Here is a 55,867-nt window from a genome sequence, read left to right as displayed (position 1 = left end):
TTCCCTCTTAGCTGCATAGTCGTGTCTGCCCAGCGGCAGACGAGTTCCGGGGCTCACTATGCGAGAGGAAACTGACGGTAACATCCTCCACCGCAATGCATTCCGCTGGGGGAGGAGGCGGGAGGAGGAGAAACGCGGGCTGACGCCGCGGCCCGCACGCTGACGCGCTTTTTTGTGATCGCTAACGCAGACCCGCAGGAATTTTTGCCGCGTAAGCGCCCGCTTGAGGGGCTTTTTGCCAGCGCGATCACAGCGGCAGGCCGAGGGGCGTAGAGCAGAGGAGGATGAGAAGCCGTGGCGGATAAGCACAATGATGCCGGTACAGCATTCACCACTTCCGCTAACAGGATGGATTTATGACGATGAAAACCGGAGCAAGAATTCTGGCCCTTTCTGCCCTCTCTGCCGTGCTCTTTTCGGCCAGCGCGATGGCAAAAATTGAGGAAGGTAAACTGGTCATCTGGATCAACGGTGACAAGGGCTACAACGGCCTTGCCGAAGTGGGTAAGAAATTTGAGCAGGAGACCGGCATCAAAGTCACGGTCGAACATCCTGACAAAATGGAAGAGAAGTATCCGCAGGTCGCAGCGACCGGCGATGGCCCGGATATTATCTTCTGGGCACATGACCGTTTCGGCGGCTACGCGCAGTCCGGCCTGCTGGCTGAGATCACGCCGGATGCCAGCTTCCGCGAGAAGATTTTCCCGTTCACCTGGGACGCGGTGCGCTTTGACGGCAAGCTGATTGGCTACCCGATTTCCGTTGAGTCGCTGTCACTGATCTACAACAAGAAACTGCTGCCGAACCCGCCAAAAACCTGGGAAGAGATTGCCGGTCTCGACAAGCAACTGCGCGCCAAAGGCAAAAGCGCCATCATGTTTAACCTGCAGGAACCCTACTTCACCTGGCCGCTGCTGGCCGCAGGCGGGGCTTACGCCTTTAAGCTCACCGACGGACATTATGACGTGAAGGATGTCGGCGTCGATAACGCCGGGGCGAAGGCGGGCATGCAATTCCTGGTCGATCAGGTTAAAGCCAAAACCCTGAATGCGGACACCGATTATTCGATTGCTGAGGCCGCCTTTAACAAGGGCGAAACCGCCATGACCATTAATGGTCCGTGGGCGTGGGGCAACCTCGACAAAAGCGGCATCGACTATGGCGTCACCGAATTGCCAACCCTGAACGGTAAACCGTCGAAAGCCTTTGTCGGCGTGCTGAGTGCCGGGATCAACGCCGCCAGTCCTAACAAAGAGCTGGCGAAAGAGTTCCTGGAGAATTATCTGCTGACTGACACCGGTCTGGATGCGGTCAACAAAGATAAGCCGCTGGGTGCTGTGGCGCTGAAATCTTTCCAGCAGACGCTGGAAAAAGATTCGCGTATCGCAGCCACCATGAACAACGCCCGTCAGGGTGACATCATGCCGAATATCCCGCAGATGGCGGCATTCTGGTATGCGATGCGCACCGCTACCCTGAACGCGCTGGGCGGTCGTCAGAGCGTCGACGCCGCACTGAAAGATGCTCAGGCCCGTCTGAAGAAGTAATCTCCCCTTGCAGCCGGGGCAACCCGGCTTGAGTGACCGTTAAGGAAAACCGCATCATGTCAGGAAAACCGAAAACGCGCAGTGTGCTGTTGAAAAGCGTTCTCATCGGGATCTGCTGTCTGCTGGTCGGCTATCTGCTGGTGCTGATGTACGCGCAGGGCGAATATCTGTTTGCGCTGCTGACGCTGATCCTCAGTGCGACCGGACTGTGGATTTTTGCTAACCGTCGCGCCTATGCGTGGCGTTATGTCTATCCCGGCGTGGCGGGAATGGCGCTGTTTGTACTGTTTCCCCTTGCCTGCACGATTGCCATTGCCTTTACCAACTACAGCAGCAGCAACCAGCTCACCTTTGAACGGGCGCAGCAGGTTTTGCTGGGCCGCACCTTCCAGTCGGGTGAAGCAGTCAGTTTTTCTCTGTTCCCGGCCGGCGATCGCTGGCAGCTGGTGCTGAATGATGGCAAAGACTATGTTTCGCCGCCGTTTCAGTTTGGCGCTGAACAGACGCTGAAAATGGCCCCTGCCGCACCACCGTCAGGTGAACGGGCGAACTTCAGAGCGATCACGACCCATCGTCAGGCACTGAGCCAGATCCGGGCGGAAATGCCGGATGGTCGTCAGTTACGGATGAGTTCGCTGCGCCAGTTCTCCGGCACCCAGCCGCTCTATCGGGTGGGTGTGCAGGATGAGCTGATCAACCAGCAGAGTAACGCGCGCTATCGTGCTAATCCGCAGACTGGTTTCTACCAGGCGATTAACGCCGACGGCCGTTGGGCGAACGAAACCCTGAGTCCCGGCTTTACCGTGAATACCGGCTGGAAAAACTTCGTGCGGGTGTTTACTGACGAAGGGATTCAGAAGCCGTTCCTGGCGATATTTGGCTGGACGCTACTCTTCTCGCTGATCACCGTGGTGCTGACCGTCGCGGTGGGCATGGTGCTGGCCTGTCTGGTGCAGTGGGAGGCGTTGCGCGGCAAAGCGGTCTATCGGGTAATGCTGATTCTGCCCTATGCCGTGCCGGCGTTTATCTCGATCCTGATTTTCAAAGGACTGTTCAACCAGAGCTTTGGTGAAATCAACGTGATGCTCAGCGCGCTGTTTGGCGTGAAGCCCGCCTGGTTCAGTGACCCGACGCTGGCGCGCGCCATGCTGATTATCGTCAATACCTGGCTCGGCTACCCCTACATGATGATCCTCTGCATGGGCCTGCTGAAGGCGATTCCGGACGATCTCTATGAAGCCTCGGCGATGGACGGTGCGGGACCGCTGCAGAACTTCTTCCTGATTACTCTGCCGCTGCTGCTGAAACCACTGATGCCGCTGATGATCGCCAGCTTTGCCTTTAACTTTAATAACTTTGTGCTGGTGCAGTTACTCACCAACGGCGGGCCGGATCGCCTCGGCACCACCACGCCAGCCGGTTACACCGATTTGCTGGTGAACTACACCTGGCGCATCGCCTTTGAAGGCGGCGGCGGGCAGGACTTTGGGCTGGCCGCCGCTATCGCCACGCTGATCTTCCTGCTGGTGGGTGCGCTGGCGGTGATTAACCTGAAAGCCTCGCGGATGAAATTCGACTAAGCGTCTGGCCCGACTGGCGTCATGGTTGCAGGCAGTCCGGACGCGAAGAGCGTGGAACAACCGGAACCTGGGAGGTGAGGATTGTGAGCACTGCCCGGGTTCAGACTGACAAATAAAATAGCCTGATGGACCAGGCTCAGAGGAGTTGTTATGGCTATGGTACAACCGAAATCGCAACGGCTGCGTCTGTTCACCACGCATCTGCTGCTGCTGTTATTTATCGCGGCGATTCTCTTTCCCCTGCTGATGGTGATTGCGATTTCGCTGCGTGCCGGGAACTTCGCCACCGGCAGCCTGATCCCGGAGCAGATCTCGTGGGAGCACTGGCGGCTGGCGCTGGGTTTCAGCGTGGAACATGCGGATGGCCGGGTGACACCGCCGCCCTTCCCGGTGCTGCTCTGGTTATGGAACTCGATCAAGATTGCGGCAATCAGTGCGCTGGGCATCGTGGCGCTCTCTACCACCTGCGCCTATGCCTTTGCCCGTATGCGCTTTACCGGCCGTGCCAGCCTGCTGAAAGGGATGCTGATATTCCAGATGTTCCCGGCGGTGCTGTCGCTGGTGGCGCTCTATGCCCTGTTTGATCGTCTCGGCCAGTATCTGCCCTTTATCGGGCTGAATACCCACGGTGGGGTGATCTTCGCCTATCTGGGCGGTATCGCGCTGCATGTCTGGACCATCAAAGGCTATTTCGAAACTATCGACGGGTCACTGGAAGAGGCGGCCGCGCTGGATGGCGCAACGCCGTGGCAGGCGTTCCGGCTGGTGCTGCTGCCGCTGTCGGTGCCGATTCTGGCGGTGGTGTTTATTCTGGCGTTTATCGCCGCGGTGACTGAAGTGCCGGTCGCCTCGCTGCTGCTGCGTGATGTTAACAGCTACACCCTGGCGGTCGGAATGCAGCAGTACCTCAATCCGCAGAACTATCTGTGGGGCGATTTCGCCGCCGCGGCGGTGCTCTCCGCAATTCCGATCACCCTGGTTTTCCTGCTGGCGCAGCGCTGGCTGGTGAGCGGTTTAACCGCGGGCGGGGTGAAAGGCTAAAACGATCATCATTGTACGTTGCCACTACTTACACAACGCCTGTTGTGGTTGAAGGATTCGGCGGCCTGCGGGCCGCCTTTTTTATGCTAATCCGATTCCGACGCACGGCTGCCTGCCACCAGCGCCACGACCATGGCAGTGATCGCCTGCTCTCCTTCCGCTTTGCTGACATCGCCGCGTGCCACCGCACCTGCGATGGCATCCGCGCCCCCCAGCAAGCCCCACATGCCTGCTTCCGGAATACCGCTGCTGCCTGCCAGAGGGACAAACCAGCGCTGACAGCGGGCGATAAAGTCGAGCTGATAGTGGCGTTTGACGGCAGCCAGTTCCGGTGAGGTGCTGAGCGCTGACAGCAACTCCGGAATCTCACGCCCCTCCGTCATCACACAATCCACATAACAGGCCGCAAGCACTTCCGCTTTTTGTTGCATCACCATCGGCGCGGCATTCATCGCCGCTTCCATCTTTTCGGTCTGGCGACGATCAAAATCGTCATACAACGCCGCCAGCAATCCATGACGGGTGGTGAAGTGGTCATAAACCACCGGTTTACTGACCCCCGCCGCGTCGCCGACTCTGGCCAGCGTCAGTGCCTCGCTGCCTTCGGTTTGCATTATCTGCCACGCGACGTCTGACAACTGCCTGCGTCGTGCTTCGCGTGACAGACGCTTACGGGGTATTTTTTCAACGGTCATGCTTTTCCTGATGGGCGAACAGACGCTGGCCCAGTTGATGCGCCAGCTGATAGTGTGACTCAGGATAACCTTCATCGCCGCTAAGCAACAGTTCACTGGTCACCACCGGCGCACCGCAATAGTCAAAGATGCCGTGATCAATCTGATTCCGCATGCTGGCGAAATAGCCGCGCCGCAGAAAGGTTCGGTTGTCAGCCGCGCCAATCGCAAGCAGATGCACGGGAAGATGGCCGAGGCGTTTTACGATATGGCCATCCTGCTCATCAAAGGCCCAGCCCGCGATGAAAACGCGGTCTATCCAGCCTTTAAGCTGAGCCGGAAATGACCACCAGTAGACCGGATAGACCAGCACCAGCGCATCGGCACGATCCAGCCGCTGCTGTTCTGCCAGCACATCGGGCGGCGTCGGTGCCAGACCGTTGAAATGTCTGTGATCGCTGAGCGTAAAACGTGGATCAAACCCTTCTGCCGCCAGATCGGCCTTTTCAGCTGTATGGTGGCCTGTCGCGATAATGCCCTGCGCCAGCTGGTCCGCCACGCGATGGGTGTGAGCGTCCTGATTGGGATGCGAAGTCACTATTAATGCATTCATCGTCGTCACCTTACCTGATTAGCCATTAAGCTACTAAAGGTAAGTTACTATTGGTAGGTTAGCAAGCGGCGACCGTTGATCGATTCGCTGACCGCACTTACTGTTTAAACGCAGAAGTCGCCAGCAAGGCCTGCTCCAGCAGAGGGTGATCGAACGTAAAGGGAAGGTGCGCCAGGCTGGCGGAGGGGAAATGGATCTGCTGCGCAATCTGTCTCATCCTGTCCGCGTTAATCGCCGCAGGCAGCGTCAGAGGCGAGTGGAAACGGCGCAGCAGCGCCAGCAGTTCAGGCTCCACCTGCTTACCCTGCTGTTCAATCCAGGATTGAATCAGCAAGCTAAAGCCGACCTTTTCACCATGCAGCCAGTGATGCAGCTCCGGCTGGTGAGTCAGGCGATCGTGGATGATGTGGGCAAAACCGGGGGTTGCCATCGCATCCTGAATACTGTTAGCCAGCCCCGCCAGCACAATGTTGGCTTCAATCACTTTCTCCAGCGCCGGGGTGACCTGCTGCCTGATGTTATCGGCCACCGCCGTGTCTCCCCAGCGTTTCAGCACCGTCACCGCCTGCCAGGCGGCTGCGACTTTAAGATCCAGCGCCAGCTGGTGCGGCGTCTGTCGCTGATAAGGCTCAAATTCAAACCATTTGGCCAGCGCATCCACGATTCCGGCCCGCAGATAGCGTACCTCGCTGCGGGCGATGACCTCGCTGTCCACCAGAATCCGCTCCGGCATGGCATTAAGCGGCTGGCTGCGCAGATGGCCGCCGCGCTCATCATAGATAATCGCCAGCGGAGACCAGGCGGCACAGGTGGCGGCCAGCGTGGCGAAGTTAACCAGCCGGATATCCGGCAGCGCGTCGTTGACCGCTTTGGCGCAGTCCAGCACCCGCCCGCCGCCGACTGCCAGAATCAGGGTAGCGCCGTGCGTCTGCACCTGCTGTTGCAGGGCAGCAATCGCCGCGTCGGTACACTCACCGGTCAGGGTGTCGAGCTGCCAGCGGATCCCCGCCCGTTCCAGACTTATGCTCATGTCAGGATTCACCGCCTGCCAGGCCCGCGGCGAGGTGAGGATGTGAATATGCGAGGCAAGCGGCCGGATAATTTCTCCCACCCCGGCCCGCAGCCCTGGCCGTTGCAGATAGCCTTTCGGCGACATCACGCGAAACATGGTTGCTCCTTATCGACGATAAGCCAGCGAGCGTACCAGCCGGTCGCCGAGTTTCTGAATCAGCATCACAAGCGCCAGCAGCACCACAATGGTGGCCGCCATGATTTGGTTATCGAAACGCTGATAACCGTAGCGAATCGCCAGATCGCCCAGCCCGCCACCGCCAACCACGCCCGCCATCGCCGAGAAGCCAATCAACATCACAATCGTCAGGGTAACGCCCGCCACCAGCGCGGGAAGCGCTTCCGGCAGCAGCACACGGCTGACGATATGCCACAGGGTACCGCCCATTGATACCACCGCTTCTATGCGGCCGCGGTCGACCTCATCCAGCGCGTTCTCCACGATGCGGGCAAAGAAGGGAAATGCCCCCAGCGTAATCGGCACAATGGCGGCAGTGCTGCCCAGCGTGGTGCCGACCAGCAGACGGGTAAAGGGGATCAGCGCAATCAGCAGCACCACAAACGGTAAGGCGCGTCCGGTATTTACCAGCGTATTCAGCAGCAGTGAAATCGCGCGATTGGGCAGAATGCCTTTTGGCCGGGTCAGAAACAGCAGCACGCCTACCGGCAGCCCTATCGCGACCGTGAAAAGGGCCGCCAGCAACACCATATACAGTGTTTCGCCAGTGGCGTTCAGCAGCAGTTCCTGAAACCGCTCACTACTCATGCTACGCATCGGGTTAACGCCTCATGCTGATATTTTTCGATAAACGCCCGGTCTGCTTCGCCATCCTTCAGCAGCATTTTGCGCAGACGTCCCTCTTCACGTCCCATGATCTGGCTCAGGCTGCCGCTCTCAACCAGCTGGCCATTCTCAAGTAGCGCCGCCCCGTCACAAATCCGCTTCACCACCGCCATTTCATGGGTGATCAATACAATGGTGATATTGAGCTGCTGCTGAATATCGGCCAGCAGATCGAGAATCGAAGTGGTGGTTTCGGGATCCAGCGCGCTGGTCGCCTCATCGCACAACAGATAACGGGGTCGGGCGGCCAGCGCGCGGGCGATGCCGACGCGCTGTTTCTGTCCACCGGAGAGCTGCGACGGCCAGGCCGCAGCAAAGGAGGCCAGCCCCACCAGTTTCAGCAGCGATGCGACCCGCTCGCGACGTTCAGCCGCAGGCACACCGGCAATCTCCAGCGCCAGATCGACGTTGTCCTGCACATTGCGCGAATGCAGCAGATTGAAGTGCTGGAAGATCATCCCCATCTGCTGTCGCTGCTGACGCAGTTGCGCCAGGCTCATCGCAGCGAGATCCTGCCCGTCAATTTCAATCAGGCCGCTGGTGGGACTCTCCAGCCGATTGAGGCAGCGCAATAGTGTACTTTTTCCCGCTCCGCTCCGACCGAGGATGCCAAAGATGGTCCCCTCTTCGATGGTGAGCGAGATGTCGTCTAACGCTGGCGCAGATGCGCCAGGATACTGTTTGCTGAGATGACTGAGTTTAATCATGCTGCTGGTCCGCGACCGGAATCACTGAGCCCTGATAATTTTTACGGATAAACTCCGCTACCTGCGGCGAGCGCAGATCTTTCGCCAGCTGTAACACGCGGGGATCTTTCGCCAGTTCTGGCGTCGTTACCAGCAGGTTGGCGTAGGGATTATGTGCTGCAGACTCCAGTCCCAGCGCATCTTTCGCCGGGGTCAGACCGGCTTCCAGCGCGTAGTTGCCGTTGATAATCGCGGCATCCACATCATCCAGCGAGCGTGGCAGCTGCGGCGACTCAATCTCAACGATCTTAATTTTCTTCGGGTTCTCACTGATATCTTTCGGCGTCACCAGCGTCGAACCCGTTTCACCCTGCGCGTTGAGTTTGATCACCCCTTTGTCCTGCAACAGCCAGAGTGCGCGGCTCAGGTTAGTGGTGTTGTTCGGTACCGCAATGCTGGCCCCTTCAGGTAGCGCCGCTAAACTTTTCACTTTCCGCGAATAGATACCCAGCGGCTCGATGTGAACACTGGCGGCCACGGCAAAGGTTTTCCCCAGCGCCTTCTCCTGATCTTTCAGGTAAGGCAGATGCTGGAAGTAGTTGGCATCCACATCCCCGGCGGCCAGCAGCTCATTGGCATTCACGCCCCCGCTCAGCTCAACAATTTTGAGATCCAGTTTCGGATCCAGGGTTTTGACATACTCCAGGATTTCCGCATGTGGCAGCGGATCGGCCGCTACGCGCAGCGGCGCGGCCTGTAAACTCTGGGCAATCAGCAGTGAAAGACCGGCAAGGGCCAGAAAGCGCTTTTTAATCATCATCATTTATCTCTTATCGTTATCAGTGGGTGTTGTGTTCGGGGTAGAAACGCTGGGCAACTTCCGGATGCGAACGCAGCCGGCCTTTAAGGTAGTTCCAGCCCACTTCGCGCAGCAGCGGATTAAGCGGATCGCTGCTCGGTCCCTGTGCCAGTTCAGCCAGCTGAGGAGGCAGTTGATAGATCGGCACCACGGCGTCGAGTTGCGCGCCAAGGAAAAAGGCGATGGATAAGCGCTCGCTGCTCTGCGGTGGCGACACCACACGGTGCACCGTTGCGCGAAGATAACCGTTGGTTGCCAGCTCCAGCAGCTCGCCAATGTTCACCACAAACGCGCCCGGCAGTGGTGAGGCATCGATCCAGTTGTCCGGCGTCACTTCCACCTGTAAGCCCGGCTGATCGTCCTGCAGTAACATCGTCAGGAAGCCTGAATCTTTGTGCGCGCCAACACCCTGGCGTGATTCGCCCTCCGTGCGGCCCGGATAACGGATCAGTTTGATATGTTCGTTGGGATAGTCGCCATAGAGGTTATCGAAGGCGTTGCGCGGCAGATTCAGTGCCCCGGCAAAGGCGCGCAGCAGCTCCAGCGCCACCGCTGTCATCTGCTGCTGCCAGCGGGTGACCACCGTTTGCAGTTCAGGTAAAGCTTCAGGCCACTGATTCGGCCCCTGCATCCGTTGCCAGGTGGGTGAATCGGCGGTAACGGGCAGCGCTTCCCGTTCCGCACCAATATCAAACTGCTCGCGATAGTCAGGCTGGCTGCGGGTTATTTCAACCCCCGCCAGGTTATAGCCGCGAAAATGCGGCGAGTTCGCCATCGCCACTGCGGATTTATCCGCCTGTGGCAGGGCAAAAAATTTCCGCGCGACGTGCTGAACCTCATCTAATAATTCACGGTCGATGCCGTGATTGATTAAATAGAAGAAACCGACATCACGCGCGGCCTGGCTTAATTTTTCCAGGACCTGTTGCTGCTGCTGTTGATTACCTGACAATAATGCGAAATCAATTACCGGCAATTCTGCTGTGGTTAACGCGCTCATGATTGACACTCTGTTGGCATGGAATCGCTTTACACTGCCATTTCATTTATGCGTTAACTACCAACTAATCCTGCTATGTATATGCGACGGATGGGAATATCCCACCACGCCGCGGGCTTTAAACCCGCAGATTACTCTGCGCTCCACGCCACGAATGCCGGCGGTAACCATGCCGTAATCTCAGGCAAAGGCTGTTGATAAAGCGCAATCTCGACAAAACAGGTCTGCGCACTGCACCCCTGGCCGAGTCGTGAACTGCCGCTATCCTGGGTCAGCACATTGGGATTGCCGTGTTTATCCAGCGGCTGGCCCTCCTGCTGATCGAGCGGGTCATACCAGGCGCCGGTCGACATCTGTACGACACCCGGCAGGATATCCTGCGTCAGATGCACGCCCGCCAGCAGCGCGCCGCGTCCGTTAAAGACTTTTACGATGCTGTTCTCCTCAATGCCGCGCGCAGCAGCATCTTCAGGATGCATCCAGAGTGGCTCACGCCCGGCAATTTTGGTGGCCCGGCTGACCCGTCCATGATCGTACTGACTATGCAACCGGGTCCGTGGCTGGCTTGAGAGCAGATGCAACGGCCACTGCTGCTTTTCCTGCTGTTGCGCCTGGTATTCCGGCGCATACCAGCAGGCAAATCCGGGCGCTTCGTCATACCCGAAATCGGCCACCTGCTGAGAAAAAAGCTCGATTTTCCCCGACGGCGTGCTGAGCGGGGCTGACTCCGGGTTATCGCGAAACGCTTTTAGCAGGATCTGCGGCGTCTCTGGCGCGGGATACTCCACCACTCCCTGTGACCAGAACGCCTCAAAGGGCGGCAGTTCGATGCCCTGCGCTGCCGCGCGTGGCCGGGAATCTTCATAGAGTGACTGAAGCCACTGGCGCTCATCACGCCCCTGCGTAAAGGCGTCAGCAAAACCGAGCCGCTGCGACAGAGCGGCAAAAATTGCGTAATCCGATTTTGCAGCTGCAAACGGCGGCAGATGCTGCGGCATGGCGATGATAAAACCGTCGTTGCTGGCGCTGCCAATATCTTCACGCTCCAGCGACGTGGTCGCAGGCAGCACGATGTCGGCAAATTTTGCCTGCGCCGTCCAGAACTGCTCATGCACAATTACAGTGTCCGGCCGCTGCCAGGCGCGTATCAGCTTGTTGATATCCTGATGATGATGAAAGACATTGCCGCCCGCCCAGTAGACCAGCCGGATGTCGGGATAGACCCGCTGTTGCCCATCAAACTCATAGTGCCCTCCGGGATTGAGCAACATGTCGGCGATGCGTGCCACCGGAATCGTCTCCTGAACCGGATTATGACCGGCGGGCAGACGAGGCCCGGAAAACTGTCGCCGGGCGGCACCGGCCAGATTGGTTGAGGCGTAACCAAAGCCCAGCCCGCCGCCGGGCGTGCCTATCTGACCCAGCAGAGCGCTAGTCGCAACGGTGGCCCAGAAAGCCTGCTCGCCCTGCCGCGCCCGCTGCACCGACCAGGCAATATTCACCATCGTTTTATGCGCCGCCATCTGCCGTGCCAACGCACGGATCTCCGCGGCCGCCAGCCCGGTCAGCGGTGCGGCCCATTCTGGCGTTTTAGCTATCCCGTCGTGTTCACCCAGCAGGTAGGCGGCATAGTGGTCAAAGCCCACCGTGTAACGTTCTGTGAATGGCGCGTCATAGAGAGATTCAGTAATTAACACCTGCCCGATTGCCAGTAACAGCGCCGTATCGGAGCCGGGCTGTATCGCCAGCCACTCCGCATCGGCCACCCCAGCAAGATCGTTTCTGACCGGACTGATGTTGATAAACCGGGTGCCATTCTGCCGTAGCGTGGTTAACCAATGAGAAAGCGCATGGTCATTAGCCCCGCCGCCATTGACCTGCGCATTGCGCAGCGGCAAACCCCCGATAGCCACAAACAGTTCGCAATGCTCTGCCAGAACCGGCCAATGGGTATGGTGACGTTGTAACTCATCGAGGTTGCCGATGATGTGCGGCAGCGTGCGTTCACCGGCCGCAATGCTGTAGGTGTTGGTGCTGGCGATATAGCCGCCATAGTGGTTAAAGAAACGATGAAGCTGGCTCTGGGCATGATGGAAACGTCCGGCACTCGACCAGCCGTAAGAGCCGGCGTAGATCGCCTGATTGCCGTGCTCTGTTTTGACACGCTCCAGCTCCTCCGCCACCAGCTGCAACGCAACATCCCAGCTCACTTCCACAAACGGCTCTTTGCCGCGCCCGTTGCGGGATGCGCTTCTGTTCTGGAGATAACCGAGCCTGACGGCCGGATTTTTGACCCGGGTTTCGCTTTGCACCGCGCCCGGTAACGACTGCCCGATCGCAGAGGGATTACGGTCCCACGCCACCGGCCTGACCGACGTCAGTGTGTCCCCATCGGTGGTGACGTGATACGTGCCCCAGTGCATAACAGCTAAATCATTCTTTTTCATGGCTCACTCGCGTCGGATACGGCGCGAGAGACGCGTACCCAGGGTTTGCAGTAGCTGGACAATGACAATCAGCACCAGCGCAGTCGAAATCGTGGCAAAGGCATCAAAGCGCTGATAGCCGTAAGTGATGGCGAGGTCGCCAATGCCGCCGCCGCCCACCGTGCCCGCCATCGCCGTCGCTCCCAGCAGGCCGATAGTGGCGGTGGTCAGGGCTAACACCAGCGACGAGGCGGCTTCCGGTATCATGAAATACCAGATGGTCTGCAGCGTGGTGGCACCCATCGCATTGGCTGACTCCAGAATGCCCTCATCCACCTCCAGCAGGGCATTCTCCACCAGCCGTGAAATATAGGGCGCGATAAATATCACCAGTGGCACAATGGCCCCCGCCGTACCGATGGTGGTGTTCACCAGCAGGCGCGTCAGCGGCAGAATAGTGATCAGCAGAATAATAAACGGCAGTGAACGGATGATATTCACGATCGGGTTCAGCAACTGATGTACCAGTCGATTCGGCTGTATCCCACCCGGACGACAGATCACCAGCACAATGCCAAGCGGCAGGCCCAGCAGCGAACCAAAGCCCAGCGACAGCGCCACCATAATCAGCGTGTCCTGCATCGCCGTCAGGAACTGATCGCCGGTAACGGCGGTTTCAAAGAGTTCTGACATCACTGATTTTCACTCCGGTCGCGATGAGAAATTGGATGGCCGCCTCGCGTCGGGCGGGCTCGCCTTTGATCTGCACAATCATGAAACCCAGAATGGTACGCTGTACTTCCGTCATGCTGGCGAACAGGATATTCACTTCAACCTCATGTTCACGGATCAGGCGATTGATGATCGGCTGTTGTGCCGTGCTGCCGACAAACTCCAGCCGCAACACGTCGACAGCCGGATGCTGGCTTAACAGCGCAAGGGTCTGCTGTGGCAGACGATCGTGGATAACGGACTGCACAAAGCTGGCGCTCACCGACTGTTGCGGTTCAGCAAACAGCGACAGGACATCGCCCTGTTCAACGATACGGCCCTGCTCCATCACCGCCATCCGGTTGCAGATCTTCTGGACCACCGACATCTCATGGGTGATCAGGACAATAGTGATGCCGTAACGCTGATTAATCTCCTGTAACAGCAGCAGAATCTGCACCGTGGTCTGGGGATCCAGCGCGGAGGTCGCCTCATCACACAACAGAATTGCGGGATTGGTCGCCAGCGCGCGGGCAATTCCGACGCGCTGTTTTTGACCGCCGGAGAGTTCATCCGGGTAGCTGTGGGCTTTGTCGCTGAGGTTAACAAACGCCAGCAGCTCCGCCACGCGGGTGGCGATAAAATCTTTATCCCGGCCCTGCAAAATCAGTGGGATGGCGACGTTGTGAAACACCGTTCGGGCATTGAGCAAATTGAAGTGCTGGAAGATCATGCCAATCTGCTTTTTGACCTGAATTAAGCGCTTTTTGCTGATCCCTTGTAACGCTTCACCCTGCACCTCAACCGAGCCGGTTGTGGGGGTCTCCAGGTGATTAATCAGGCGCAGCAGCGTACTTTTTCCGGCTCCACTGGTGCCGATGACGCCAAAGATGTCACCCTGGCTGATGCGCAGATTAATCTCCTTCAGTGCCTGCACTTCTGCACCGTTACGCGCAAACGTTTTGCTGACATGGCGAAACGCAATGGCTACCTGACTCATTTGAAATAATCTGGCAGCAGATAGCCCGCATACTGCGCATTATCGGTGATATAGCTTTTAAATTCTGCTGAGTGGTAGCCGGCAATAATGTCACGGGCAAACTGAGCCTGCTTATTTTTACCGGCTACCGTCACCACGTTAATAAACTGGCTGGTTGCCGCTTCCAGTTTCAGTGCCGAATTGAGTTTCATGCCACTGGATACCGCGAAGTTGCCCTGAATGACACCATAGTCAACGTCGGGGAGTGCACGCACCTGCTGAGCGTTATCCATCTCTTTGAGCACGATTTTGTAGGGATTTTCCGTGATATTTTTCTGCGAAAAAGTGGCAGCATCGCTATCGGGGCTGATTTTGAGCCAGCCGATGCTCTGGAGTAACAGCGCCGCCCGGTACTCATTTGAGGGCTGATTGGGCACAGAGACCGTGCTGCCCGGCGCGGGTTGAGTCAGCGTTTTCACGCGCCCAGAGTAGAGCCCCATTGGCGGGGTCGGCACCTGCACAATCCCAACGTTATCAATGCCAAGCCGGTCATTAACCGACTTAAGATAGACGGGATGCTGCATGATATTGGCGTCAATCGTCCCGCGATGAACAGCATCATTAACCTGAATTCCATCACTGAAATCTTTATACTCCAGAGTATACCCCTGCCTGATTAATAAGGGCGCGACGCCTTTTTCAAATTGCTCTTTATAAGGCCCTGGATTAAATCCAATCCGTATTTTCTTCTGGTCGGCTGCCTGAGCGGCAGAAATAAAAAGGCTGGCGGTGGTCAGTGCCAGAATAATTCCCCGGGATGTGATCTGCATTGTTTGCCCTGATTCATTATTGTGAGAGCGATCGATTTAATCACAGCCATCGCGGAGAGGAACAGGCAAAACCCAGTCCCGACTTTGGCTTATTTATGCTAACGATAGTCACACGCTGGATATTCGAATCCTTGCAAAGAACAGCGTTATTTCTGCTAAAGATTTTAATGTCAGCTGTGTCATTCTTCCTCGCTTAACACTGTTTATTGCGGGAGAGATATGGCGGAGTTTGCAGCTTCAGAGATGGTCGCAGGGCTCGAAGAGAACCTCTTCAGCATGCTGGAAAAGCAGGCAGCACAACTGGATGATGCGCTGTTACCGCTGATCGATCTCTCTTCCGGCAGTCCGCGTCAGCCAACGCCGCCCGCGGTAATCGCTTCATTACAGGCTGCGGCAGCGAAACCGGAGAACCATGAGTATCCCTCGTTCTGGGGCAAACCCGCGCTGCGACGTGCTATCGCAGCCTTCTACCAGCGTCACTACGGCGTCACGCTCGATCCTGAAACTGAAGTGGCGCTGTTCCAGGGCGCGCACATTGGCGTCAACGGTTTTCCCCGCGCCCTGCTCAATCCGGGGCAGGTGTTGATCTCTACCGATCCCTGCTATCCGCTCTACCGCTCAGCGGCCCGTCAGGCAGGTGCCGATTTTTATGGCATTCCGCTGGAGGCGCGCAATGCTTTCCTGCCCGATTTCACCCTGGTGCCGGACGAGATCGCGGCGCGTGCCGGTCTGCTGCTGCTCAATTATCCCCATAATCCCACTGGCGCACTGGCGACAGCCGCGCTGTTCGCCGACGCGCTGGCCTTCGCCCGCCAGCATCATGTTCCGCTGATTCATGACTTCGCCTATGCCACGCTGGGCAGTGAGTCGGGCGAACAGCCGCTGAGTCTGCTGGCACAGCCCGATGGCAAAGCCTGGGGCGTGGAAATCTACACGCTGTCAAAAAGCGCACTCATGGCAGGCTGGCGGGTGGGATTTGCGGTGGGAAACGCCTCGATGATTGCGGCATTTAAAAAACTTCATACTCATAGCTACAGCACGGTGTATGGCGCGGTGCAGGATGCCGCCATCACCGCGTTGTCGCTGCCCGCTGAACAACTCAGCTTGCTGGCAGAGCATTACCATCAGCGGCGCAGAGTGATTTTAGCCAGGCTGGCAGCAATGCACTGGCCGGTTCGCGCCCGTCAGGGCACCTTTTTCCTCTGGCTGGCAGCGCCAGCTGGTTTCACCGGGGAGCAATTCGCCGCCCTGCTACTGGCCCAGTGTCATCTGCTGGTGGCACCGGGTAACGGGTTTGGCGCAGCGGGTCGTGATTATATTCGCATCAGCCTGACAACCGGGACGGAGCAATTACTGCAGGCGCTGGATCGCATCGACGAACTGAAACTGTTTAAGTAGCGCATCAGCACCGGGAAAACCAGTTCCAGATATAACCAGAGCACCAGCCGCAAGTTATTACCAAATGTTCAGACCCGTAAGCAGGCGTGAATAAGTTCACTATGCTGGGTTTGTCAGTAAATGCAGTTATTTCGGCTGAAAACTTGCAAAAACTTACAATCGTAGTCTAGAGTTTACCGGCTGCGGTTTCTGCCGCTTCACTTAAAACTTATTCGGCTTCTTATAGCTTTCATTTCCACGGTTTCTTCTGAACATTGTTTGCGGCTGCGAAAGCTATAAGACTCCTTCATTGATGCACCTGAGGAGAATATGGACACCAGAAACTCATCGTCTGAACACCCAAAGAAACATTTCTGGAACAGGAAGCCAAAAGAGCTGACTGTTGACGACATTACCGTCATCGACAACGACATGCTGAAGCGTGCAGTTGGCGCAGCTGCGTTAGGTAATGCGATGGAATGGTTCGACTTTGGCGTATACAGCTATCTCGCCGTGATCATCGGCAAAGTCTTCTTCCCGGATGCCAACAACGCGGTACAGCTGATCGCCACCTTTGGTACGTTTGCTGCGGCCTTCCTGGTCCGTCCGATTGGCGGCCTGGTATTTGGCCCGCTGGGTGACCGCATCGGACGGCAGAAAGTGCTGGCGATGACGATGATCTTGATGTCGATTGGTACGTTCTGTATCGGTCTGATCCCGGCTTACTCTTCAATAGGCATCATGGCACCGATTCTGCTGCTGGTGGCACGTCTGATTCAGGGCTTCTCAACCGGTGGTGAATATGGCGGCGCAGCGACCTTTATCGCGGAGTACTCTACCGATAAACGCCGGGGCTTTATGGGCAGCTTCCTGGAATTCGGCACCATCGGTGGTTACCTGCTGGGTGCCAGCCTGGTCACGGTGATGACCACCGTGATGTCGAATGAGGCGATGATGTCCTGGGGCTGGCGCGTGCCGTTCTTTATCGCCGCGCCGCTGGGCCTGTTTGGTCTCTATGTGCGACTGAAGCTGGAAGAGACTCCGGCTTTCCAGCAGCACATGGAAAAACAGGAAGCACTGGAGCAAAGCAAGCCGCGTCTGACGCTGATGCAGATGCTGAGCAAATACCGCGCACCGATGATGAAATGTATCGGTCTGGTGCTGCTGTTTAACGTCTCTAACTACATGCTGACCTCGTACATGCCGAGCTATCTGACCGGCGTGCTGGGTCTGCCAGAGTTAAGTGGCCTGCTGCTGGTTATGGTGGCGATGTTCGTGATGATGCCGCTGACGCTGCTGTGGGGTCGCTGGACCGACCGCATCGGTCGTCGTCCGGTGATTGCCTTTGGTGCGGTGGGTCTGATCCTGCTCGCCATCCCGAGCTTTATGCTGATCGGGTCCGGTAATATGTGGGCGGTATTTGGCGGCCTGATGATTCTGGGTGTACTGCACACCTGCTTCAGCGGCACTATGCCTTCGACGCTGCCTGCGCTGTTTACTACCGATATCCGTTACAGTGCGCTGGCCATCGGCTTCAACCTGTCGGTATCGCTGTTTGGGGGTACGACACCGCTGATTACCGCGTGGCTGGTGGATACCACTAAAAACAATATGATGCCAGCTTACTACATGATGGGTGCGGGCGTGATTGGCCTGCTCACCATTCTGACGGTACGTGAAACAGCCCGTCAACCGCTGACCGGTTCATCCCCTGCGGTAGCGACCAAAGCGGAAGCGCATCGCCTGATCGACAAGCTGCGCAAGCGGCACAAGCCATCAGCGACCACCGCGAAATAACTGTTCTGACACCCTGCTCTGCAGGGTGTTTTTTTATCTGCCATCCGATCTGTTTACCCAGCTGATTTAACTGCCCTGAAACGCGCCACTTTCGCCCGATTGCCACACAGCGCCATGCTGCACCAGCGACGGCGATGCGCTTTGGTGCGATCGTAAAACCACAGTGTACAGGCGGGATGTTCACAGCCACGGACTCTGCTGAAATCCTCCTGCGCCAGCAACATTGCAGCCTGTTCCGCAACCTGTCCCAGCCGCTGCATCACACTCTGGCCCGCATAGACCCGCCTGATTTTTAAGGCACCCGGCTCCCCGGTCATTTGCAGATGGCTGGTCGCTTCACCCAGCCAGGCGTTCAGCGCCTGAATATCAACGCCCTCTCCCGCTTTGTGCTGCTGCACGTTATCACGAATGATCTGACGTAAGTGACGCGCTGCTTCCAACAGTGCACCCGGTTCATGCTGCGGAGCCGGGGCATCTGGTGCCAGTCCGGCCTGGTGTAGCCAGGCTTCAACATCCTGATCGGTTTGCCAGAAGTCGTGCGGCTGGCCTTCCACGATGGCCAGGGTATTGATGAAATCCAGCGCCGGATGATCAGCTAGAAACCACGGTCCCTGGGCGGTGTGTGATTGCGTTTCCGCCATGATATTGCCTCCCTTGTTAACTCTGCTGAGGCCACTGTAACCGACAAAGGATTATTTGAATAGTTACACCGCACCTTTTGTAACCATTATAAATTGATTTGACAGGTTACATTCTGGCTGCATAATGACTCTTAGTAACCCCATAAACATCATTTAACCAGTTACAGGAGTTCAGCATGCGTGATCAATCCATTTCGTATCGTTACCAGCAGGCCGATGGCGTCAATATTTTCTATCGCGAAGCGGGCGATCCTTCCCTGCCGGTACTGCTGCTGTTGCATGGCTTTCCCACCTCTTCACATCAGTTCCGCAATCTGATCCCGCTTCTGGCCGATAAATTTCATCTCATCGCACCCGATATGCCGGGCTTTGGCTTCACTGAAGTGCCTGCTGAGCGCAACTATTCCTGGACCTTCGACGCACTTGGCCAGACGCTGACCGCCTTTGTCGATGCACTGGGGCTGGAACGTTATGCGATGTATGTTTTCGACTATGGCGCACCTGCCGGTCTGCGACTGGCACTGGCTTACCCCGATCGCGTCAGCGGACTGATATCACAAAACGGTAACGCCTATCTGGAGGGATTAGGAGAGGCCTGGGCGCCGGTCCGCGCCTACTGGGACGATCCCAGCGAAGCAAATGGTCAGGTGATCCGTGACGCCATCCTGACGCTGGAAGGGGTGAAGTGGCAGTATCTGCATGGGGTGAGCGATCCGCAGCAGATCGCCCCGGAAACCTATACCCTGGATACTCTGCTGATGGAGCGCCCCGGTAACAAAGATATTCAGCAGGCCCTGTTTCTCAATTACGCCAGTAATCTGAAACGTTATCCGGAATTTCAGGCGTTCTTTCGCCAGCAGCAGGTGCCAACGCTGGTGATCTGGGGCAAGCACGATCCGTTCTTTATTCCACCGGGCGCAGTGGCCTGGCAGCGGGATAATCCACAGGCGGTGGTCGAGATGCTGGATAGCGGCCACTTCGCGCTGGAGACGCACACCCATCACATTGCGTCGCGCATCCGCGAGATGTTCAGTGGCGACTGACCCGCTGCGCGCAGAGGCAGGCTATTCAGCGCTGCCTCTGCATACGTGCAGGTCATTCATTGCTAAAGCGGCCAACGGTGCTGGCCGCGCCCAGCGCATGGCCTTTTAGCTGTGCAACCAGCTCTGCCTGGGTTAACCCCGCTTTCAACTGACCCACCGGCAAATCGGTGGCGATCAGCACAAAGTTATAGTGATGCAGCCCACTGCCTGCAGGCGGACAAGGACCATAATAGTGCAGCGTCCCTGGGGTATTTTTTCCGCCGGTGTAGTCCTTGCCCTTTGTCAGAGCCCCCTGCGCAAATGACGAGCGGCTGGCGGGAATGTTATAGGCCACCATGTGGGTAACGCCGAGCCCTTTGGCCCCGACCGGGTCGGTCATCAGAAGAGCCAGACTGCGGGTGCCCGCCGGAATCGCAGACCAGTTCAATTCGGGAGAGATATTCTCACCGGTACAGGAAGGATTACTTTTATTGGCACCGGCAAACTTTTTATCCAGTAGCGCATTATCGCTGAAGTCTTGTGATTGCAGCGTAAATACCGACGCCGCCAGCGTGGTCATTGGCAAAACGGCCAGCACCGTCGCGCAGAGTAATTTTTTCACCAGCCACTCCTTATCAGATTACTCAAGAGATTATGTTCCGTATGGATTGCGTCACAGCCTGATTACTATAACGGCTTTAACGCGATTGACCCGACTGACCGCCTGTTCAGGGGTAAGGAAACGGCAAATCTATGATCTCCGTCGCGCTGGCTGAGAGAGCTGGCGCGTTGCCCTGTGACGCATTACCCGATATAAGTTAACGCGTCTGGCTGAAGTTTCGCCTGAATCATCGTCACTGTCACCGATAAGTGGACACTATGCAGATTGAAGATCTTCGGATTTACGTTGCCGTAATGCATGCTGGCAACTTTACTGCAGCAGCTGAGCATCTGATGCTATCGAAACAGTATGTCAGCCGCCGTATGGCTGCGCTGGAGGCATCATTAGGGGTACGACTGTTGATCCGTAACACCCGTAAGCTGTCTGTAACGGATGCAGGTTTACTGTTCGCGCAACATGCTCAGCGCATTCTGGATGAGATTCAGGAAGCGCAACTGGCGGTGTCAGAGCAGCAGCAGGCGCTGCGCGGCACCTTCCGAATCAATCTGCCGATGTCCTTTGGCATGAGCCACCTCTCCCCCCTGATTGCCGAGTTTCTAAGCCACCACCCGTCATTGCAGTTTCATATTGAGCTGGCTGACCGCTATGCCGATGTGATTGGCGAAGGCGTTGATATGGCGATTCGCATCGGTACGCTGGCTGATTCCACGCTGATTGCCCGTCCGCTCGGCGAGCTGAAGCGGGTTATCTGCTGCAGCCCCCGCTATCTGGAACGGGCAGGCGTGCCGCAGCAGCCAGAAGCCTTGCTGCAACATGCCTGTCTGCGCTACGGACGTGAAGGTCAGAATGGCTGGGAACTGCAGGTCAATGGTAAACCGAAGTGGCTGGCGGTTCAGGGCCCGATGGTGAGTAACAATGGCGAGGTTCTGCGTGATGCCGCACTGGCAGGCTTAGGACTGGTATTGTTACCCGCCTTTATCGTTGAGACAGCCCTGCAACGCGGTGAGCTGGTGACCGTGCTGGACGACTATCTGCCGCCCCCGCTCTCCCTGAATGCGGTTTACCCGCAGCACCGTCAGCGCAGCGAAGTAAACCGCCAGTTACTGGCCTTTCTCCAAACGCGTTTAGCGTCGTGACAGCACTAAAGTTTTTTTAATGCCGCAAAGACCCTGGCGACAGCGACGGCACCCGGATCAGACACGCCGTTGAGGTTAGCACTGTTAAGATAAGATGATCGGCCCGCTTTTGCTTTCCCCATGCTGGCGGTTGCATCACTGCCCTGCTGTGCCGCATCAGCCGCCTCTGCCAGCGATTTACCCGCCACCAACGCCTCGATTGCCGGTTGCAGCGCATCAATCAGCGTGCGATCTCCTGGTTGTGCCCCGCCATACTGCTTCATCTTCTCCAGACCCTGTTGCAGGGCCGCGGGCAGCGCATCGCCTTCGGCCAGCTGCTGCGCAGCAGCGGTGAAAAAGATCGCCATCAGTACGCCGCTGGAGCCGCCCATCACCGTAGCCAGTCGCTCACCCGTCACCGCGAGCAGATCGGGCAAGGCATTTAACGGCAGCTGATTATCTGCACATTCGCGCTGGATCTGGCGTGCGCCAGCAGCAAAGGTCGAACCGGTATCGCCATCACCGACCTGCGCATCCAGTTTGTTCAGCTCGCTTTCGCTGGCGATCAGGGTTTCACAGATGCTGTTAACAAACGCAGCGACGGTCGGGTTATCTGAGGGTTGCGCCGGATGCGCTGTTGCCTCTTTTGTCGCGTTAACCGGCTGCAGCGGCGCGACTTTAACCGCCTGAACCCAGCCGGTGACCTCAACCGGCGCGCAAATCGCCTCCTCGAACAACGGCGTCAGCGTCATGGAGGTGACGGAAAAGCCCTTCATGTCCAGCGCGGTCATCAGCGGAGCCGGGCCAATCAGATAATCACTGCCCAGGCTGAGCGGCGACTCAATCAGGTCACGCGTGACCAGACTCATCTCCAGCGCGGACATGCCGCCAAGATTATTGATTAACAGCGCGCGTGGCTGATCGTTGTCCGGCATCACTTTCTCCAGCAGGTGCTGCACAATCTGCTGACTGTTTTGCGTCTGCATGACGTCAACGCCCGGTTCGCCATGAATCCCCAGCCCCATTTCAACGCTGCCGTCTGGCACCCGCTGGCCGGTCTGTTCATCCGGCAGATGGCAGCTTGAGAGCGCAACGCCCATGGTGGCGATAGCAAGACTGGCTGCCTCTGCTGCCTCGGTCACCGCCGCCAGGTCATCACCCCGCTCTGCGACGAAGCCCGCCACTTTATGCACCAGCAACGTGCCCGCGACGCCGCGTGGCTGAGGGTTATCGGGCAACGCAACATCATCACCGACAATCACCATATTGACGCTGAATCCCGCTTTGCGCGCTTTTTCTGCCGCCAGACCGAAGTTGAGGCGATCTCCGGTGTAGTTTTTCACAATCAGCAGACATCCCGCCTCACCGGTAATATTGATGATGGCGTTGTAAACCGCGTCAACGCTGGGGGAAGCAAAAACATCGCCACAGACGGCAGCCGTCAGCATCCCTTTGCCGATAAAGCCGACATGGGCCGGTTCATGGCCTGAACCACCACCGGAAATCAGCGCGACCTGCTGTTTTTGCCAGTCATTACGCATCACGATGCGAATGCGCGGATCGACCTGCAACCGGACCAGATTGCGCCACGGGCTGGCGTAAATCATGCCATCTAACGCGCTGTCGACGAGATCATCCTTTTTATTCATTACGAATCGGGTCATGTCTTCTTTCCTCATAGGCATGCGGGTTTGCTGATGACCCAGTGTTACATACCACTGACGACAGTGAGAAATCCATCAACAGGTCTGTAGTCTGATTTCAGACATACCGCACGAAAACCAGCTGACACAGGCGCAGTGATTTTTACTAATTGATTGATTTTTATCAAATGTCTTTACCTGAAAGTGAGAGGTTCTGCGCAGAACATGAACCGGGGATCACGGATGGTAAAAATTCATTTGTTAACAGAGGATGTTTTAATGACCCAACGTATGATTCTCAATGAAACCGCCTGGTTTGGTGCTGGTGCATTGCGCCATTTGCCGGAAGAGGTACAACGTCGCGGGATGCGAAAAGCATTGATCGTCACTGACAAAGCGCTGGTCGCGGCGGGTGCGCTGAAGCGGGTGACCGATCTGCTGGCGCAACATCAGCTTGACTGGGCGGTGTATGATGAGGTGGTGCCGAATCCTACCATTCGGGTTGTGCAGCAGGGTGTTGCGGTGTTCAGAGAGTCAGGTGCCGACTACCTGATCGCCATTGGCGGGGGCTCACCACAGGATACCAGCAAGGCGATCGGCATTATTATTAATAACCCTGAGTTTGAAGATGTCCGCAGCCTGGAAGGCGTCAGCCCCACCCGTCATCCATGCGTGCCGATCATCGCTATCCCGACCACGGCAGGCACCGCCGCAGAAGTGACGATTAATTACGTCATTACCGATGAAGAGAATCGCCGTAAGTTTGTCTGTGTCGATCCCCATGACATTCCGAAAGTGGCGATCATTGATGCGGAGATGATGGCGAGCATGCCAGCGTCGCTGAAGGCTGCGACCGGTATTGATGCCCTAACCCATGCCATTGAAGGCTATATCACACGCGGAGCCTGGACCCTGACCGATATGCTACACCTCAAAGCCATTGAGATTATCAGCCAGTCACTGCGTGAATCGGTGGCAGGAAATATTGAGGCAGTTGAGCAGATGGCGCTGGGACAATATGTGGCCGGTATGGGTTTCTCTAATGTCGGCCTTGGTCTGGTGCATGGCATGGCACACCCGCTGGGCGCCTTTTACAATGTCCCGCACGGCGTAGCCAATGCCATTTTGCTGCCGCAGGTGATGGCGTGGAATGCCTCAGGCACTGGCGAAAAATATCGCGACATTGCCCGTGCAATGGGTGTGAAACAGGTTGAGTCATTGTCGCTGGATCAGGCGCGGGAAGCGGCGGTCGCCGCGGTGCGTCAGCTCTGTCGCGATGTGGGTATTCCCCGCTCACTGCGTGAAGTGGGCTTAAAAGAGGCGGATATCCCTGCACTGGCACAGGCCGCGCTGGATGATGTCTGTACCGGCGGCAACCCACGTACGCCGGACCTGGAGGACGTGATGGCGTTATACCGCCAGAGTTAAAGCGCATATCCTGTAGTGATGCACTGCCGATAACAGGCCCGTCCTCGCTGGCGGGCTTTTTTACGTCATGGCAACGCTTAATCCAGGAGCCTTCGCCAGAGGTTGTTGAGTCTGGCTGACGGCATCAGCCAAGGTTTTAGCCGCGTTTATCCCGCCTGGTTTCAGCCTGAAATCGCCCGCTGTTACGATGAAGTTCAGCGAGCGAACCAACTGCCCTTACCCATGATTTCTTTAGATGCTAAACCCTGATTCACTTGATCTGGATCACAAAAATCCGCATCATGCGCAGCGAAAACCTTAATGACGCTGCGGAGATATCAATGACACTGTACCAGGGTATGCTAATTTTCTATGCCGTTGTTGCATTGATCGCTACGCTGATCACGTTCTTCATCGCCAAAGATAAGCTGAGCATCAAACTGCTGAGCGCCTTTCTGGTGGGGGCCACCTGGCCGATGAGTTTTCCTGTCGCGCTGATGTTTGCTCTGTTTTAATTGACATTATCCCCTTAGATACCACACTCAGGTAAGACGTCCCTGACCTGCAAACCGCCGATCACCGACGTGGCCTTGTTCATGACGGTTAATAAGGAGCGGATATGCGCGTTATCAGTGTGATGATTCTGGTTTCTCTTCTCAGTGCCTGTAGTGCCCCATGGCACGCTGAAAAACCGGTTCCGGCGGCCGAAACCCGCCAGCAGACCTGCCAGCCAGGCTCCAATCCCAGCCAGAACGACTGCGGTCATTTCCCTGAACCTGAATTCCATTGATCCTGTCACAAGGCGATCGCTGCTGTGAGATCTCAATTACGCTATTTCATCGCATAACAAGGCTTTACACGCTGCTAACCGGTCAGTAAAGTAGCGCCCAGACATCAATTCTGATGCGTAAGCGTTAACGTCAACCAACGCCCCCGCAGCACTGCTGCATGTGATGATCCCTGCCATGATGCCTGTACAACACCCAGCTAAACCTCTCGCTGCGTATTCCAGCGCCACATTTTTTTTGTTCGTCCTGCTGCTGACCGCGGCTAATCTTCGTGCGCCCATTACTGTCATCGGCCCGGTACTACAGGATATCCGCCAGACCTTTGGCCTGAGTGTCGGTGAAGCAGGTCTGTTTAACTTTATTCCACTGATGCTGTTTGCCCTGCTCGCCCCACTGGCCGCCTGGCTGGGAAATCGCGTCGGGCTTGAGCGCAGTTTATGGGGCGCGCTATGCCTGATCACTGCCGGTTCGCTGTTGCGCTGGCTGCCTGCTGAAGCGGCGTTGTGGAGCGGAACGCTGCTGCTCAGCGCAGGCATTGCCGCCGCCAACGTGCTGCTGCCGCCACTGATTAAACGCGATTTCACCGCCCACACCGCTAAATATATTGGCCTTTATGCCGCCACCATGTCGATTACTGCCAGCCTGGCATCTGGCATTGCCGTTCCGCTGAGCCAGCTTTCAGCGGCTGGCTGGCGACTCTCGCTGGTTGTCTGGGCGCTACCGGGACTGATTGCGCTACTCGTCTGGCTGCCGCTGTTACGTCAACGGCGTTCAACCGTAGCGCCCGCAGATGCGCCCGTTGCATATCGCCATCCGTGGCGAACGGCAGGCGGCTGGCAAATTGCACTGTTTATGGCGCTGCAATCGCTGGCGTTTTATACCCTGATTGACTGGTTTACGCTGTTTGCCCAGGATAACGGCTTCAGTCAGGCCCACGCAGGCTGGCTGCTGTTCTGGTATCAGGCAATTGCGATCGTCGCTAACCTGGGCTGCATGGTGGCGCTGAAGCGGGTAAAAGATGCACGGCTTACCGCGTTTATTGCTTCATCAGGCATTTTCCTCGGCATGCTGGGCCTATTGCTCAATCCGCAGTGGGCCGTCATCTGGCTGACACTGGCCGGACTGGGCGCAGGCGCATCACTGGTGCTCTGCCTCTCACTGTTTAATCTGCGAGCCACTCATCACCGTCAGGCGTCACAACTGTCGGGCATGGCACAGTGTGTCGGATATGCGCTGGCGGCACTCGGCCCTTTGTTCTTTGGCGTGCTCCATGAGCAGAGCGGTAACTGGACGCTGCCCTTCAGCGTGCTGGCAATGCTGAGCCTGTTACAGATGCTGCTGGCTCCGCTGGCAGCGCAGTCAAAACCCATTAGCTGAAAATGCGGCGGAGCCGTTAACAATAAATGACTCGCCGATCGCGGATGCTTAGCATCACGGGTCGGCGGGAATCGACGGGAGAATGTGCGTGTCTGAACTGAATAATGCTCTGCTGCAGGAGATCCTGGATCAGGTGCGTCCGCTGATCCATCAGGGAAAGGTGGCTGACTATATCCCTGCGCTGGCGGATGTGGCTGCCGATCATCTGGCAATAGCGGTTTGCCTGCGTGATGGCACCCTCTTTCAGGCGGGCGATGCTGAGACGCGCTTTTCGATTCAGTCGATCTCCAAGGCGCTTTCTCTGACCGTAGCACTGACCCGCTATGAGGACAGCGAAATCTGGCAGCGGGTCGGCAAAGAGCCTTCTGGCCAGCCATTTAATTCATTGGTTCAGCTGGAGCTGGAACAGGGCAAGCCGCGTAATCCGTTTATTAATGCCGGTGCGCTGGTGATTTGCGATCTGCTGGAAACCCGACTGACCGCCCCGCGTCAGCGAATGCTGGAAATTGTGCGCCAGCTGAGTCAGCAGTCCGATATCAATTATGATCGCCACGTTGCCCGCTCTGAGTTCGAACATTCGGCCCGCAATGCAGCGATCGCCTGGCTGATGAAGTCGTTTGGAAATTTCGACAACGATGTCACCAGCGTGATGCAGACCTATTTCCACTACTGTTCCCTGTCGATGAACTGCGTTGAGCTGGCCCGCACGTTTATCTATCTGGCGAATCAGGGCAAAACGCTGGATGGCAGCCAGATGATTACTCCACGTCAGGCGCGGCAGATCAACGCACTGATGATCACCAGCGGGATGTACGACGGCGCTGGCGAATTCGCGTGGCGGGTCGGGATGCCCGCAAAATCGGGCGTGGGTGGCGGGATTATTGCCATTATCCCAGGTGAGATGAGCATTGCCGTCTGGTCGCCTGGGCTGGATAGCGCGGGCAATTCTCTGGCCGGTACCGCTGTGCTGGAATTGCTGACCGAGAAGCTGGGGCGATCGATATTCTGAGTCTGAGCGCGCAAGTCACAGGCTCGCTGTGGTGAAATGCAACGGGGTTCCCTTGATTTCAGGAAGCTGATTTTGCATTTTCCTTGTAGTCCGCTGGCGATTTGAGTCGTCAGCGATAATCAGAACTCAAAAAATTAATTAGTGCGAAATCTGTGCCAGGTCCTCTTCACTCAGACCAGTCATCTGCATAACGGTATTGCGATCCATGCCACTCTCTAGCATGGTGTGGGCAATTCTGAGGCTTGCTCCACGACTACCTTCTGTCCGTCCCTGTTCAATACCCTGCTCAATACCTTTTTCAAGCCCTATCTGCTCAAGCTGTTGTGCGATAGTCATAAGTGCGTTCTCGTGTTGGGGCACACGCTGTGCCAGCTCCCGTACAAAGGCTTTGGCGTCCGATGTTTCACCCGCCTGTACAATGTAGTGTACCAGCGTTATCACCTGTGATGAAGAGTGATAGCCAGCCTGCAAAATGGTTACCAGCCGGTCCATCATTTCAGCCAGATCACGCTGCCGGATATGCTTCTGCAACAGGGTCAGAGCCGCCATGCTGCGATGTTGCATGATCTCATCGTCAGGAATCACCGTGACATCGACCAGCGGAAAACTGCGGCTGTATAGCCTGTCCGCCAGCGCCGGGTCGTCGAACTCATCCAGCCACCGGGTCGAATAGGGATAGGGAGTGCGTCTGCCAGTGTAAAACAGGATGGGAATTACCAGCGGCAACCGCTTATGCCCTGCTTCAAGATGGCGCTGCATGGCAGCCACGGCATAGCGCATCAGCCGAAATGCCATATGTTTGTCTGGCACAGACTGATGCTCAATGAGTACATGGATATATCCATCGCCAGCGGTTGTTTTAAGACTGTAAAGCACGTCGCTAAAGTACTGCCGAAGGTCATCCTCGACAAATGACCCCGACTCCAGTTTCAGCGTGCTGAGATCACAGCATATGCGCAGCTCTGGCGGCAAATGCAGCTCCATGAAATCCCGGGCAATATCCGGCTGAGTCAGAAATTGCCGGAATGTGGCATCATGAGGCACAGGCGTACTGTTCTTCTTTTTCACTGGCCAGAATCCTTTCTGTTCCTGAAACGCTTACAACGGCTGATTCAGCCAGTAAAAGACGCTAATTCCTGTAGCGCACGAACGTTTAAACTCCTGATGAAAATAACGAAATTAATACCCTGATGACTAAACCGCGTAAAACGCTTTTCCTGAAATCTACGAGGTTGCTCTGAATATCAACCCATGTTGGGCATTAAAAACTATTCCATCTGACTCAGCTCACCACATTAATTGGCTCGCCCTGAATAAAGGCCGCGATATTGGCCATCACGCCAGCCACCAGATTCTCCACGCCGCTGCGACTTGCCCAGGCGATGTGCGGCGTCAGCAGCAGAGTTGGCAGATCCGCCAGCAGCGGATTATCCGGAGCGGGCGGCTCGCTGCTCAGCACATCCAGCGCCGCACCACCAATCTGCCCCTGCTTTAACGCGGCAGCAAGATCGGCCTCGTTAATCAGTCCGCCACGAGCCGTGTTTATCAGCAGCGCCTGTGGCTTCATTTTATCCAGCGCATCGCGATCAATCATCTGGCGGGTGCTGTCACTCAGCGGGCAGTGCAGCGAAATGATGTCGCTGGTCGCCAGCATCTGCTCAAAGCTGACATAACCGTCACGCACTCTTTCACTGCCTTTGCGCTCGGCGTACTGCACCTGCATTCCCAGCGCCTGGGCCAGCCTTCCGACCGCCTGGCCGATGTCGCCTTTGCCCACGATGCCCAGCGTGGCTCCGCCAATATCCCCTATCGGCTGATGATGCACACAGAAGTGCTTAGCCTGGGGCCAGTCGATGCGGGTATTGCTGGCATAAGCCATCAGCTGACGGCGCAGGGCAAAAATTGCGGCTATCACCGCCTCTGAAACGCTCTGAGTTGAATAGCCTGGAACATTACTGACCACGATGCCGCGTGCGCGGCAGGCATCAAGATCGATACAGTCATAGCCCGTCGCTGCGACACAGATAAAACGCAGTTCAGGCAGTTGTTGCAGTGTGTCAGCCCGCAACGGCACCTTATTGGTGATAGCGACCGTTGCGCCCGCCAGCGAAGACACAATGTCATCAGCCGGAGTCTGCGCGCGAATCTCCCAGTCAGCCTGCTGTTGACCGGTCGGCAGGGGTACCGGCAGCGTGTCACCATCCAGCATTACAATTTTCATTTTTTTATTCCTTCATTGGGTTTGGTTAAACCGCAGGCGAATGATTAATGTTATTTGTATGTGCACCGCGAGTAACAACTAAGTTAAATGATGCTGAAATTAAAGTGAAAATGTTCAAAGAGTGCGAATTTTTTCGGAACAGATGCCACTTTATTTAACCCTTTTATTCCCTTCGCGTTACACTGCCGCCCTGAATTCTGACCTCATACGACCGTTGAAATCATGCCGGGATCTTCACTCAGACAACGACTCACCGCCGGTATTGCGATACTGGCCGTGCTGCTGTTGTTTGTTGCACCGATGATCTCAAAGAATCTCGCTGAACATCATGCCAGGATGCAAGGCGCTTCGATCATGAGCGCAGAGATGCCGATGATGGATCATCACAGCGAGATGTCGATGGCGGATCACGGGATGATTATGGGCCCGGGCTTTGCCTGTGGCTACTGCGATCTGCTGGTGCATGTTCCGCTGATGCTCTGGGTTTTTATCCCGTTTATCTGGTGGATGTGCCTGATCAGCCGCGCCCCGCCGCCAGCGGCTATCAATCCACCCCAATGGCAACGGCTGCTGCGTCTTCATCGACCGCGCGCGCCACCCTTTATCGCGTCACACTCACTGCTTACTAATCCGATTGCGTGACAACGTCACCTGATCGTCTTTGTCTTTTGAAAAGTGTGGAATGCTATGTCCTCTTCTCAGGAAATGTCCCCTGCACCGCGCGGCACGGTGTTTAATCTCTTTCGCCGCCTGCATTTTTATATCGGCCTGTTTATTGCGCCGTTTATTTTTGTCGCGGCACTCACCGGCACGCTCTACGTTCTGACGCCGCAACTGGAACAGGCTATCTACCATGATGCCCTGACCACCGATGCCCAGGGTGAGGCCCAACCGTTGTCCGCCCAGATTGCCGCTGCGCGAGCCCGTGCCGGTGAATCAGCACGCATTTACGCTGTGCGTCCGGCACCCGGCCCGCAGGATACAACCCGCGTGCAGTTTGCCGAGCCACAGCTTGGCCCATCGGAATCACGATCGCTGTTTATTGACCCCTACACCCTGCAGGTGAAAGGCGATATGACGGTGTATGGCACCAGCGGTGTGCTGCCGCTGCGCATGTGGCTGGATCAGCTGCATCGCGGCCTGTTGCTGGGTGATTTTGGCCGAAACTACAGTGAACTGGCAGCCTCCTGGCTGTGGGTCGCTGCGCTGGGTGGGATTGTCTTATGGTCCGGCACCCGGCCGCCGCGCATCCGCAGTAAAGCACGGAGCGGCTTCGCGGCAACCCGTCACTGGCATGTCACGCTGGGGCTGCTGCTGGCAATCGGACTGGTGTTCTTTTCAGTAACCGGGCTGACCTGGTCACAGTGGGCGGGCAATAATATTGAAAAGATGCGCAGCGACTTTGGCTGGAAAACGCCGCAGGTTAATACCGCGCTAAACGGTAACGCGCCCGCTGAAGCCGCCGATCCCCATGCTGACCATCGCGGCGCAATGGAAGGGATGACGATGTCCGGAATGACCATGCCAGCGAAAACCGCTGCGCCTGTGATTCTCAATCAGCCGAATGCCAGCTGGGATCAGGCGCTGGCAGCGGCGCGTCAGGCCGGACTGCACGCAGCGAAACTGGAACTACGCCAGCCTAAGAACGCTGAACAGGCGTGGACGGTTTCGGAGATTGACCGCAGCTGGCCAAGCCAGGTCGATGCGGTTTCAATTAACCCGACTGATTTTAGCGTGGTTGACCGCGTTGAGTTCGCCAGCTTCCCGCTGGTGGCGAAACTGACCCGCTGGGGCGTGGATGCGCATATGGGCGTGCTGTTTGGCCTGCCTAATCAGCTGATTCTGGCGCTGTCTGGCTTTGGACTCTGCACAATGATTGTGCTGGGCTACCGCATGTGGTGGATTCGTCGCCCGGCTGTTCCGCAGCTCAACCCCTCGCAGACGCTGTTATCCGCCTGGCTGGCGCTGCCGCGCTATGCGCAGGGCACCAGCCTGATAGTGATGCTGGCGCTGGGATATGCCCTGCCCGTTATGGGTATCAGCCTGCTGGTGCTGGTGCTGCTGGATATTCAGCGCTGGCGCAGCGCACAGCGCGCCGCGGTCGTTCGCGTGGATGTCGCCCCGGACAAGCAGTCGCCGCTGGCCATCGTCCAGTCGCGTTTTGCCGGGAAGCGCAAAGAGATGCGCTATTTTCTGCGCAGCGTGACGGTGCTGGCGCTGATTGTCATTACGGTGATGGCGAATGCGATGATTGGCGGAGTGATTGATCAGTATCAGATCCCCTTCAGTCACTGGTCGCTGACCATGTATATCACCCAGGCGATGATGATTCTGCTCTACTCCACGGTCTTTACCGGGCTGTTGTCGATTCCACTCTGGTATTTCTTCCTCGGTGAGAGCGACGAACAGGGCAAGTAAGCTGGCAAGACACCCTAAACTCTATTATTCAAAATAACTGACGAAGCCGGGCAAAACTCCCGGCTTCTCATTCTCCGCCTGAGGTCTATGATCGTTGTTATGAGTCACTTTATTTGAGAGCAAATCATGAACATTGTGCGAGCTAATCCTGAACAACTGTTTGAGTACGGTCCTTTTACCGTCCGGCGCCAGCGTCCTGGCGAGGCGTTAAGCCCGCTGGTCAGTGTTGATCTGATGTCGCTAAAACTCGATGCCCGGATTCCGATGCAGCAGCATCAGGATGAAGAAGTTTTCACCTACCTGTGGCGTGGTTCGATGCAGCATCAGGACAGTAATGGCGAACGTACCCAGCTCTCTGCAAAACGCGTGATGGTGGTGAACGCGGGTGATGGCGTTCAATATGAAGAGTCGGTGCCGTTGTATGAAGCGGAGCTGTTGCAGGCGGTTATCCGGCCTGCACAGCAGGGCGGTGAAGCGATGACCCAAGTGCTGGAGCGCGATCAGGGCATTATGACCAATGGCTGGACCGAACTGGCCGGGCCGGAAGAGTCTGATGCGCCGCTGGAACTTCGCCAGGAAGTCTACATCTTCGACACACTGCTTGAGCGCAACCATACGCTGGACGTGCCGTCGATGCCGGGCTTTGTCGCTTATCTCACCGTGCTTGAAGGGATTATTCGCGTCGGCGATCTGCGACTGGGTCGCGGTGATGCCGTCAGCGGGCTGGATTCCAGCATTGAGATCGTGGGCGATCGGGATGCCAATCTGGTCTGCTTCCTGGTAAAGCCCGATAATTTTGCATAAAAAAGCGCGGGAACTTTCCCGCGCTCACGTCTTGTTTAACGCAGATTAAAGCGTGCTCCGTTGCTGCATCGCCTGAACCCGTTTATAGGCATGATCGAACTGACGTAAATCATCGAGAAGCCAGTGGCGTTGCGTCAGCGGAGCATCATCCAGCGCCTGCGGCAGCGGCACACCCGCCAGCGATCCCCGGCAGCAAAAGGCACGCGCCAGCGTTGGGGTGGCAATGCCGATATAACGGGCAAATTCAGGTAATGTCATCAATGCTGTACTCATTTCCCACCTCCTGTAAACACAATCTCCCCTGCATTTTCAGGCCAAATCCTGAATGCTTTTATTGATCTGAAACATAGATGTGGTACTAATCTTCTGCATGCTAATGAGAGCGTTCACCGCGTCTGACGCAAACCGAGAAAGAAGTGAGGAACCCGTGCGCCATTATGGATTGATGATTGCCCTGCTGTTTTCCGGCTTTGCCACCGCTCACACCCTGACCCCTGGTCAGCCTGTACCACCTGTCTTCGTTGCCGATAAAGGCGAAATGGTGCTGAATCAGGGCGACATAAATTATCAGCGCTGGAACAGTCAGACTCTGACCGGAAAAGTTCGTCTGGTGATTCATGTGGCGGGTCGTCTCTCAGCGAAGGATCAGAGTGCACGATTAATCGAAGCCATTCAGCAGGCCAGCCTGCCGCGTGACCGTTTTCAGACCACCACCATCGTGAATACTGACGATGCGCTGCCTGGCAGTGCCATTTTTGTGGTGCGCAGCATCGCTTCCAGTAAAAAAGCGGCACCGTGGCAGCAATTCATTATCGACAGCAGTGGCGTAACCGCGCACAGCTGGCATCTTAAGCCGGAAAGCGCGTCCGTGGTGGTGATTGATCCGGCAGGCATTGTGCGCTTTGCTAAAGATGGCGCATTATCTGCGGAGGATGTCGCCAGCGTGATGAAACAGCTGCGCGCATTACTGGGTTAATTCACGCATAATGCCCGTCCGGCTATCGCCGCAAAACGCGGAATGCTGCTGAATTCTCCGACATTTTTATTATCGTGAACTACTCTTAGTTGTAATGGATTAACCCGCCGTTCTTTGAAAACCTGCCAACTATGCTATGGCAGTCGGGGACGATTATTGAAGATGGCATCGAATCATTCGACCTGCTGTGACTTCCTCTGTAGATAAGGACAGCCATGATGACGGTCTGTGCAGAACAACACGTCAATTTCATACACAGCGATGCAGCCAGCCTGTTGAACGACATTGAGCAACGGCTTGATCAGCTTTTACCGGTTGAAAGCGAACGTGACTTAGTGGGCGCTGCCATGCGCGACGGTGCACTGGCACCAGGAAAGCGTATCCGTCCACTGCTGTTGTTGCTGGCAGCGCGCGATCTGGGCTGCAACGCCACGCCTGCCGGCCTGCTTGATCTCGCCTGCGCGGTAGAGATGGTGCATGCCGCATCACTGATTCTGGATGACATGCCCTGCATGGATGATGCGCAACTGCGTCGCGGACGTCCGACCATTCATTGCCAGTATGGTGAACATGTCGCGATTCTGGCCGCGGTGGCCCTGCTGAGTAAGGCATTCGGCGTGGTCGCTGCGGCAGAAGGCTTAACGGCAACCGCCAGAGCCGACGCTGTAGCAGAATTATCCCACGCAGTCGGCATGCAGGGGCTGGTGCAGGGGCAGTTTAAGGATCTCTCCGAAGGTGACAAGCCACGCAGCGCTGACGCCATTCTGATGACCAATCACTATAAAACCAGCACCCTGTTCTGCGCCTCCATGCAGATGGCCTCTATCGTGGCTGAAGCCTCAGGTGAAGCCCGCGAACAGCTGCACCGTTTTTCGCTTAATCTTGGTCAGGCTTTCCAGCTACTGGACGATCTCACTGACGGCATGGCCGACACCGGTAAAGATGCTCATCAGGATGACGGGAAATCAACGCTGGTGAATCTGCTGGGGCCACAGGCGGTTGAAACGCGACTGCGCGATCATCTGCGCTGCGCCAGCGAGCATCTGTTATCGGCCTGCCGGGACGGTTATGCCACACACCATTTTGTTCAGGCCTGGTTTGAGAAAAAACTCGCTGCCGTCAGTTAAGGATGCTGCATGAGCCACTTTGCGGTCATTGCACCGCCTTTCTATAGCCATGTGCAGGCGCTTCAGCATCTTAGCCAGGCCTTAATCGCACGCGGACACCAGATCACTTTCATCCAGCAGACGGACGTTGGCGCGCTACTCACCGATAGCCGGATCGGCTTTTTCCCGCTGGGTTTAGCCTCGCATCCGGCGGGCAGTCTGGCACACACCCTGCAACTGGCGGCGCATCCTCTCGGCCCCTCAATGCTGAAACTGATCAATGAGATGGCCCGCAGCACCGATATGCTCTGTCGTGAACTGCCCGTGGTGCTGAGCACCCTGGCGATTGATGGCGTGATCGTCGATCAGATGGAGCCTGCCGGTGCACTGGCGGCAGAAGCGCTGAACCTGCCTTATGTTTCGGTTGCCTGTGCGCTGCCACTTAACCGTGAAGCGGATTTCCCGCTGGCCGTGATGCCGTTTGACTATGCCAGGACCGATCAGGCACGGGAACGCTATCGCACCAGTGAAAAAATCTATGACTGGCTGATGCGACGTCACGATCGGGTGATCGCCCGCAACGCTCATGCGATGGGATTAGCGCCACGGGAAAAACTGCATCACTGTTTTTCACCGCTGGCGCAGATCAGCCAGCTGATTCCGGAACTGGATTTTCCCCGCCAGGCGTTGCCCGATCATTTCCATTCGGTTGGCCCGCTGCGTACCACTGAACCGGCACCCGCCGAGGCGCAGCCTCGCTACTTCCCGCATGGCGACAGACCGCGCATTTTTGCTTCCCTCGGCACGCTGCAGGGACATCGCTACGGCCTGTTTAAAACCATCGTCCGCGCCTGCCAGGAGATCGACGCTCAGTTATTGCTGGCGCATTGCGGTCGGTTGTCACCTTTCCAGGCGGAGAAACTGGCGCAGGCCAGCCATGTTCAGGTGGTCGATTTTGCCGACCAGGCGGCTGCACTGGCGCAGGCCGATCTTGCCATTACGCACGGCGGCATGAATACGGTGCTGGATGGGATTAACCATCTGACGCCGCTGCTGACGATCCCGCTGGCCTTTGATCAGCCGGGTGTGGCTGCCAGAGTGGTCTGGCACGGTATCGGACGTCGCGCCTCACGCTTTACCACCAGCCACTCCATGGCGCGTCAGCTCCAGACCTTACTGGCTGATGAAAGCTACGTTCAGCAGATGAAAACGCTGCGTAGCGCACTTCGTCAGGCGGGCGGAACCACCCTGGCAGCGGGCATCGTCGAACAGGCGATGCTGACCCGCCAGCCGGTGCTCACCAGGAGAGACTATGCCGCGGTATGATCTGATTCTGGTGGGCGCGGGGCTGGCCAACGGGCTGATCGCCCTGCGCCTGAGACAGCAGCGGCCCTCCCTGCGCATTCTGCTGATTGACGCCGAACGTGAACCGGGTGCCAATCACACCTGGTCGTTTCATGCGGAAGATCTCACCGAAACGCAGCATCGCTGGATCGCTCCGCTGGTAGTACATCACTGGCCTGGCTATGAGGTCCGCTTTCCCCAACGCAGTCGCAGTCTGAACAGTGGCTATTTTTGCGTGACTGCGGAGCGCTTCGCGCAGGTCATCCGCGACAGGTTTGCGCCGGATCTGCTGCTGAATACCCGGGTTGCGGGCATCGCTTCACGCACGGTTACGCTGGACGATGGCCGGGTGCTGGAGAGTGACGCAGTGATTGATGGCCGTGGCTACCAGCCCGATGCCGCGCTGCGCATGGGCTTCCAGTCGTTTGTCGGACAGGAGTGGCAGCTCAGCGATCCACATGGACTGACCGCGCCGATCATCATGGATGCCACGGTAGATCAGCAGGCAGGCTATCGCTTTGTCTACAGCCTGCCCTTTTCTGCAGACACCCTGCTGATTGAAGATACCCACTACATTGATAACGCCACGCTGGAAGGCGATCGCGCCCGTCAGAATATCCGCGACTATGCCGCGCAGCAGGGGTGGCGATTAGACCGGCTGCTACGCGAAGAGCAAGGCGCGTTGCCCATTACGCTGACTGGCGACGTGGCCACCTTCTGGCAGAAACGCGATTTGCCCTGCAGCGGTTTGCGTGCCGGGTTATTCCATCCGACTACCGGCTATTCTCTGCCGCTGGCGGTCGCGCTGGCTGACCGGCTGGCGCAGATGCAGACGTTTACCTCTGAGACCCTGCACGCCACCATTCAGCAGTTCGCCAGTCAGGCCTGGCAGCAACAGCGCTTCTTCCGCATGCTGAACCGTATGCTGTTTCTGGCGGGTCCGGCTGACCAGCGCTGGCAGGTTATGCAACGTTTTTACGGCCTTCCCGAAGGTCTGATCGCCCGTTTTTATGCGGGAAAACTCACTTTGCCTGATCGGCTGCGCATCTTAAGCGGCAAGCCCCCGGTCCCCGTTCTGGCGGCGTTACAGGCTATTATGACTCCTCACCGTCAACAGGCGATGCAATGAATAGAACTACAGTAATTGGCGCAGGCTTTGGTGGTCTGGCCCTGGCCATTCGCCTTCAGGCGTCAGGCGTTCCCACCCGACTGCTGGAGCAGCGTGACAAGCCGGGCGGCCGGGCTTATGTCTATCAGGATCAGGGCTTCACGTTTGATGCCGGCCCCACGGTAATCACCGATCCCAGCGCCATTGAAGAGCTGTTCACCCTCGCGGGTAAAAAGCTCTCTGACTATGTCGAGCTGATGCCGGTGAAGCCGTTTTATCGCCTCTGCTGGGAGTCCGGCAAGGTGTTCAGTTATGACAACGATCAGCCCGCGCTGGAAGCGCAGATTGCCGCGTTTAATCCACGTGACGTTGAAGGATATCGTCGCTTTCTGGCCTATTCCCGAGCGGTGTTTGCTGAAGGCTATCTGAAGCTTGGCACCGTGCCGTTTCTGTCATTCCGCGACATGCTGCGGGCCGCGCCTCAGCTGGCAAAACTTCAGGCATGGCGCAGCGTTTACAGCAAAGTGGCGAGCTACATTGAAGATGAGCATCTGCGTCAGGCCTTCTCTTTCCACTCACTGCTGGTGGGCGGAAATCCGTTTGCCACTTCCTCAATCTATACCCTGATTCATGCGCTGGAACGTGAATGGGGCGTCTGGTTCCCGCGCGGTGGCACGGGCGCGCTGGTGCAGGGCATGGTGAAACTGTTTGAAGATCTGGGCGGCGAAGTGGAGCTCAATGCCAGCGTTGTCCGGCTGGAGACCCAGGAAAACAGGATTACCGCGGTACACCTGAAAGATGGCCGGGTCTTCCCGACCCGCGCGGTTGCCTCCAACGCAGATGTGGTTCACACCTACCGCGAACTGCTGAGCCAGCACCCCGCTTCGCAGGCGCAGGGACGGTCACTGCAGAACAAACGCATGAGCAACTCGCTGTTTGTGATCTATTTTGGCCTGAATCATCATCACGATCAGCTGGCGCACCACACGGTCTGCTTTGGTCCGCGCTATCGTGAGTTGATTGATGAGATCTTTAACAAAGATGGCCTGGCAGAGGACTTCTCGCTCTATCTGCATGCGCCCTGCGTGACCGATCCCTCACTGGCGCCGGAGGGCTGCGGCAGCTACTACGTGCTGGCGCCAGTTCCGCACCTCGGCACCGCCGATATCGACTGGGCCGTTGAAGGTCCGCGCCTGCGCGATCGCATTTTTGACTATCTGGAACAGCACTATATGCCGGGCCTGCGGAGCCAGTTGGTCACGCATCGCATCTTCACGCCGTTTGATTTCCGCGATGAGCTGAATGCGTATCAGGGCTCGGCCTTCTCGGTGGAGCCGATCCTGACGCAAAGCGCCTGGTTCCGGCCTCACAACCGCGATAAAAATATTAATAATCTCTATCTGGTCGGTGCAGGTACCCATCCTGGCGCGGGTATTCCAGGCGTGATTGGCTCGGCCAAGGCTACCGCAGGATTGATGCTGGAGGATCTGGCTTGAATAGTCCGTCACTGCTCGATCATGCCGTAGACACCATGGAGGTGGGATCGAAAAGCTTTGCCACCGCGTCAAAACTGTTTGATGCCAAAACCCGACGCAGCGTGCTGATGCTCTACGCCTGGTGCCGTCACTGTGATGATGTGATTGACGATCAGGTCCTGGGATTCAGCAACGATACGCCATCGCTGCAATCCGCCGAACAGCGCCTGGCGCAGCTGGAGATGAAAACGCGTCAGGCCTATGCCGGGTCCCAGATGCATGAGCCCGCCTTTGCGGCCTTTCAGGAGGTGGCAATGGCACACGATATTCTGCCTGCTTACGCTTTTGATCATCTGGCGGGATTTGCGATGGACGTGCATGAGACACGCTATCAGACGCTGGATGATACGCTGCGTTACTGTTACCACGTCGCGGGCGTGGTTGGCCTGATGATGGCGCAGATTATGGGCGTACGCGACAACGCCACGCTGGACCGCGCCTGCGATCTCGGTCTGGCGTTTCAGCTGACCAATATTGCGCGCGATATCGTTGAAGATGCTGAAGCGGGACGCTGCTATCTGCCCGCTGCGTGGCTGGCTGAAGAGGGGCTGACCCGAGAGAATCTCGCCGACCCGCAAAATCGCCAGGCATTAAGCCGCGTCGCCCGTCTGCTGGTGGAAACGGCAGAGCCCTATTATCGATCGGCATCGGCTGGCCTGCCGGGTTTACCGCTGCGTTCAGCGTGGGCGATTGCTACCGCGCAGCAGGTCTATCGAAAAATCGGTATGAAGGTGGTTCAGGCGGGCTCACAGGCGTGGGATCAACGCCAGTCCACCAGCACGCCAGAAAAACTGGCACTGCTGGTGGCGGCATCGGGTCAGGCGGTTACTTCCCGGATGGCGCGTCACGCTCCTCGCCCCGCTGACCTCTGGCAGCGCCCCGTTTAACGCCATGACGTTCTCGCAGCGTCGCCTGCAGTTTTGACAGCGGCGGCGCGTAGAGAAAGCCAAACGAGACACAGCCCTCTTTGCCTCGTACCGCATGATGCATGCGGTGCGCCATATAAAGCCTGCGTAAATAACCCCGGCGCGGAACATAGCGGAATGGCCAGCGCTGATGCACCAGGCCGTCATGCACAATAAAATAGAGCAGGCCGTAGAGCGTCATACCCGCGCCGATCCACTGCAAGGGCCAGACACCCGTGCTGCCCAGATAAATGAGCAAAATCGACAGAGCGGCGAACACTACGGCATAGAGGTCATTAACCTCAAACCAGCCTTTATGCGGTTCATGATGTGACAGATGCCAGCCCCAACCCCAGCCATGCATAATGTATCTGTGCGCCAGTGCAGCCGTTATCTCCATTCCGATAACAGTGACCAGAACAATCAGGGCATTCCAAATCCACAACATAGTTTCTCCCGAACATGCATCCTGCAAAGTGGCGCAGAGGTACAATTTTAACAGAGATTGGGGAAAACAGTGTTCAGGAGAAAAATAAGGGAACACGCTGTTGAAGCTTGAGTGAGGACCATCCTGATGTTTGTGTAGGACGCAGCCTTTAAAGCAGATCGTGATTCAGCGGGGTGCGAAAAGCGTGGCGTGCCGCGGTCATTAACTGACTGGCGGTGACGGTCGTGGGTAATCGCATCAGAATTTTGCTCGCCTGCCAGTAACAGAGCAGCATAACCTCATCCTCCTCTTTTTCAGCCAGTTCATGCAGGCGGGCGCGCAGTGATAACACATCAATGGTCTGCTGCTCGTCAAGCATGTCAGAGATCGTCTGATTGATGACGTGATGGAGAGTTTTCCAGGTGAGATCGGTATGCAAAATTAACCTCTTCTAACGCTTATCAGCTCCGGGCAAACAAACAGCAGTGAAGCAGCTTAAATGGCTGCATCCTGCAAAAGATTGCACACTGCTGACAACTATAGCTGTTCGTGGGCGGCTACGCCGTGCCAGCAGTTGAAAATGCCAAAGTTGGCAATTCTAACGACTAATGGACCTGCCTGTCGCGTATTACACGCGACTCATCAGCTGATTGCTGTTTTTTGTAACAATTGCAGCTGATTCTTAACTGGCTGATGTCAGAGGGATTTGCCAGGGTAAACAGGTTTCCCGTCTCGTTAATGTTCAAGGAGTTGTCGATGAGTCAGCACGCTGATGTACTGGTATGGGGCCACGGCCCTGAGATATTTGAAGTCTTTCTGGAACCCACCTGTCCTTTTTCGGTGCGCGCCTTCAATAAATTCGACGCGCTAATGGCGCACGCGGGTGAAGAGAACATCACCCTGAAGATCCGTCTGCAATCACAGCCGTGGCACCTCTATTCCGGACTGATAGTGCGCTATATCCTTGCCGCCGCCTGCGAAAGTAAAGAGGCCGCGAAAAAGGTGATGCAGGCGGTGGCCGATCACCGTGAAGAGTTTGAGTTCACCGATCACTGTACCGGTCCGAACCGCGATGCCACGCCGAATCAGATCCTCGCCCGCCTGAAAGAGGTCAGCGGCGTGAATGCCAGCGCCGCATTTGATCAGCCCGACCTGCAGAACGCCATTAAATGGCACTGCAAATATGCCCGCCAGAATGGCATTCACGTTTCACCGACTTTTATGGTTAACGGTCTGGTACAGCCTGAAATCAGCAGCGGTGACGATATAGCGCACTGGGCAAGCTTTCTGATTCGTTAATCTTAGTGCGCGGCTGTGCCTGGCCGCGCCAGACTAAGTCTCTCCTTTGCGACCCCACTCACGCGCAAACTCAATATCCTGATAATTAAGCCTGTTTTCCCATGTGGAGGCCGGTTAAGCTGTACCGCTATCAGCAGCAGACGGTGGGAATAAAGCCGCTACTGTTGTTCATTTTAACGGCACCGCTGGCCTGCATGGCGATAACCTGACGTTACGCCGGGCCCGCACGCCTAATTCATTGAGGATTTGCTGATGACGATGACGCTGCAACAACTGCAGGACAAATATCCGGGTGCCTTCACAGATGCATTTGGTGACTCCCCGGAATTAGCCAGCGAGCTCGCAACGCTGATTATTGCCGGTAAGAAAGTGGCCACCTGCGGGTCGTTGCGGAGCTGGCAGGATCAGGAAGCATTGCCTCAACCGGGCGGTTACAGCATTGTTCTCAACGGCGAACAGCAGCCCGTCTGCGTGATCCGCACCACCGGCTTGTTCCTGACGCGCTTTGATCGCGTCACGCCAGAGATGGCGATGCTGGAGGGTGAAGGCGATCTGAGCCTCGACCACTGGCGTCAGGAACATCAGCGCTACTTCGAGCGTGAAGGCTATTTTCACAGCGAAATGGAGCTGATCTTCGAGACGTTCCAGCTGGTCGAGGTGGTCTAAACCGGCACGCTACAGCGTGTTTGCCGCCACCAGCGCAAGCCGCGCAATCCCCCGCGCGGCAAGGTTCTCAGCCGCCTGGGCTGCGCGCATGCCACTGGCACACACCAGAACCACACGCTGATTGACCGGCGGTTGCCAGTCCGCTATCTGCTGCGGCAGAATTCGCACCACCCGCTCGGCCACACTGACCGGTGCCTCTTCCAGGCTGCGCAACTCCACTATGCAATCATCCTCCATCAGCATGGCCCGATCGATAAAGGGCGTGCCGGGCGCGTCAGGTTCAGGTGCGTCATCAAAACGAAACTGCCTGATATGCCAGTCAACAAAGTCACAGTGGATCATGCAGCCGAGCGGCGATGGCGTCAGTTTTAACAATACGCTCAGCGCCATCTGTGCCTGCATTGCGCCCAACGTCGCTACCGCCGGTCCCATTACGCCTGCCGTATTGCAGTTACCCGAGGCCGTGGGCAGTTGCGGGAACAGCGCGCGATAGCCAGGCGCACCGCCACAGAATCCGCCAACATAGCCTTTGCGTCCCAGCACCGAAGCGCAGATCAGCGGCAGGCCTGCCGGATAACAGGCGTCGGAGAGCTGATAAGTAATAGCGAAGTTATCCGCCGCATCCACCACCAGATCGATTCCCTCCAGCGCCTGCGGCAGTTGACTGGCGCTTAGCGCGTGTGGATGCGCCTCAACGTGGCAGTCAGGATTGCGCTGCGCCAGCGCACGCTGAGCGCAAAATACTTTCTGCTGGCCCACATCGTCGACGCCAAACAGCGTCTGCCGGTGGAGGTTGTGCAGTTCAACCCGATCGCCATCGTAAAGACGGATAAATCCCACACCCGCGCCTGCCAGTAACGGCAGCAGCGTTGCACTAAGCCCGCCCGCCCCCACCACCAGCACCTTTGCCCTGCTCAGCCGCTGCTGCCCCGCTTCACCAATCTCTGGCAACATCGTCTGTCGCTGATAACGCTCCATCGCTGCTCCTTAACTGAATTGTGCCAGACCAAAAATAGGCGTAGAAGCAGACGCCATGTCGCGCTGCTCCATCAATCCCGCCTGAAACGCCTCGTGTCCGCCGTGGATTGCAGCAGCAAAGGCTCCCGCCATACGCACCGGATCGCGCGCTTTTGCCACCGCCGTGTTGAGCAGCACGCCATCGAAACCCATCTCCATTGCCTGAGCCGCCTGGCCAGGCGCGCCAATGCCCGCATCAATAATCAGCGGCACATCTTTAAACCACGCACGCATAGCGCGCAGTCCCTCGATATTACGCAGCCCCTGGCCGGAGCCGATCGGCGCGCCCCAGGGCATCAGCACTTCACAGCCCGCTTCCAGCAATTTTTCGCCGACAATCAGATCTTCCGTGGTGTAGGGAAACACCTGGAACCCGTCAGCGCAGAGAATCCGCGCGGCTTCAACCAGCGCAAAAGGATCGGGCTGCAACGTGTCGGCATGGCCAATCACCTCCAGCTTGATCCATGGTGTGTCGAACATTTCACGCGCCATCTGCGCCGTCGTCACCGCCTCTTTCACCGTGTGGCAGCCCGCCGTATTCGGCAGAATACGTTTGTTGAGCTGTTGCAGCAGCGTGCGGAAAGCGCCGCCTTCACTGCCTTCCCGCCGCAGGCTGACGGTAATTATCTCCGCGCCTGACGCGTTGATCGCCTGATGCAGAATGTCCGGTGACGGATAACCGGCCGTGCCGAGCAGAAATCGGGATTGCGGAGTAAATTGATAGAACATGGTTAACCTCCCTGCATCGGTGACAGGATTTCGAGCTGGTTGCCCGCCTCAAGTTGCTGGCTGGCATAGCGGCTACGCGGTACAAACTCCCCGTTCAGCGCGGTGGCGACGGTCCGCGGATCGATCTGCTGCTCCGCCATAAGCTCCGCCAGCGTCGTTGCGCCGGTTTCAATCGTGCGTCCATTCAGTTCAACGCGCATGAGTCATCTCCTGAGTCAGTTGCAGCATAAGTTTTTCAGCCATGATCGGGGCCAGCAAAAAGCCGTGGCGGTAGAGGCCGTTAAGTGAGAAACGCCCATTTTCGTAGCGGACTTCCGGCAGGTTCTGCCGGTAAGCAGGACGCAGACCGGTGCCGCTCTCCACGATCCGCGCTTCGGCCAGCGCCGGATGCAGGCTGTAAGCGGCGCTGAGCAATTCCATCATCGCCCGGGCGCTGATCGGGCTGCTGTCGTGGCTTTCCACCATGGTGGCACCCAGCATGAAGTGGCCCCCGGCGCGGGGTACCAGATAGCAGGGAAAGCGCGGGTGCAGCAGCCGGACAGGCCGGGAGAGTTGTACGTCGGATGTGTGCAGGATCACCATTTCGCCCCGCACGGCGCGCAGGGCGGGCTGCCGATCGGTGGCGTGGATGCCACGGCAGTCGATGATTTTGCCACCGGGTTTACCGCTGTGAAAGGGGACGCCAGCCTGTTGCAGTTTGTCGCGCAGTTGCTGCAAGGCGCGGCGCGGATCGAGATGCGCCTCTGCGGCGAAAAACAGGCCGCGGGCAAAGCGGTTTTCCAGCGCGGGTTCGATGTCACCGGGAGAGACCCACTGATGCTGCTGCGTCATGCTGGCGAAGCGCGTGAGTTCACGGCTGTCACGCGGCGGAGCAACCACCAGCGTGCCCTGCTGTTCCACGCCATCAACGCGTTTCGCCCACCAGCTGGCCGCGTGCTGGCCCCATTCGATCACCTGTGGCGGTGCGCTTTCTGCTTCACACCAGGGCGCGAGCATGCCGCCCGCCCAGTGCGAGGCCGCACGGCAGTCAGGCTGGGTAATAACTTCGACCGTTTCTCCCCGCTCCAGCAGCAGCGTGGCGACACAAAGCCCGGCAACGCCGCTGCCGAGCACCGACCAGCGGCTCATGGTGTCCACCGGACAGGAAAAGAAAGATTCAGGATGAGATTTTTCAATTTGGCCTCGTTATCCGTTAACGAAGACCCGTGATACAGAGGGAAAAGGCAGGAACGTTGCGAATGCGCCCCTGCGGCAAGTATCTGATGAGATACCCGTCTTCCTACGCCAGTATCAACTGGGTCAGGTTCTAAGGGTCGCTAAGCCGCGCGGTGCGCTATTAGCCTCTCAGTCTCTCTGGCGAGACTCCCCTGACGGGTTTAGTTGTAAGTTAAGCAGACAGCTTCGTCAAGCAGACTGCATGGAACCGGGTCAGAAAATCGGACTTAACCGGCAGAACCGAAATGCCAGTCAGTTGCGGTTGCCAGCGTCAAAAAGGGGCCCGCCAGCGTCTGGTTGTGATGCGCAATAATCTTCTCCGCAGAGAGGTGGGGATTATCGACGGTGGTGTGCGCATCGGAAATCAGTACGACGTTAAAACCCAGCTCCGGGGCTGCCCGACAGGTAGTATCAACGCAGAACTCCGTTTTCATCCCCGCAATCACCAGTTGCTTAATGCCCTTTTGCTTCAGCTGAAGCTGCAGGCCAGTATCCCTGAAACAGCTGGGATATCTTTTGGTGAAGACGACATCACTCTGCGGGTTAGCCTGCAATTCCGGGATCAGGCGCGTCAGCGGGCTTTGCTCGTTAAAAGGGGAATCATCCGGGCCGATATGGCGTGCGAAAAAGAGGGGGACGGCAGAAGCCCGGGCTTTAGTAATGAGAAGTGAGATGTTCGACAAGATCGAATTTGCGGCGAAGGGAGCCTCGGGACCATTAAAAAGGCCCTGCTGCATGTCGATAATTAAAAGTGCACTTTCAGATGTAACCATGACGTGTCTCCATTCAGTTTTAAGAACGGAGAACAGCTCCCCGTCCGGTTCGGCGGGGAGTGAGAATCAGTTGTGTCAGGTGCCTGTCACAGAGTCGCTCACGCCGCCGCCAGAGGCGGTGGTGGTGACGGTTGTGAAAGACAGAACTGACATAAACATTTTCTGACCCTGAGTTAATGCGTTCGGTGAAGTCACCCTCAGAAGGATGGCGCTGACATCTACATTACCCTGTACGCCGTCGCTTTTAAAGCGCCTGCAGCGATTGGGTTACCGCATCGGTTATTTCACGAATGCGCGGTTCGGCGCGGCGATAGTAAGTCCATTTCCCGACTTTGCTGGCTTCAACCAGCCCCGCATTGTGAAGTGCTTTCAGGCATAACGAGGTGGCGGGCTGTGATAAGCCCGCCTTGTCCTGTATGAGGCTGGCACAGACGCCATACTGATCGAAGGGATAGAGCTGGGTATAGCCCGCAAACGCTTCGTCAGGATCTTTAAGCCACTTCAGCACTGCCACTCTGGTCGGGTTGGACAGTAACTTCAGGGCATTTTCGGGGGACATGCCGCCTCACAGAATATCAGGATGTATAAAATGGATAGTCAGTATAGCCTTTCTCAGTGCCGCCATACAGGGAGGCGTGATCGACCTCATTCAGCGGATATCCTGATTTAATCCGCGCGGGCAGATCGGGATTAGCGATAAATGAGCGGCCAAAACCAAACAGATCGCCCCAGCCTTTTTCCAGCACATGCTGCGCTTTTTCAGCCGTGTAGCGACCCGAATAGATGATCGGAGAGCGGAATGTTTCCCGCAGCGCGACACGGAAGCTCTCTGGCATCTCCGGGCTGTTGTCCCAGTCGGCTTCAGCAATGGAGAGATAGCCAACTTCCAGCTCGTTCAGCAGTGCTGCTGCGCGGATGTAGGTCGCGTGTGGATCACTTTCAACCAGACCGAGATAGACGCGCTCTTCGTCGGTACTGGTAAACAGAGGCGCAAATCTGACGCCAACGCGGTGGCTGCCAAATACCGAGCTGACCGCCTCAACGACTTCTCGCAGGAAGCGCAGACGATTCTCAGCAGAGCCGCCATATTCATCCGTACGGAAGTTTGTGTGCTCAGAAATAAACTGGTTAATCAGATACCCGTTGGCGGAATGCAGTTCAACACCGTCGAAACCGGCCGCTTTGGCATTCTCCGCCGCGCGTCGGTAAAGCTCTACAATCTCTTTAACTTCCGATGTAGTCAGTGCGCGTGGCTCGCTGGGTGCGGTCAATATCCCGGCGCCGGGCCCGGTTTCAATAAATACCCGAACGTTATCGGCTGCGATGGCTGAAGGGGCAACGGGTGCCTGCTTGCCCGGCTGCAGTTCATTATGCGACACGCGGCCAACATGCCAGAGCTGGCAGAAAATCGTGGCCCCTTGCTGATGTACTGCCTCTGTAACCTTTTTCCAGCCGGCGATCTGCGCTTCGCTGTGGATCCCCGGCGTCCATGCATAGCCCTGCCCGCGAGGCTCAATCTGGGTGCCTTCGGTGATCATCAGTCCCGCGCTGGAACGCTGGCGGTAATACTCCACCATCATCTCGCCGGGAATGTTGCCCGGTTGTTCACTGCGGCAGCGCGTCAGTGGCGGCAGTACAATGCGGTTACGAAGCTGAAGGTCGCCCAGACTCAAGGGGGTAAAAAGTGACGGCATGACAAAAAATCCTCTGATGTGTGAAGAGGCGACATTATATTTACACATTTAAATTTGTAAATGTGTAATCTGTGCTTTTTGTCCAGGGCGGTATCTGTGGTTTCTGGCAGAGGGTCACTATCTGGATGGAGTGCTGACAGCGCGTGGGATTAACAGTCTCACATCGCAGCGCCTGACTGCGTAAAGTCAGGAGGTGATCCTGCAGACGCCGCTTTCAGGCAAATTGCTTCGCCGGGACGGAGGTGCTGCCTGCAGGATCATAAGAACATTAAGAAGCGTATTTTTCAGTGAACGCCTGCCACTGCTGGCGATAAACCTCCAGTTGACTGAGTGCGCCATCAATGGAGGGCTGTGCTTTGTTGTCAGGATTCGGCGTGGCACGAATCAAATCGGCAAAGGTGCTGAAGACAGATTCCATATCACGGCCCGACTTCATGGCTTCCATCATCCCGGCCAGCTCCGCCTGTGGCCGTGCGGTTGCGCTCTTAACCTGGCTTAGATAGTCACGTGCGCTCTCCTGCATGTCGCGTGTTCCATGACGTATGGCTAACGCCAGCGTATCCTGTGCTCCCAGCAACGTCTGACGTTCACGAATGGCAACTTTGACGCTTATCATCTCATCAGCAATCTCATTCGCCTGCTTCTGGTTATCCCCGGAGACATATTTTTCTATCAGTTTATGGAGCTTAGACTGCGTCAGGGTCAGCGCCATGGCTTCCGAGGTATCCGAATTATCGTACTGATTACGGCCCACCTGGCCTTCAGCCAGCACCTCATGGAGTGCAGCGGCAAACTCATCCATAGCGGTCTGCGTATTGGCAGCCGTCATACTCAGAAGCGGAGTAAATGTTCTGGCGTCCCAGCTGGTGTAGGGATCGTTGAATAACGCATATCCGAGGTTAACGGACGGTCCCTGACCGGATGACTTTGTCTTTGCCAGTTCCTCTGAATTTTTGGCCTGCTGCTCTGCCGTAATGGGCTCAGCGATAGCCTGCACCAGGCGCGCTCTTGCCTCGGGCGAGATCACCACCACACTGGCAGGTAATTCTTTTCCGGTAATAGTTTCTTTAGTCGTGTTCTCAGATCTGTTTGTTACGGTGAGCGTGGCTAAATATCCTCTTGCCACCTCTGTTGTCACGCCATTGATTAACCCCATAATGCCCTCTACGGTTTGATTGGTTGAACAATTTATCGGCAAAATGTAACCAATCTTTACCGAGATCTTATTGCTGCCTGGGTTAAGACGTCTCAGGGCAAGTCTGGCTATCATCGCCGCTGCGGCCTGACTTTGATCCAGAAAAGGTTCAGAATCCCCAGGCTGACCAGCCAACGGCTCCCGGCAGCGTTTAAGACTTTGCGGGGTGCACAGGAAAGTTTCAGAGCAGTACGCATTTATCCATTTTCAGACAGGGTTAATTCAGAGGAAACGTTGTGAATAGTGCACTTCCATTAGACGCGCTTGGGCCACGCATTTGTATTATGGGTCCATCGAACAGCGGAAAATCGACCTTAGCTGAGGCCATTGCTCGCAAAACAGATCTACCAGCAGTTCATCTGGATCAGCTTCACCATATTCCGGACAGTCAATGGGTGCCCAGAGCACCGGCAGAATTTCTTCGTTTGCATGCTGAGGCGGTGAGTCAGGAAAGATGGGTGATGGAGGGTAATTACACCAAATGCATTGAAGAACGATTCGCGCGTGCCACAGGCTTAATTCTGCTGGATGTAAAAGTGACAGTGGCACTTCTGCGCTACATTCGCAGATGTTATTCATCCACGCCGCGTATTGGCGGCCTGGGGATGGGCAGAGAGCCGATGAGCCTGGAGATGCTGAAATATATTATCCGTACTGCCCCGCAAAATCGAAAGCACCATAAAAAGCTTTACGACCAGGTCAGACTGCCAAAACTTCTGCTTCCTTCTCCCCGCGATGTTAAAGCCTGTTCTGACTACTGGGGATTACAGCTAACGAATAATATTCGATGAATGCAGGCTGCAGGAATAACGTCTGTTTTCCGTTAATGGGGTCGCTTTGACTCAGTGACTTTTTGAATAACAAAGAAGCACCACTGCCATCAATCAATAAGCTTTAAGCTCGTCAGAAGAGAGTCCAGCGATTCTACCGGCCCGGCATGATTTGTCTCGGAACGAATTGTGTCCCAGGGCATGGCGTCATCAGTACAATAATCACCTGTGCACTGCATATCGGCAGGCTCACTGAGTAAACCAACCGGAAGCCAGATATAAGGTCTGCCACGCAACGGGTTAGGCACTGTGGAGCCACAGCTGGCGCAAAAATCGTTGCGATAACCGGTGAGTTTGCGCCATGACGCGATCTGGCTCTCACCGGAAACCCAGCTGAAGTCACTCTCTTTTACGATCGTTGCCAGGTTATAGCCGGTTCCGCTCTGTTTTCTGCACAAAGAACAGTGACAACGGTAATAGCGCGTGGGGGTTACTGATATTTCGAAAGCAACGGTTTCACACAGACATGCGCCTTTCATTTCATCATCCTGTTCACTCAGATTCCTGGTTTGTCTGACTACTTGCCTGATCATAGTGGTGTTAAAGTAAGGGGCTGCTGAAGCGCTACCGGCTCCCTGTCACTTTAATGCCGCTCCGGCTCATTGCATGATCTTTTGCGGATTTGAGCCAGAAGCGGATAACCCCTCGTACACCTTCATCAGTATTAACTGCGGCTGAATACCAGTTTCAGCCCTGCCAGCGCAAAGCAGCAGGCTAATAGCGCATCGAGTCCGCGACGAATGCGACGGTAAAATGCGCTCATCACAGCGGTTGAGAACAGCAGAGCATAGCCGCCGAACACAACCACGCAAATCACCGCACAGCCGCAGATGATTATCGGCAGCGTGGCGGCGATCACATCCGGCTTCAGTGCAAACGACATAATGGCCACCCAGGTAAGAATCGCTTTGGGGTTGCCGATATGCATCAGTATCCCCTGACGAAACAGTCTGCCATACGCGACCCGCTCATCGCTGGCTTTAAAATCGCTGGCCTCAGTGCGGCGTAACGCAGATTTGCCGGCTTTAAACGCCAGCCATAACAGATATAACCCTCCGCCAATTTTTAACACGATCAGCAACTGAGCGAAGGTTGCCAGCACGGTCAGCACACCGCAGGCGGCCAGCAGCGCCCAGAGCATCGAACCACTCACGACACCCGCAGCCAACGCCAGTGCGGCACCCCTGCCCTTTTTCATTGCCGTTCCCATTATCGCCATATTACTTGGCCCGGGACTGGCTGTAGCGACAAAGTAGGTGGTGAAGATCAGGATTAATTCGTGCGAAAGCGCCATGATATCCTCTGCGATGGATTGTTATTAATCTGTTATATCGGCTGACGTGCAAATTTGCTATCCCCTGGTTCGTTGCGGCTTCGTTTCTCGCTTTAAACGGTCTGCAGCAATCAAACGTTTTCCAGAGATAGCGGGCTGTTTGGCGAGGGTCGGCAGCAGCATCAATGGATTCGCTTTAAGGGACAACTCAGGGTCGTTTACGGTCATCCAGACGCAACTGCAAAAATGTCAAATCCAGCCAGCGTCCAAACTTAGTTCCAACCTCCGTCATTCTGCCAGACTCAATAAATCCCAGTTTTTTATGCAGGGCAATGGATGCCGCGTTTTCCGATTCAATCGCCGCCACCATAACGTGCTTCCCGGCTTCGCGAGCAAGCTGGATAAGCCCCTGCATCAGGGCGGCACCCGCGCCTTTACCTCGTGCATCTTTATGAACATAAACCGAATGCTCAACCGTATGACGATATCCGTCCCAGGGACGCCAGTCACCATAAGAGGCATATCCCAGCACGGTATCATCTTTGTCTGTCGCCACAATCACAGGAAAACCGGCCTGCTGGCGGCTGTTTATCCACGTGATGCGGTTAGCCACATCAATACGATTTTCATTCCAGATGGCTGTGGTGTTAAGCACCGCATCGTTATAAATCTCTGCGATGATTTCAGCATCGCTTTCTACAGCCGCACGGATAATCATGGTGGACACCCCTTTGCTCACTCACTAAAGTAGATGAATTGTTCACTATGATAGTTATCCATTATGTTAGATAAAAAGTCCAGCAAAGAAGACAGCCTGAACTTCCGCATCGGTCAGAAGGTAAAAGAGGAAAGGGAAAAACGCGGCTGGTCACTTACCGAGCTGGCTGATAACTCAGGCGTTTCACGGGCGATGATCCATAAGATTGAGCGTGGGGAGAGCAGCCCGACGGCGGTTCTGTTAGCGCGTCTCTCAGGCTCGTTTGATATGACCATCTCTCAGCTGCTTGCTCAGACCGAAGTGCAAACCGGGACGCTGGTCAGGCATGAAAATCAGCCGGTGTGGCAGGATCCGGAAACCGGCTATCTGCGTCGCCACGTTTCACCGGGCGAGATGCCGGTCGATCTGGTCAGTGTCGAACTGCCGGCAAATACCGCTGTGCCGATGCCGGCAATCTCCTATGTTTCAAGACGCCAGCTGATATGGGTAATTGAAGGAACTCTTACTTTTGAAGCAGGTTCCAGCACCTATGAGATGGCTGCTGGCGACTGTCTGGAACTGGGCGATCCGGCTGACTGCGTGTTCAGAAATAAAACGACTCAGGGCTGTCGATATGCCGTTATCGTACTCCGGCCTGCCTGAGCAGGCAGAGGGCATAAATCCCTGAGTAAATCGGCCATTGGCAGAGGGATGATTGTCACTCAGTCCAGCTATTGATCGCCTTTCAGGAATCAAATCGCCAGCCGGACTGAATCTGCTCAGGGAAAGATTATTTCCCCAGAATCTCTCTGCGGACAATCTCAGCGCCAGCACTTAACGCATGCAGTTTGCCATTAGCAACCTGACGCGGCAGTGGAATCATGCCGCAGTTGGTTGAAGGATAGAGATTTTCAGCATCCACAAACTGCAGCGCTTTGCGGAGCGTATTCGCCACTTCTTCAGGTGTCTCAATGGTATGGGTTGCCACGTCGATGGCACCGACCATGACTTTTTTACCGCGAATCAGCTCGATCAGATCCATCGGAACCCGCGAGTTCTGACACTCCAGTGAGACAATATCGATAGCTGAACGCTGTAATTTAGGGAAGACCTCTTCGTACTGACGCCACTCTGTACCCAGAGTTTTCTTCCAGTCTGTATTCGCTTTAATGCCGTAGCCGTAGCAGATATGAACCGCGGTTTCACACTTCAGACCTTCGATGGCGCGCTCTAACGCGGCGATGCCCCAGTCGTTCACCTCATCGAAAAAGACGTTAAACGCAGGCTCATCAAACTGAATAATATCCACGCCAGCGGCTTCTAATTCTTTGGCTTCCTGATTCAGAATCTTTGCGAATTCCCAGGCCAGCTTTTCTCGGCTTTTATAGTGATTGTCATAAAGGGTATCGATCATCGTCATCGGACCCGGCAACGCCCACTTAATAGGACGATCGGTCAGCTTACGCAGGATTTTCGCATCTTCAACAAACACGGGCTTCTGACGTGAGACTTCACCCACCACGGTCGGGACGCTCGCATCATAGCGATTACGGATTCGAACCACTTCACGCTTTTCAAAATCCACACCGCTGAGGTGTTCAATAAACGTCGTCACGAAGTGCTGACGGGTCTGCTCGCCATCACTGACGATATCAATACCGGCCCGAACCTGATCGTCCAGACACAGACGCAACGCATCTCTTTTGCCGTCGACTAACTCTTCATCCTGCAGTTTCCAGGGTGACCAGAGCACCTCTGGCTGCGCAATCCAGGAGGGTTTAGGCAAGCTGCCAGCAGTAGATGTCGGTAATAAGGTTTTCATAGCAGGTGACCTTCTATATTTAATTAATCAAAGAACGAATTCAGCAGACCATTGCGCAAGAAGTGTCTGATTCGGCTTAATAAAATGCGTCTCAGTAAACTTACCCTGTTCGACGGCCAGGCGGCTGCGTTCTTCGCGATCGTAAACAATCCGGGTTAACGAATAATCCTGATGCTGCAGCGTGGGCTGATAGCACTGTCCCGCCGCAGAATTCGCGTTGTAAATTTCAGGGCGATAGATCTTCTGGAAGGTTTCCATGGTGCTGATGGTGCTGATCAGCTCAAGATTGGTGTAATCGCTGAGCAGGTCACCGTGGAAATAGAAAGCCAGCGGCGCAACACTGCCCTGCGGCATGAAGAAACGCACTTTCAGACCCATTTTTCCGAAATAGAAATCAGTCAGGGAAGGTTCATCCTGCTGATATTCAATGCCCAATACCGGATGCTGATTACCGGTGCGCACGTAGGTGTTTTTGCTCGATACACTCAGGCAGATAACCGGCGATTTACTGAAGTTCTCTTTATAGACCGCTGAGTTCACGAAACTTTTGAAAATGTTGCCATGCAGCTGACCAAAATCATCCGGCAGGCTGAATTCAGTCTGACCTTTGTTATGTTCTGACAGAACAACGCTGAAATCATAATCACGCACATAGGAAGAGAAGTTATTGCCGACAATCCCCTCGGTGCGCTCACCGGTTTTATGATCCACGATATGCGTTTTTAAAATCTCAATCGCCGGGAACGATTCGTCGCTGCTTCCGGGACGAAGATTCAGCTCAGCAGAAATAATCTCAAGTTCAACTGAGTAGCGGTCGCCCTTTGGATTGTCCCAGTGCGCCAGAGAGTTGAAACGATTGTCGATCATCACCAGGGCGTTGTGCAGGTTTTCCTGACGTTTTTCGCCGCGCGCTAAATTAGCGAAGTTAGTCGTCGCCCGCGTATTTTTCGAAGGATTATAGTTTTCGTCGAAACGAATGCGCTTGAGGGTAAAGGCTAAGTTGTTCATCGCTATCGGGTATCCTGGTCGCTGATATGCGTTGTTGCATTTAAGGGTTATCCAGCGTGGCTATCCCTTTACAACTATTCATATGACTCAAAGTTATTAACAATTCTTACTTTATGCCTCAACACCCGGTTGAAAAAAAGTGATTAAATTTCAACGAACATGAAGGGAATTCATGTTGAGGTATTTAAGCGGGGAAATTTTCATGAGGCAGCGAGTCTTTTAACACCTGATGTAAAATCCGGGTGTAAAAAGCCTCGCACTAAGGGGGCTTAGCAAGAGATGTCAGAGGTGGAGTGATCTTTCGCCTCAACTTAAGGCGCGGAGGCTTTCATGATCCCATAATCAGGCACGCCAGCGTGCTGTTAGTCATTTAGCGGAAATCAATCGGTTCTCACCCGCAGAGCGTTAAACGCAGCATGGATGCAGCAGCTAATAAATCCCGGTCACAGCCAGGCAACACGACTAAATTTTATAAACGTTATCACACATGACTTTATGTGCGCCTGATTTTACCGAAAGCCTGCACGCTGCCTCTTTCATCAGTTTTCCCATCTCACTGTCGCGCATCGACTGCGTCAGGCGTGAAGCCGGACCGGTTAATGCCAGCGCCGCGAGCAGTTTGTTACCTTCACCAAACACCGGTACGGAGAATGCCGCGATATGCGGATCGCGAATACCTGACGTGAACAGCGGGAGTTCAGGCACAGAGTCAAACAGAGGTTCATTCAGCCCCCAGTAACGAAGCACCTGCCCGATGGCCGAATTATCCAGCGGCAGATAAGTGCCGGGCAGACGTGTTTCACGCAATCCTTCAGAGGGCTCCGCTCTGAAAAGACAGAGTCGTTGACCGTTTTCAATCACATACCATGTGGCGCTTTCGCCTGTCGCAGTCGCCAGTGCGTGAAGTTCAGGCTGAACGATACTGGCCAGATGAAAGGATTGTTCATAGAGCTTGCCCAGATAAAGCAGTCTTGGCCCCAGGGTATAAACGCCATTGTCGCGACGAATGACATAGTTCATGCGCTCAAGTGAGTTCATCAGACGATAAACTGTCGTTTTATGGTACCCCGAAAGCTGCGCCAGCGCGGTCAGCGTCAGTGATTCCCCACCAGGCCTGAAACAATCCAGCAGCGCCAGCGCTTTTTC

58 protein-coding genes and 1 riboswitch (1 of these 59 cut by a window edge) are annotated in these 55,867 nt (G+C 56.1%); of the genes, 25 read left to right on the top strand and 33 right to left on the bottom strand.

The window, feature by feature from the left end; translation table 11 throughout:
• Positions 1-356 precede the first annotated feature (356 nt).
• From malE to malG, 3 genes are all read left to right on the top strand, one after another.
• Positions 357-1,547: a maltose/maltodextrin ABC transporter substrate-binding protein MalE gene (gene malE, locus HFD95_RS07315; RefSeq protein ID WP_010247363.1), complete on the top strand. Its 1,191-nt coding sequence runs from the start codon at positions 357-359 to the stop codon at positions 1,545-1,547.
• A gap of 56 nt (positions 1,548-1,603) precedes the next feature.
• Positions 1,604-3,127 (top strand): maltose ABC transporter permease MalF, encoded by a 1,524-nt coding sequence (malF, locus tag HFD95_RS07310; protein WP_167430025.1) that lies wholly within the window; start codon positions 1,604-1,606, stop codon positions 3,125-3,127.
• A 150-nt stretch (positions 3,128-3,277) separates the two neighbouring features.
• Entirely contained in the window at positions 3,278-4,168 is an 891-nt protein-coding gene (malG, locus tag HFD95_RS07305; RefSeq protein ID WP_010247369.1) for a maltose ABC transporter permease MalG, read from the top strand.
• Positions 4,169-4,254: 86 nt separating this feature from the next.
• On the opposite strand, the gene HFD95_RS07300 is transcribed toward malG, so the two are convergent.
• The 11 genes from HFD95_RS07300 to HFD95_RS07250 form a co-directional block, all read right to left on the bottom strand.
• Complete coding sequence (locus tag HFD95_RS07300; RefSeq protein ID WP_167430024.1) at positions 4,255-4,863, bottom strand: TetR/AcrR family transcriptional regulator; 609 nt, start codon at positions 4,861-4,863, stop codon at positions 4,255-4,257.
• Complete coding sequence (locus HFD95_RS07295) at positions 4,853-5,455, bottom strand: NAD(P)H-dependent oxidoreductase (RefSeq protein WP_033780165.1); 603 nt, start codon at positions 5,453-5,455, stop codon at positions 4,853-4,855. The genes HFD95_RS07300 and HFD95_RS07295 overlap by 11 nt, the downstream gene beginning before the upstream one ends.
• Positions 5,456-5,552: 97 nt before the next feature.
• Positions 5,553-6,623, bottom strand: coding sequence for an iron-containing alcohol dehydrogenase family protein (locus HFD95_RS07290; protein WP_167430023.1), 1,071 nt, complete (start codon positions 6,621-6,623; stop codon positions 5,553-5,555).
• Positions 6,624-6,632: 9 nt separating this feature from the next.
• Positions 6,633-7,301, bottom strand: coding sequence for a methionine ABC transporter permease (locus HFD95_RS07285; protein WP_022624728.1), 669 nt, complete (start codon positions 7,299-7,301; stop codon positions 6,633-6,635).
• Positions 7,289-8,077 carry a methionine ABC transporter ATP-binding protein gene (locus HFD95_RS07280; protein WP_050498567.1) on the bottom strand — a complete coding sequence of 263 codons (789 nt, stop codon included), beginning with the start codon at positions 8,075-8,077 and terminating at the stop codon, positions 7,289-7,291. The genes HFD95_RS07285 and HFD95_RS07280 overlap by 13 nt, the downstream gene beginning before the upstream one ends.
• A complete protein-coding gene (locus HFD95_RS07275; protein WP_010670746.1) occupies positions 8,070-8,873 on the bottom strand; it encodes a MetQ/NlpA family ABC transporter substrate-binding protein in 804 nt (267 codons plus the stop codon). The genes HFD95_RS07280 and HFD95_RS07275 overlap by 8 nt, the downstream gene beginning before the upstream one ends.
• Positions 8,874-8,895: 22 nt before the next feature.
• A complete protein-coding gene (locus HFD95_RS07270) occupies positions 8,896-9,915 on the bottom strand; it encodes an isopenicillin N synthase family oxygenase (protein WP_010670745.1) in 1,020 nt (339 codons plus the stop codon).
• A 131-nt stretch (positions 9,916-10,046) separates the two neighbouring features.
• Positions 10,047-12,362, bottom strand: a complete 2,316-nt coding sequence (locus tag HFD95_RS07265; protein WP_167430022.1) for a molybdopterin-dependent oxidoreductase — start codon at positions 12,360-12,362, stop codon at positions 10,047-10,049.
• 3 nt (positions 12,363-12,365) lie between these two features.
• Positions 12,366-13,034, bottom strand: coding sequence for a methionine ABC transporter permease (locus HFD95_RS07260; protein WP_010670743.1), 669 nt, complete (start codon positions 13,032-13,034; stop codon positions 12,366-12,368).
• Positions 13,018-14,052, bottom strand: a complete 1,035-nt coding sequence (locus HFD95_RS07255) for a methionine ABC transporter ATP-binding protein (protein WP_022624725.1) — start codon at positions 14,050-14,052, stop codon at positions 13,018-13,020. The genes HFD95_RS07260 and HFD95_RS07255 overlap by 17 nt, the downstream gene beginning before the upstream one ends.
• Positions 14,049-14,861 (bottom strand): MetQ/NlpA family ABC transporter substrate-binding protein, encoded by an 813-nt coding sequence (locus tag HFD95_RS07250; protein WP_167430021.1) that lies wholly within the window; start codon positions 14,859-14,861, stop codon positions 14,049-14,051. The genes HFD95_RS07255 and HFD95_RS07250 overlap by 4 nt, the downstream gene beginning before the upstream one ends.
• Positions 14,862-15,080: 219 nt before the next feature.
• Between HFD95_RS07250 and HFD95_RS07245 the strand changes: the two genes are divergently transcribed.
• Together HFD95_RS07245 and proP are read left to right on the top strand one after the other, a co-directional pair.
• Positions 15,081-16,259, top strand: a complete 1,179-nt coding sequence (locus tag HFD95_RS07245) for an aminotransferase class I/II-fold pyridoxal phosphate-dependent enzyme (protein ID WP_033773834.1) — start codon at positions 15,081-15,083, stop codon at positions 16,257-16,259.
• A 309-nt stretch (positions 16,260-16,568) separates the two neighbouring features.
• Positions 16,569-18,035, top strand: coding sequence for a glycine betaine/L-proline transporter ProP (gene proP, locus HFD95_RS07240; RefSeq protein ID WP_154210290.1), 1,467 nt, complete (start codon positions 16,569-16,571; stop codon positions 18,033-18,035).
• A gap of 53 nt (positions 18,036-18,088) precedes the next feature.
• Here proP and HFD95_RS07235 read toward each other — a convergent pair whose 3' ends face one another.
• Complete coding sequence (locus HFD95_RS07235) at positions 18,089-18,676, bottom strand: ABATE domain-containing protein (protein WP_010247406.1); 588 nt, start codon at positions 18,674-18,676, stop codon at positions 18,089-18,091.
• Between the two features lie 176 nt (positions 18,677-18,852).
• On the opposite strand from HFD95_RS07235, the gene HFD95_RS07230 reads away from it, so the two are divergent.
• A complete protein-coding gene (locus tag HFD95_RS07230) occupies positions 18,853-19,719 on the top strand; it encodes an alpha/beta fold hydrolase (RefSeq protein ID WP_010247407.1) in 867 nt (288 codons plus the stop codon).
• A gap of 52 nt (positions 19,720-19,771) precedes the next feature.
• On the opposite strand, the gene HFD95_RS07225 is transcribed toward HFD95_RS07230, so the two are convergent.
• Positions 19,772-20,320 (bottom strand): YbhB/YbcL family Raf kinase inhibitor-like protein, encoded by a 549-nt coding sequence (locus tag HFD95_RS07225; protein WP_010247409.1) that lies wholly within the window; start codon positions 20,318-20,320, stop codon positions 19,772-19,774.
• Positions 20,321-20,577: 257 nt separating this feature from the next.
• On the opposite strand from HFD95_RS07225, the gene HFD95_RS07220 reads away from it, so the two are divergent.
• Positions 20,578-21,456 (top strand): LysR family transcriptional regulator, encoded by an 879-nt coding sequence (locus tag HFD95_RS07220; protein WP_010247411.1) that lies wholly within the window; start codon positions 20,578-20,580, stop codon positions 21,454-21,456.
• A gap of 5 nt (positions 21,457-21,461) precedes the next feature.
• Here the strand turns inward: HFD95_RS07220 and HFD95_RS07215 are convergent, their stop codons facing one another.
• Complete coding sequence (locus tag HFD95_RS07215; protein WP_167430020.1) at positions 21,462-23,099, bottom strand: dihydroxyacetone kinase subunit DhaK; 1,638 nt, start codon at positions 23,097-23,099, stop codon at positions 21,462-21,464.
• A gap of 258 nt (positions 23,100-23,357) precedes the next feature.
• Here HFD95_RS07215 and fucO point away from each other — a divergent pair, with 258 nt between their 5' ends.
• The 5 genes from fucO to glsB all read left to right on the top strand — a co-directional run bounded on the left by fucO (position 23,358) and on the right by glsB (position 27,659).
• A complete protein-coding gene (fucO, locus tag HFD95_RS07210; protein ID WP_010247415.1) occupies positions 23,358-24,506 on the top strand; it encodes a lactaldehyde reductase in 1,149 nt (382 codons plus the stop codon).
• Positions 24,507-24,826: 320 nt separating this feature from the next.
• Positions 24,827-25,000, top strand: a complete 174-nt coding sequence (locus tag HFD95_RS07205; RefSeq protein WP_010247416.1) for a GhoT/OrtT family toxin — start codon at positions 24,827-24,829, stop codon at positions 24,998-25,000.
• Positions 25,001-25,104: 104 nt separating this feature from the next.
• Positions 25,105-25,275: a hypothetical protein gene (locus HFD95_RS07200; protein ID WP_010247418.1), complete on the top strand. Its 171-nt coding sequence runs from the start codon at positions 25,105-25,107 to the stop codon at positions 25,273-25,275.
• A gap of 175 nt (positions 25,276-25,450) precedes the next feature.
• Positions 25,451-26,650 (top strand): MFS transporter, encoded by a 1,200-nt coding sequence (locus HFD95_RS07195; protein WP_050679466.1) that lies wholly within the window; start codon positions 25,451-25,453, stop codon positions 26,648-26,650.
• Positions 26,651-26,732: 82 nt separating this feature from the next.
• Positions 26,733-27,659 (top strand): glutaminase B, encoded by a 927-nt coding sequence (gene glsB / locus HFD95_RS07190; protein WP_010247422.1) that lies wholly within the window; start codon positions 26,733-26,735, stop codon positions 27,657-27,659.
• A gap of 138 nt (positions 27,660-27,797) precedes the next feature.
• On the opposite strand, the gene HFD95_RS07185 is transcribed toward glsB, so the two are convergent.
• Complete coding sequence (locus tag HFD95_RS07185) at positions 27,798-28,727, bottom strand: Rpn family recombination-promoting nuclease/putative transposase (protein WP_062759161.1); 930 nt, start codon at positions 28,725-28,727, stop codon at positions 27,798-27,800.
• Positions 28,728-28,941: 214 nt separating this feature from the next.
• The gene (locus tag HFD95_RS07180) at positions 28,942-29,880 is read right to left on the bottom strand and encodes a D-2-hydroxyacid dehydrogenase (protein ID WP_167430019.1); all 939 of its coding nucleotides are present in this window, start codon (positions 29,878-29,880) and stop codon (positions 28,942-28,944) included.
• Positions 29,881-30,102: 222 nt separating this feature from the next.
• Here HFD95_RS07180 and HFD95_RS07175 point away from each other — a divergent pair, with 222 nt between their 5' ends.
• The 3 genes from HFD95_RS07175 to HFD95_RS07165 all read left to right on the top strand — a co-directional run bounded on the left by HFD95_RS07175 (position 30,103) and on the right by HFD95_RS07165 (position 33,102).
• Complete coding sequence (locus tag HFD95_RS07175) at positions 30,103-30,522, top strand: DUF2946 domain-containing protein (RefSeq protein WP_167430018.1); 420 nt, start codon at positions 30,103-30,105, stop codon at positions 30,520-30,522.
• A gap of 45 nt (positions 30,523-30,567) precedes the next feature.
• Entirely contained in the window at positions 30,568-32,298 is a 1,731-nt protein-coding gene (locus HFD95_RS07170; protein WP_167430017.1) for a DUF2534 family protein, read from the top strand.
• A 126-nt stretch (positions 32,299-32,424) separates the two neighbouring features.
• Positions 32,425-33,102, top strand: coding sequence for a pirin family protein (locus tag HFD95_RS07165; protein WP_154210282.1), 678 nt, complete (start codon positions 32,425-32,427; stop codon positions 33,100-33,102).
• 45 nt (positions 33,103-33,147) lie between these two features.
• On the opposite strand, the gene HFD95_RS07160 is transcribed toward HFD95_RS07165, so the two are convergent.
• Positions 33,148-33,375, bottom strand: coding sequence for a hypothetical protein (locus HFD95_RS07160; protein WP_167430016.1), 228 nt, complete (start codon positions 33,373-33,375; stop codon positions 33,148-33,150).
• A gap of 172 nt (positions 33,376-33,547) precedes the next feature.
• Between HFD95_RS07160 and HFD95_RS07155 the strand changes: the two genes are divergently transcribed.
• The 6 genes from HFD95_RS07155 (at position 33,548) to crtB (ending at position 40,058) form a co-directional block, all read left to right on the top strand.
• On the top strand, positions 33,548-34,078 hold the full coding sequence (locus tag HFD95_RS07155) for a YtfJ family protein (protein WP_010247442.1): 531 nt from the start codon (positions 33,548-33,550) through the stop codon (positions 34,076-34,078).
• Positions 34,079-34,296: 218 nt separating this feature from the next.
• Complete coding sequence (locus tag HFD95_RS07150; RefSeq protein WP_033760185.1) at positions 34,297-35,205, top strand: polyprenyl synthetase family protein; 909 nt, start codon at positions 34,297-34,299, stop codon at positions 35,203-35,205.
• A gap of 9 nt (positions 35,206-35,214) precedes the next feature.
• Positions 35,215-36,510: a glycosyltransferase gene (locus HFD95_RS07145; RefSeq protein ID WP_167430015.1), complete on the top strand. Its 1,296-nt coding sequence runs from the start codon at positions 35,215-35,217 to the stop codon at positions 36,508-36,510.
• Positions 36,497-37,657 carry a lycopene beta-cyclase CrtY gene (gene crtY, locus HFD95_RS07140; RefSeq protein WP_167430014.1) on the top strand — a complete coding sequence of 387 codons (1,161 nt, stop codon included), beginning with the start codon at positions 36,497-36,499 and terminating at the stop codon, positions 37,655-37,657. Before HFD95_RS07145 ends, crtY begins: the two co-directional genes overlap by 14 nt.
• Positions 37,654-39,132 carry a phytoene desaturase gene (locus tag HFD95_RS07135; protein ID WP_167430013.1) on the top strand — a complete coding sequence of 493 codons (1,479 nt, stop codon included), beginning with the start codon at positions 37,654-37,656 and terminating at the stop codon, positions 39,130-39,132. The genes crtY and HFD95_RS07135 overlap by 4 nt, the downstream gene beginning before the upstream one ends.
• The gene (gene crtB / locus HFD95_RS07130; RefSeq protein ID WP_167430012.1) at positions 39,129-40,058 is read left to right on the top strand and encodes a 15-cis-phytoene synthase CrtB; all 930 of its coding nucleotides are present in this window, start codon (positions 39,129-39,131) and stop codon (positions 40,056-40,058) included. Before HFD95_RS07135 ends, crtB begins: the two co-directional genes overlap by 4 nt.
• Here crtB and HFD95_RS07125 read toward each other — a convergent pair.
• Positions 39,997-40,524, bottom strand: a complete 528-nt coding sequence (locus tag HFD95_RS07125; protein ID WP_022624706.1) for a sterol desaturase family protein — start codon at positions 40,522-40,524, stop codon at positions 39,997-39,999. The genes crtB and HFD95_RS07125 overlap by 62 nt on opposite strands.
• A 148-nt stretch (positions 40,525-40,672) precedes the next feature.
• A complete protein-coding gene (locus HFD95_RS07120) occupies positions 40,673-40,942 on the bottom strand; it encodes a hypothetical protein (RefSeq protein ID WP_010247470.1) in 270 nt (89 codons plus the stop codon).
• A gap of 317 nt (positions 40,943-41,259) precedes the next feature.
• Between HFD95_RS07120 and HFD95_RS07115 the strand changes: the two genes are divergently transcribed.
• Together HFD95_RS07115 and HFD95_RS07110 are read left to right on the top strand one after the other, a co-directional pair.
• Positions 41,260-41,802 carry a thioredoxin domain-containing protein gene (locus tag HFD95_RS07115; protein ID WP_167430011.1) on the top strand — a complete coding sequence of 181 codons (543 nt, stop codon included), beginning with the start codon at positions 41,260-41,262 and terminating at the stop codon, positions 41,800-41,802.
• A 252-nt stretch (positions 41,803-42,054) separates the two neighbouring features.
• Entirely contained in the window at positions 42,055-42,468 is a 414-nt protein-coding gene (locus tag HFD95_RS07110; protein ID WP_010247476.1) for an ASCH domain-containing protein, read from the top strand.
• A gap of 9 nt (positions 42,469-42,477) precedes the next feature.
• Here HFD95_RS07110 and HFD95_RS07105 read toward each other — a convergent pair whose 3' ends face one another.
• From HFD95_RS07105 to HFD95_RS22070, 8 genes are all read right to left on the bottom strand, one after another.
• The gene (locus tag HFD95_RS07105; RefSeq protein ID WP_167430010.1) at positions 42,478-43,446 is read right to left on the bottom strand and encodes a HesA/MoeB/ThiF family protein; all 969 of its coding nucleotides are present in this window, start codon (positions 43,444-43,446) and stop codon (positions 42,478-42,480) included.
• 9 nt (positions 43,447-43,455) lie between these two features.
• Positions 43,456-44,214: a thiazole synthase gene (locus HFD95_RS07100; protein ID WP_045140170.1), complete on the bottom strand. Its 759-nt coding sequence runs from the start codon at positions 44,212-44,214 to the stop codon at positions 43,456-43,458.
• Positions 44,215-44,216: 2 nt separating this feature from the next.
• Positions 44,217-44,414, bottom strand: coding sequence for a sulfur carrier protein ThiS (thiS, locus tag HFD95_RS07095; protein ID WP_010247485.1), 198 nt, complete (start codon positions 44,412-44,414; stop codon positions 44,217-44,219).
• Entirely contained in the window at positions 44,404-45,342 is a 939-nt protein-coding gene (locus HFD95_RS07090; RefSeq protein ID WP_033760161.1) for an FAD-dependent oxidoreductase, read from the bottom strand. Before HFD95_RS07090 ends, thiS begins: the two co-directional genes overlap by 11 nt.
• 131 nt (positions 45,343-45,473) lie before the next feature.
• Positions 45,474-45,593, bottom strand: a riboswitch (TPP riboswitch).
• 63 nt (positions 45,594-45,656) lie between these two features.
• The gene (locus HFD95_RS07085; protein WP_033786853.1) at positions 45,657-46,202 is read right to left on the bottom strand and encodes a cysteine hydrolase family protein; all 546 of its coding nucleotides are present in this window, start codon (positions 46,200-46,202) and stop codon (positions 45,657-45,659) included.
• A gap of 244 nt (positions 46,203-46,446) precedes the next feature.
• Positions 46,447-46,761, bottom strand: a complete 315-nt coding sequence (locus HFD95_RS07080) for a helix-turn-helix transcriptional regulator (RefSeq protein ID WP_033786852.1) — start codon at positions 46,759-46,761, stop codon at positions 46,447-46,449.
• Positions 46,762-46,777: 16 nt separating this feature from the next.
• On the bottom strand, positions 46,778-47,896 hold the full coding sequence (locus HFD95_RS07075) for an alkene reductase (protein WP_167430009.1): 1,119 nt from the start codon (positions 47,894-47,896) through the stop codon (positions 46,778-46,780).
• A 268-nt stretch (positions 47,897-48,164) separates the two neighbouring features.
• Complete coding sequence (locus HFD95_RS22070) at positions 48,165-49,052, bottom strand: hypothetical protein (RefSeq protein WP_232526469.1); 888 nt, start codon at positions 49,050-49,052, stop codon at positions 48,165-48,167.
• A gap of 275 nt (positions 49,053-49,327) precedes the next feature.
• On the opposite strand from HFD95_RS22070, the gene HFD95_RS22065 reads away from it, so the two are divergent.
• Positions 49,328-49,882 (top strand): AAA family ATPase, encoded by a 555-nt coding sequence (locus HFD95_RS22065; protein WP_243208624.1) that lies wholly within the window; start codon positions 49,328-49,330, stop codon positions 49,880-49,882.
• 89 nt (positions 49,883-49,971) lie between these two features.
• On the opposite strand, the gene HFD95_RS07060 is transcribed toward HFD95_RS22065, so the two are convergent.
• From HFD95_RS07060 to HFD95_RS07050, 3 genes are all read right to left on the bottom strand, one after another.
• Positions 49,972-50,400 carry a GFA family protein gene (locus HFD95_RS07060; RefSeq protein WP_073970679.1) on the bottom strand — a complete coding sequence of 143 codons (429 nt, stop codon included), beginning with the start codon at positions 50,398-50,400 and terminating at the stop codon, positions 49,972-49,974.
• 185 nt (positions 50,401-50,585) lie between these two features.
• Positions 50,586-51,215: a LysE family translocator gene (locus HFD95_RS07055; protein ID WP_045140173.1), complete on the bottom strand. Its 630-nt coding sequence runs from the start codon at positions 51,213-51,215 to the stop codon at positions 50,586-50,588.
• Between the two features lie 187 nt (positions 51,216-51,402).
• Positions 51,403-51,912: a GNAT family N-acetyltransferase gene (locus HFD95_RS07050; protein ID WP_167430008.1), complete on the bottom strand. Its 510-nt coding sequence runs from the start codon at positions 51,910-51,912 to the stop codon at positions 51,403-51,405.
• 63 nt (positions 51,913-51,975) lie between these two features.
• Between HFD95_RS07050 and HFD95_RS07045 the strand changes: the two genes are divergently transcribed.
• Complete coding sequence (locus HFD95_RS07045; RefSeq protein WP_010247513.1) at positions 51,976-52,554, top strand: XRE family transcriptional regulator; 579 nt, start codon at positions 51,976-51,978, stop codon at positions 52,552-52,554.
• 127 nt (positions 52,555-52,681) lie between these two features.
• Here the strand turns inward: HFD95_RS07045 and HFD95_RS07040 are convergent, their stop codons facing one another.
• The 3 genes from HFD95_RS07040 to HFD95_RS07030 all read right to left on the bottom strand — a co-directional run.
• On the bottom strand, positions 52,682-53,713 hold the full coding sequence (locus tag HFD95_RS07040; RefSeq protein ID WP_010670701.1) for a methionine synthase: 1,032 nt from the start codon (positions 53,711-53,713) through the stop codon (positions 52,682-52,684).
• Between the two features lie 27 nt (positions 53,714-53,740).
• Entirely contained in the window at positions 53,741-54,721 is a 981-nt protein-coding gene (locus HFD95_RS07035; RefSeq protein WP_033786847.1) for a DUF1852 domain-containing protein, read from the bottom strand.
• 462 nt (positions 54,722-55,183) lie between these two features.
• Positions 55,184-55,867: the 3' portion of an IclR family transcriptional regulator gene (locus tag HFD95_RS07030; RefSeq protein WP_167430007.1), read on the bottom strand. It continues 27 nt past the right edge of the window; the window shows 684 of its 711 coding nt (coding positions 28-711); its start codon lies beyond the right edge, outside the window; its stop codon occupies positions 55,184-55,186.

Source organism: Pantoea sp. EKM10T, assembly GCF_011800685.1.
Taxonomy (GTDB): Bacteria; Pseudomonadota; Gammaproteobacteria; order Enterobacterales; family Enterobacteriaceae; genus Pantoea; species Pantoea agglomerans.
This window is presented reverse-complemented; position numbering and strand designations above follow the sequence as displayed.

What these genes read in the sequence shown, in the direction of transcription:
- malE (WP_010247363.1), top strand. Translation starts at nt 357, where the DNA reads ATGACGATGAAAACCGGAGCAAGAATTCTGGCCCTTTCTGCCCTCTCT.
- malF (WP_167430025.1), top strand. Translation starts at nt 1,604, where the DNA reads ATGTCAGGAAAACCGAAAACGCGCAGTGTGCTGTTGAAAAGCGTTCTC.
- malG (WP_010247369.1), top strand. Translation starts at nt 3,278, where the DNA reads ATGGCTATGGTACAACCGAAATCGCAACGGCTGCGTCTGTTCACCACG.
- HFD95_RS07300 (WP_167430024.1), bottom strand. Translation starts at nt 4,863, where the DNA reads ATGACCGTTGAAAAAATACCCCGTAAGCGTCTGTCACGCGAAGCACGA.
- HFD95_RS07295 (WP_033780165.1), bottom strand. Translation starts at nt 5,455, where the DNA reads ATGAATGCATTAATAGTGACTTCGCATCCCAATCAGGACGCTCACACC.
- HFD95_RS07290 (WP_167430023.1), bottom strand. Translation starts at nt 6,623, where the DNA reads ATGTTTCGCGTGATGTCGCCGAAAGGCTATCTGCAACGGCCAGGGCTG.
- HFD95_RS07285 (WP_022624728.1), bottom strand. Translation starts at nt 7,301, where the DNA reads ATGCGTAGCATGAGTAGTGAGCGGTTTCAGGAACTGCTGCTGAACGCC.
- HFD95_RS07280 (WP_050498567.1), bottom strand. Translation starts at nt 8,077, where the DNA reads ATGATTAAACTCAGTCATCTCAGCAAACAGTATCCTGGCGCATCTGCG.
- HFD95_RS07275 (WP_010670746.1), bottom strand. Translation starts at nt 8,873, where the DNA reads ATGATTAAAAAGCGCTTTCTGGCCCTTGCCGGTCTTTCACTGCTGATT.
- HFD95_RS07270 (WP_010670745.1), bottom strand. Translation starts at nt 9,915, where the DNA reads ATGAGCGCGTTAACCACAGCAGAATTGCCGGTAATTGATTTCGCATTA.
- HFD95_RS07265 (WP_167430022.1), bottom strand. Translation starts at nt 12,362, where the DNA reads ATGAAAAAGAATGATTTAGCTGTTATGCACTGGGGCACGTATCACGTC.
- HFD95_RS07260 (WP_010670743.1), bottom strand. Translation starts at nt 13,034, where the DNA reads ATGTCAGAACTCTTTGAAACCGCCGTTACCGGCGATCAGTTCCTGACG.
- HFD95_RS07255 (WP_022624725.1), bottom strand. Translation starts at nt 14,052, where the DNA reads ATGAGTCAGGTAGCCATTGCGTTTCGCCATGTCAGCAAAACGTTTGCG.
- HFD95_RS07250 (WP_167430021.1), bottom strand. Translation starts at nt 14,861, where the DNA reads ATGCAGATCACATCCCGGGGAATTATTCTGGCACTGACCACCGCCAGC.
- HFD95_RS07245 (WP_033773834.1), top strand. Translation starts at nt 15,081, where the DNA reads ATGGCGGAGTTTGCAGCTTCAGAGATGGTCGCAGGGCTCGAAGAGAAC.
- proP (WP_154210290.1), top strand. Translation starts at nt 16,569, where the DNA reads ATGGACACCAGAAACTCATCGTCTGAACACCCAAAGAAACATTTCTGG.
- HFD95_RS07235 (WP_010247406.1), bottom strand. Translation starts at nt 18,676, where the DNA reads ATGGCGGAAACGCAATCACACACCGCCCAGGGACCGTGGTTTCTAGCT.
- HFD95_RS07230 (WP_010247407.1), top strand. Translation starts at nt 18,853, where the DNA reads ATGCGTGATCAATCCATTTCGTATCGTTACCAGCAGGCCGATGGCGTC.
- HFD95_RS07220 (WP_010247411.1), top strand. Translation starts at nt 20,578, where the DNA reads ATGCAGATTGAAGATCTTCGGATTTACGTTGCCGTAATGCATGCTGGC.
- HFD95_RS07215 (WP_167430020.1), bottom strand. Translation starts at nt 23,099, where the DNA reads ATGACCCGATTCGTAATGAATAAAAAGGATGATCTCGTCGACAGCGCG.
- fucO (WP_010247415.1), top strand. Translation starts at nt 23,358, where the DNA reads ATGACCCAACGTATGATTCTCAATGAAACCGCCTGGTTTGGTGCTGGT.
- HFD95_RS07205 (WP_010247416.1), top strand. Translation starts at nt 24,827, where the DNA reads ATGACACTGTACCAGGGTATGCTAATTTTCTATGCCGTTGTTGCATTG.
- HFD95_RS07200 (WP_010247418.1), top strand. Translation starts at nt 25,105, where the DNA reads ATGCGCGTTATCAGTGTGATGATTCTGGTTTCTCTTCTCAGTGCCTGT.
- HFD95_RS07195 (WP_050679466.1), top strand. Translation starts at nt 25,451, where the DNA reads ATGATGCCTGTACAACACCCAGCTAAACCTCTCGCTGCGTATTCCAGC.
- glsB (WP_010247422.1), top strand. Translation starts at nt 26,733, where the DNA reads ATGTGCGTGTCTGAACTGAATAATGCTCTGCTGCAGGAGATCCTGGAT.
- HFD95_RS07180 (WP_167430019.1), bottom strand. Translation starts at nt 29,880, where the DNA reads ATGAAAATTGTAATGCTGGATGGTGACACGCTGCCGGTACCCCTGCCG.
- HFD95_RS07175 (WP_167430018.1), top strand. Translation starts at nt 30,103, where the DNA reads ATGCCGGGATCTTCACTCAGACAACGACTCACCGCCGGTATTGCGATA.
- HFD95_RS07170 (WP_167430017.1), top strand. Translation starts at nt 30,568, where the DNA reads ATGTCCTCTTCTCAGGAAATGTCCCCTGCACCGCGCGGCACGGTGTTT.
- HFD95_RS07165 (WP_154210282.1), top strand. Translation starts at nt 32,425, where the DNA reads ATGAACATTGTGCGAGCTAATCCTGAACAACTGTTTGAGTACGGTCCT.
- HFD95_RS07160 (WP_167430016.1), bottom strand. Translation starts at nt 33,375, where the DNA reads ATGAGTACAGCATTGATGACATTACCTGAATTTGCCCGTTATATCGGC.
- HFD95_RS07155 (WP_010247442.1), top strand. Translation starts at nt 33,548, where the DNA reads ATGATTGCCCTGCTGTTTTCCGGCTTTGCCACCGCTCACACCCTGACC.
- HFD95_RS07150 (WP_033760185.1), top strand. Translation starts at nt 34,297, where the DNA reads ATGACGGTCTGTGCAGAACAACACGTCAATTTCATACACAGCGATGCA.
- HFD95_RS07145 (WP_167430015.1), top strand. Translation starts at nt 35,215, where the DNA reads ATGAGCCACTTTGCGGTCATTGCACCGCCTTTCTATAGCCATGTGCAG.
- crtY (WP_167430014.1), top strand. Translation starts at nt 36,497, where the DNA reads ATGCCGCGGTATGATCTGATTCTGGTGGGCGCGGGGCTGGCCAACGGG.
- HFD95_RS07135 (WP_167430013.1), top strand. Translation starts at nt 37,654, where the DNA reads ATGAATAGAACTACAGTAATTGGCGCAGGCTTTGGTGGTCTGGCCCTG.
- HFD95_RS07125 (WP_022624706.1), bottom strand. Translation starts at nt 40,524, where the DNA reads ATGTTGTGGATTTGGAATGCCCTGATTGTTCTGGTCACTGTTATCGGA.
- HFD95_RS07115 (WP_167430011.1), top strand. Translation starts at nt 41,260, where the DNA reads ATGAGTCAGCACGCTGATGTACTGGTATGGGGCCACGGCCCTGAGATA.
- HFD95_RS07110 (WP_010247476.1), top strand. Translation starts at nt 42,055, where the DNA reads ATGACGATGACGCTGCAACAACTGCAGGACAAATATCCGGGTGCCTTC.
- HFD95_RS07105 (WP_167430010.1), bottom strand. Translation starts at nt 43,446, where the DNA reads ATGGAGCGTTATCAGCGACAGACGATGTTGCCAGAGATTGGTGAAGCG.
- HFD95_RS07100 (WP_045140170.1), bottom strand. Translation starts at nt 44,214, where the DNA reads ATGTTCTATCAATTTACTCCGCAATCCCGATTTCTGCTCGGCACGGCC.
- thiS (WP_010247485.1), bottom strand. Translation starts at nt 44,414, where the DNA reads ATGCGCGTTGAACTGAATGGACGCACGATTGAAACCGGCGCAACGACG.
- HFD95_RS07090 (WP_033760161.1), bottom strand. Translation starts at nt 45,342, where the DNA reads ATGAGCCGCTGGTCGGTGCTCGGCAGCGGCGTTGCCGGGCTTTGTGTC.
- HFD95_RS07085 (WP_033786853.1), bottom strand. Translation starts at nt 46,202, where the DNA reads ATGGTTACATCTGAAAGTGCACTTTTAATTATCGACATGCAGCAGGGC.
- HFD95_RS07080 (WP_033786852.1), bottom strand. Translation starts at nt 46,761, where the DNA reads ATGTCCCCCGAAAATGCCCTGAAGTTACTGTCCAACCCGACCAGAGTG.
- HFD95_RS07075 (WP_167430009.1), bottom strand. Translation starts at nt 47,896, where the DNA reads ATGCCGTCACTTTTTACCCCCTTGAGTCTGGGCGACCTTCAGCTTCGT.
- HFD95_RS22070 (WP_232526469.1), bottom strand. Translation starts at nt 49,052, where the DNA reads ATGGGGTTAATCAATGGCGTGACAACAGAGGTGGCAAGAGGATATTTA.
- HFD95_RS07060 (WP_073970679.1), bottom strand. Translation starts at nt 50,400, where the DNA reads ATGAAAGGCGCATGTCTGTGTGAAACCGTTGCTTTCGAAATATCAGTA.
- HFD95_RS07055 (WP_045140173.1), bottom strand. Translation starts at nt 51,215, where the DNA reads ATGGCGCTTTCGCACGAATTAATCCTGATCTTCACCACCTACTTTGTC.
- HFD95_RS07050 (WP_167430008.1), bottom strand. Translation starts at nt 51,912, where the DNA reads ATGATTATCCGTGCGGCTGTAGAAAGCGATGCTGAAATCATCGCAGAG.
- HFD95_RS07045 (WP_010247513.1), top strand. Translation starts at nt 51,976, where the DNA reads ATGTTAGATAAAAAGTCCAGCAAAGAAGACAGCCTGAACTTCCGCATC.
- HFD95_RS07040 (WP_010670701.1), bottom strand. Translation starts at nt 53,713, where the DNA reads ATGAAAACCTTATTACCGACATCTACTGCTGGCAGCTTGCCTAAACCC.
- HFD95_RS07035 (WP_033786847.1), bottom strand. Translation starts at nt 54,721, where the DNA reads ATGAACAACTTAGCCTTTACCCTCAAGCGCATTCGTTTCGACGAAAAC.